Here is a 57,671-nt window from a genome sequence, read left to right on the forward strand (position 1 = left end):
TTGCAGCCAGCGAGTGTACGCCATTGCCCTGTGTGGGCACAGGGCAAAAAAAAACGGCGGGGTATCCCGCCGTTTTTTTAGTTAAACAGTTCTCAACCGTTGCCTTCTGTCCGATCAATAATTTTATTCGCTTTGATCCAGGGCATCATGGCACGAAGCTTGGCACCCACCTGCTCAATTTGATGTTCTGCACCAATGCGGCGCTCAGCCTTTAAGCGCGGCTGTCCAGCGAGAGATTCTAACATAAAGTCCTTTGCGAATTTCCCGGTCTGAATATCCTTCAAAACGCGCTGCATTTCTGCTTTAGTCTCATCGGTAACAATCCGCGGCCCAGTGACATAATCACCGTACTCTGCAGTATTGGAAATAGAATAGCGCATGTCAGCAATACCGCCCTGATACATCAGGTCGACAATCAACTTCAGCTCATGTAGGCACTCGAAATAGGCCATCTCAGGCGCGTAACCGGCCTCAACCAGAGTTTCGAAACCAGCGGTCACCAGGGCGGAAACCCCCCCGCACAATACAGCCTGCTCTCCAAAAAGATCTGTCTCAGTCTCCTCACGGAAATTGGTTTCAATAATTCCAGAGCGGCCGCCACCATTTGCACTGGCGTAGGAAAGTGCCAGTTCTTTCGCATTGCCGGAAGCATTCTGATAAACCGCAATCAGAGTTGGCACACCGCCCCCTTCAAGATAAGTGGAGCGTACAGTATGCCCGGGACCTTTTGGCGCAATCATAATGACATCTATATCTGCCGGCGGCTCAATCAGTTCGAAATGCACATTGAACCCGTGAGCAAAGGCGAGTGCCGCACCAGATTTTAAATGGGGGGCCACTTGCTCTTTGTAAATATTGGCTTGGTACTCATCCGGTGCCAGAATCATTACCACATCAGCATCTTTGACCGCACTCTCTACCTCGGCAACGCGCAGGCCGGCACTCTCCGCTTTGCTCCAGGAGCCAGAACCCTTGCGCAAACCGACAACAATATTTTCTACACCGGAATCCTTGAGGTTATTGGCGTGGGCATGCCCCTGAGAACCGTAACCGATAATCGCAACATTTTTCCCGCGAATTAAAGACAGTTCACAATCTTTATCGTAATAAACTTGCATGACTAAATTCCTATTTCCTGCTATCTAAACACTTAATACTTTTTCACCGCGGGCAATTCCAGAAACCCCGGAGCGCACGACTTCCATAATGGTGTGCTCTCCCAATGCCTGTAAAAATGCATCGAGTTTTTGACCTGTGCCGGCAACCTGAACCGTGTACATACTGCTGGTAACATCCACTATCTGCCCACGAAAAATATCTACACTTCGTTTGACCTCATCGCGCTGGGCTCCATTGGCGCGCACCTTTACCAGCAATAATTCCCGCTCAATGTGAGAGCCTTCAGTAAGGTCAACCAGCTTCACCACATCAATTAATTTGTTGAGGTTTTTTGTTATCTGCTCGATCTTGTGATCATCACCTATGGTCACCATGGTGAGACGTGACAAAGTGGCGTCTTCTGTAGGCGCCACAGTCAAGCTCTCAATGTTGTAGCCGCGCTGGGAAAACAATCCCACAACTCGGGATAGCGCTCCCGGCTCGTTCTCCATCAAAACCGAAATAATTCTCCGCATTTCCCTAACCCCTATGTCCGTTCGGTTTTGCTCAGCCACATATCACGCATGGAACCACTCGGCATGACTTGCATCGGGTAGACATGCTCAGAGGGATCGACATAAACATCGATAAACACCGTGCGGTCTTTATGCGCAAAGGCCTCCTGCAGTTTTTCATGCAGGTCTTCTCTTCGCTCAATCTTCACACCCAGGTGGCCATAGGCTTCTGCAAGCTTGACGAAGTCCGGCAGAGACTCTTCGTAGACACTGTTGGAAAGGCGCCCTTCGTACTGCATTTCCTGCCACTGCTTCACCATGCCTAGTGCCTGGTTATTGAGACACAGAATCTTAACCGGCAGATGGTATTGAGTAGCGGTGGACAATTCCTGAATACACATCTGGATACTGCCCTCACCGGTCACACAGACAACTTCTTTATCTGGGTGGGCAATCTTCACCCCCAGGGCAGAAGGCAGACCAAAACCCATGGTGCCGAGCCCGCCGGAGTTAATCCAACGGCGCGGCTTGTCGAAATGGTAATACTGGGCGGCAAACATCTGGTGTTGTCCAACATCAGAGGTCACGAAGGCATCGCCCTCGGTGATATCGTAAACCGCACGAATGACCTCCTGCGGCATGATCAGGGCGCCGTCAGTTTTGTATCGCGGAACGGTATAGAGGCCGTGACGTTCACGCCAGTCGTCTATCTGACGCCACCAGTCAACGATTGCTGACTGGTCCGGCTGTTCCTCACTGGATTTAAAGGCTTCCAGCATATCAGCCAGTACTGACTGCACAGTACCAACGATGGGAATATCGGCGACGATGGTTTTGGAAATAGAAGCCGGGTCCACATCAATATGAATAATCTTGGCTCCCGGACAAAATTTGCTGGGTGTATTGGTAACGCGGTCATCGAAACGCGCTCCCACCGCCAGAATGACATCTGCATGATGCATAGCGGTATTAGCCTCGAAGGTGCCATGCATGCCGAGCATACCGAGAAAACGTTTATCGCTACCGGGAAAAGCGCCGAGTCCCATCAAGGTATTGGTCACGGGATAATTCAAATGGCGAGCCAACTCAGTGAGCAGTTCGGAGCCATCCCCCTGAACCACCCCACCGCCAGCGTAAATTACCGGTCGCCGCGCCGATAGCAACAACGCCACCGCCTTGCGAATTTGTCCACTGTGGCCCTTGCCCGCCGGAGTATAGGAGCGCATGCGCAGCTTATCCGGGTAGCGATAGGGAAAGCGCTCGGCGGGGTTGGTTACATCCTTGGGTACATCAATCACCACAGGGCCAGGGCGGCCAGTCGTGGCTATATAGAAAGCTTTCTTAACGATCTCAGGAATATCCTCGGCGTTCTTCACCAGGAAACTGTGCTTTACGATTGGCCGCGAGCAACCAACCATATCGGTTTCCTGAAAGGCATCTTCACCGATCTTATCGCTGGGCACCTGACCCGAAATCACCACCATAGGAATCGAATCCATATAGGCGGTAGCAATTCCGGTAATCGCATTCGTGGCCCCTGGACCCGAGGTCACAAGTACAACACCCGCCTTGCCTGTTGAGCGGGCATAGCCGTCTGCAGCGTGAGTAGCACCCTGTTCATGCCGCACCAAAATGTGTTTGATGGACTTCTGCCTAAAGATGGCGTCATAGATATGCAGTGCCGAACCGCCCGGGTAGCCAAAAATCAGATCTACCCCTTCATCCTGCAGCGCGCGAACCAACATATCGCCGCCGGAAAGTAATTCCACTTGAGTCTCCTCAATTTACCTAGTTGGTAGGATAGCCATCACCAAAGAACCGCTAACCGAACGAACAACAAGAATGTTGAACGGCAATTGTAAAGGAAAATGATGACAGATATCAGCCTGTTGCGTGTTTACATGCCGATTTTTAGGATGAGATCATCGCGCGCAGTAAAACACCCAGCCTGAAACCGACACGGCGGTGTCCGAATTGCAGGCTAGCAGGCCTCCAGGGGTGGGGAGAGCCTCTCGGCGGAATTGCGGTGGAGGGGTGGTCCACCTGTGCTAGTGTCCTGGCCGCGGGTGTGCGGAGACGACTACTCGCCGAGGAAACAGTCGATTTTGCCAATCCAACATTGACTGTCAATAGACATGACTGAAAGTGTTAAGAGAGTTACAGGAAAGTCCACCGTTACCGGTACAATATGTCGGGTAAGGAAAGATACAACGATGAGGGGTAATCCAATGCGCGTCGCACTCGCAATGCTATTCTCCGGCCTGGCACTGGCCGCTCAAGCCAACGGCATCTACAAGTGGGTGGATGAGAACGGCGTGGTGCACTTTGGGGAGCAGCCACCCAGTAGCACTGAAGTTGAAGTTATAAAGAAGCCGAAGTCGGAGCGCTACAAACAATGGGAAGCGGAACAACAGGCTGCGATAGCTGCAGAAAAAGCCAAACAAGTGGCTGCCAAGCCCACTTCCGAGAGAAAAAATACCACAAAACAAGAAGCCCAGGGCCCCTCAAAAGTGGATGAGCAAGTAGCCCGCGCCCAGGCAGCAGCACGCGCACAACGCTGTGAGTCCTCCCAGAAAAACCTAAAAGCCCTGACTACCCACGCTCGAGTACGTGAAATCGACGAACAGGGCAATCACCGTATGCTGGGAGAAGATGAACGCCAGGAACGCATTACCAAGGAAAAACTGAGTATCCGCGATAACTGCTAAGCCCTAGCTTTTAAAGCTCTTTATAGGGCGTTTCGTTAAACTGCTCCAGGCTGTAACGCTCGGTGTAATAGCTGGGTTCAAACAGCCTATCTGCCCTGGGCACCGTCACCCGCGCAATACTCAGCTGCTTAACCAGATAGGGGCCATTCTGATCGGCATCGCGGATCATCAGACCGTAAAATTCGAAGGGGATCCAGTGGCGCCCTGGAGAAAGCTCAACCGCATATTGGGTGCTGCCAATGGGCGTCTGCTCATCGTTGTAGAGGGAACCACGGAAGTAAAAACGGCCCTGTTGCAATATTTCCACTTCGGCTTCCACTAGTAAATTACCCTCACTGGTAAGCGAGTCCCGCAAGTTGCCGGTATAGCTGCCCGTATCCTCTGACAGTGTAAATGCCGCTGCATCGCGCAGGCCATCGATATCCGTATCCACGATGATCTTATAAATACCCGTTGGCAGCGACTGCCCTTGGTAAGCTCCCGCCTCTATCTCCGCCTCGTAAACCAAGTCCCCGTTGCCATCTTCAAAGGTCAGTGAACCCAGCACATGTTGGTCATCCAACACCATCAGGGCGGTCAGGTCCGCTGGTACCTTGACACCATCGCTATCGGTCTGAAAGGCGAAGACACGCACGGTATCACCATACAGATAGAACTTCTGATCAGTCCACAGGGTCAAGGTGTCTCCATTGTCACTGTAGGTAGTACGCTGGTCTGGGGCATGGGTCTGGGAAATCGGATCCTGCGAAGCGCTCTTGATCGCGCGATTTTCCGGTGGATAGCGGTGAAATTTTGCCAGATCAGAGAGCAGTGACTGGTGCAACTCGGTCTTGACCGGCCGCGCCTGGATCTCCTGCCAAACCTGAACAGATTTATCCTCGACCGGTTTCTCTTCAACCAGCGCTACCTCTTGAAGCTCGGCCCTTTGTGGCTGTGAGGCATGGAGCCCGCCAGCTTCCGCCTTGGCAACAACCGCTGTGGATACTTCCCCACCCTCACCAGTGAACCAATAAGCCACGGCTGCGGCGATAAAGACAATGGATCCCAGGATGGCTAAGCGCCCCTTAAGGCGATTGTTGCTGACGGACATGGGCTAGCTCCCGCAAAAATTACTGAGTACAGGCGGCAATTCGGCCGGCGCTGTTTTTACCAACCCCACAATTCAAACCATCGGGAATGCCATCGTAATCCGGAGACAAAATACCGCCATTGCGCTGAGCATCGTGATCGGTATAAATGCTGGCCAGATTGTAGGAACGAGCCGTACCCTTATTGTCGTTGTCACAGGAGAAGGTGGCACTGCCGTAGGCAATACCCATGAAGGTGTCGTACTGCTTGAGGTTTGACCAGAGGCTTCGTTTGCCGGAACCAGAACAGTTCATCTGGGAAGCGAGATTAATGTAACCATCATCTTCACCATTCAGCAGTGCCGAGGAAACGCTTTCTGCACCGGGAAAGCCCGCGTAGCCGCCAATGGTGTAGACAGGCGCACCCAGATTAGTGCCCACGTAATTACGCACGGTATAAATATCGTTGGTCTGCATATAGCGCACCGCGGCACACTCCCTGCCAAAGAAGAGGTCATTGATCACCTCGTCATACCAAGTGCCATTACAGATACGATCCACGCCCTCGGTACCGGTGATTGCTCCACCAGTGGTGAAGATCGCAGCCACTCCGCTAATCGCACTATCAAAATCCACAGTAACCGCGTTGGCATCACTCAGGCTGGCAACCTGCACTTCCTCAGAAACGGTTTTACAGCTCTTGCTACCCCACCAAGTTGTCGAGCACTTTTTAACATCCTGTACTTCAGTATCTGTGTCGTACTGATTGTAAGCACGGTTGTAGTAAGGTGATCCTTCAACAGCGTTGCCAGCGATATACATCATCTGCGCAGCGCCCTGGCTGTGGGAAATAATCCAGAAGGTATCATCGGCAGAACACTGGTTTTCGTGTTCGAACCTGTCTCCGGCTCCACTGCGGATCTGAATAATTTGCCGTGCAATTTCACCGGAGGTTTTATCGTGCCAGTAGGGCAGCTCACCCTCATCGGTAGAGTTGTACCCCACTACTCCGTAATTACCGCCGCTGATTAGCAGCTGGTCGATAAAACTGCTGTTTTTATATTCATCGAAATAGGTTTCGCTCCAATAGTCCAGTGCCGGTTGCACTAAACTCCCATCGCTCGCTGTACTGGTTGTATGCCCCTCGACTCCATGTCCATGGACCAGGATGTAGCAGTTCTCCGCTACCGCTGCAGAAGTGCCTACCATCGCAGCAAAAAAAACAGACAGGCCTGCGCCCAGTCGTTTAGACAGTGTCATGGTTATTGACCTTTATAATTTTATAAGTGGATATTTACTGACCGCAGAGTCTCGAGGTATCCGTTTCGCAACACACTGCAGACCCCTGCAACTTATCTGCTGAGGTGGGTGCCGCAATAGGATTTATGGCGCCACAGGATGATCAAGTGCGCCACATGAGGCGACCGGTTCGTCATAATTCACATTATTGTTTTCTTAGATTGATGCGCCTTTGCTATGATCGAATTAACGCCACCCGGACGGCAAAGAGTCATGAGAGACCAGAATAAAAATATGTCCGGCCATGCCGGCGTGCCTAAAATATTTGCACCCTATTTCGTTACAGCTGCTGCGCGGCTGGGTATTCCTATTGGTACTCTAATTGAGCGGCTGCCTTTCGCATTTAGCTGGAATCCCCGCGAGAACGAGCGACTGAGTTACAGCGAGTTCAATGCACTGATTGAAAACCTGGTAGCACTTTCCCCAGTTTCTTCACCGGGACTCAGTTTCAGTCGCTTTCCTATTATCTTGTGGCTGGAAGAAACCATTATCGAGGCGCAACCCTCCCTGCGGCGGCCACGGGAAATACTGCGCCCTGCGGAAATTGTTTTATCGCAAACCTTGGCACCGCTACTAAGATTCGAAACAAGACAAGAAAAAGAATGTGAAGTCCTCACTCTGCAATGGCGCTTAGAATTATTTAGCGAACCGGTAAACCATTTCTTTGCCGAAATGTTAATGGCCCGAATCGCGGAATTATTGCGTACGCTGAACCCCCAGTTTACTGAGGTATGCGGTGTTAAGTTGCGCAGGCCAAAACCCGAGGATGATTCTATTTATGCCCGTATATTCCAAAGCCCAGTAGAATTTGACTGTGATACCAACGCCATTATTCTTGGCTCTGAAACACTGGATTTTCCTATCCCCAGCTACCACAAGTTACTGCGTAGCCAGAGCCGCAATGTTTTAAAAACTGTCCTACACAATACGCTATCGAGTTACAACTTAGCCGCGAGCCTGCGCTCATGGCTGGAAAAACACATTCTCCGCGAGGAAGTCACCATTAAACAGGCCGCCGCTCACTTTCGCACCAGCCGCCGCACCCTGCAAAGGAGATTGAAAGAACAGGGGGTTACTTTTCAGGAGCTAAAAGACAGTGTCACCCTGGCCCTGACCAAACATCTACTGCTGTCCTCCAGTGAATCTGTCGAGAGTATCGCAATAAAGCTGCACTTTGCCGAGCGCGCGGTATTTACCCGCTTCTTTAAAAAACACGAGGGGGTTACTCCCAGTGAGTTCCGCCGTAGTAACACCACAAGGGGTATCCTCGACGCTTAAAAGTATCATGCACGAGGCCATTAATTGCCCTGCACTTGTGCCCTTATCTTTTCGTAATCCCGCCCCAAATAAAGATACATGGCAGGCACAACAAAAAGGGTAAACAATGTGCCAATCGTCATACCCGAGGCGACGACCAGCCCCATGGCAAAACGGGCCCCACCACCGGGCCCTGAAGCAATCAACAGTGGCACCATTGCCAGCACCAGTGATGCCGTTGTCATCAATACAGGCCGCAGACGAATAGAAGTAGCCTCCTCTATAGCGGTACGCTTATCCACTCCCCCCATTTGTAATTTATTGGCAAACTCCACAATTAGAATTCCATGCTTGGAGATAACGCCGATTAGAGTCACCAGTCCCACCTGGGTGTAGATATTAAGTGTGGTTAGACCCAGGCTTACAAAGATCATAGCGCCGCACACACTCATCGGGACAGTCACTAACATAATGAGAGGGTCGCGCCAGGACTCAAACTGGGCCGCCAGCACCAGATAAATTACTATCAGTGCGAAGAAAAAAGTTATGACTAATTCAGAACCTTCCGTTTTGAATTGACGGGATTGACCGGAGTAGTCCACAGAATACTCGGCTGGCAGTATTTGCCTCGCCGCATTTTCCAAAACGTCCAACGCTTCACCTAGGGTGACACCCGGGCGCGGCACCCCGGATATCGTAACCGCATTAAGTTGCTGGAAGCGTTTTAATTGCTGTGGTTCAACGATTTGGCGCAGATTAATCAGGGTATTAATAGGAACCAGGTCCCCGTTAATCGCCCGGATATAATATTGCTTCAACTGGGCAGGAGTCAGGCGATCAACTCGCTCGACCTGGGGGATCACCTTATAACTACGATTATCAAGTGAGAAGCGATTAACATAAGCACCGGAAAGCATTGCCCCCAAGTCACGACTGAGGTTCACCATATCCACCCCCATAGTCGCAGCCTTCTCTCGGTCTATTTCAATAACGACCTTAGGCTTATCAATTTTCAGATCGGAGTCCAGAAAAATAAACTTCCTGCTTTGCAAGGCCTTTGCCATGATCTCACTGGCAACATCGGCGAGGTTCTCCACTGGTTCTGTTGCCCCGATAACAAATTCCACCGGCAGTTGACCACCTGCAGTGGGCAAGCTCGGCGGCACAACCACAGCCACTTTAAGACCAGCGATGTTGCGCACATCCTCACTGATTAGTTCCTGCATTTGTGCGGTGTCACGTTTGCGCTTTTCCCAGGGCCCTAATACAAAACCCGCAGTCGCATTATTGACGCCACTGCTAAAAGTACCGGCGCCATTGAGCAGGAAAATATTTGCCACCTCAGTATAGAGATCAGCAATATCCACCAACTCCCCTGTATATTGCTCAACATAATCCAGCGTGGCATAAGCATCTGCTGTAGATATAGTGAGGACCAAACCCCGATCTTCTGTAGGCTCCAGCTCCTGCGGTGAAGTAATAAAAAGAAAATAACAGCTCACCAAAACAATCAAACCGAAAAGCAAAATAACGCTGCGTTCCTCTAATGCGTTGTGCAAGCGCTTTTCAAAACCCTTCTGTAAATTCGCAAAGCGCCGCTCCAACCAGGCTTCCAAGCGTGTCCCCCCACCGTCACGCGGCTTCAGTATCCTAGAAGCCATCATTGGTGAAAGTGTTAGCGCAACCACACCCGATAGCAGCACGGCACCGGCGAGAGAAAACGCAAACTCGATAAACAGAGTTCCGGTAAGGCCACCGAGAAAGCCAATAGGAATATACACGGCGATCAAAGTGGTAGTCATGGCTACTACTGGCCATGCAAGTTCTCGAGCCCCTACAATGGCTGCTTCGCGCGGCGTGAGCCCCTCTTCAATATGGCGGTGCACATTTTCCAAAACGATAATCGCATCATCCACGACTATGCCAATAGCCAGCACCATACTTAGCAGAGTTAGCAAGTTGATGGAAAAGCCCATCAACAACATCAGAAACATTGCACCCACTAGGGAAAGAGGAAGCGCGATGGCAGGAATCAAAACACTGCGCAAAGACCCCAGAAACAGGTAGATGACCACGATAACGATGATCACTGCCTCGACAATGGTACGCACCACTTCAGAAATAGAGTCCTGAATATACTCAGTACTGTCATAGGGAATTTCTCCCTGCATCCCCTCCGGTAACTGCGGGAAAATTTCACTCTCCAGCTTTTCCCGTACATGCTTGATAACATCTAAGGAGTTTGCATTGGGGGCGACTTCAATAGCAATAAAAGTTGCAGACTGCCCGTTAAATGTCACCGAGCTATCGTAAGTCTCCGCTCCCAACTCAATATCCGCTACATCTCTAAGTCTTACCAATTGATCGCCGCTCGCCCGCACCACCAGATTTTGAAAATCCACTTGGCGGGAAATATCCGTGTCTGCACGTATTTCTATAGCTACTCTAGAGCCCTTGGTAGCCCCCGCAGCAGAAAGAATATTGTTATTACGCAGGGCATTGGCTACGTCTTCAGGTGTCACCTCCAACGCAGCCATTTCTTTAGGCTTCAACCAGGCGCGCATAGCAAAAGTACTGTCCCCAAGCAAACGTGCACGCTGTACCCCGGCTATAGTAGCCAGCTTGGGTTGCACAACCCGAACTAAGTAATCGGTAATTTGATTGTTAGCAAGGATCTCCGAGGAAAAAGAAAGGTACATGGCAGCGGTTGTTTCCCCTTGCTGCATCTCCACACTGGAATCCTCAGACTCTTCGGGCAAGTCGCTGCGCAATTTATTTACCTTGGCAACAATTTGAGTCAGCACCTCGTTGGGGTCGTAATCAAATCGCACATAGGCATTGATGGTCGAGAGCCCCTGTACGCTGGTAGATACCATGTAATCTATGCCATCCGCCGTTGCAATCTCCTGTTCAAGCGGCGTGGTAATAAATCCCTGTACAAGATCGGAGTCTGCTCCCACATAGACAGTAGTGACTGTAATAACTGCATTCTCCAGTTCCGGATACTGGCGAATATTTAATTCAGTTATTGAGCGCAAACCCAGTAGAAAAATAAATAAACTGACTACTGAAGCTAATACCGGTTTACGAATAAATATTTCTGTAAAATTCACCGCAACACCCAGTAGAAATTAACTGTTTTCAGGAGTGGGAGATGGGTCCTCTGGCGGCTTGTTCTCATTGTTGATTACCGCAGCCTCACCGTTGCGCAATTTGAGCAAGCCGCTGCTGGCCACCTCATCGCCCTGTAGCAATCCTTCTACAATTTCCACCAGATCACCGCGCTCCTCCCCGGTTTTAACAAAACGTTTGTTTGCGGTGATACTGTTATCAGAGGCATCCGTTTCCAACACAAAGACCGATACGCCATAGGGAGCAAACAACAGGGCCGTTCGGGGGACCGAAAGTACTCGACGGCTGGCTTCAATTTTTACAGAAACCTGGGCAAACATACCTGGGCGCAGGTGCTTCTTGGGGTTTTCGAGCGTAGCCTGTATCAGGAAATTGCGGCTGGCCCTATCTACTCTGGGGTCTACCGCGGTAATTCTCCCCTGGTAGGTTTTACCGGGAAAAGCATCGGTAGTCAGGCTGATTGGCATCCCCTCCTTAACCAGAGAGTATTTCTGCTCTGGCAGGGAAAAGTCGACAAAGATAGGCGTGAGCTGTTGAAGAGTGACTACCGCGTCCCCGGGGCTGACATTCTGCCCAAGATCAATACGGCGTATTCCTAGAACACCATTAAAAGGCGCCAGCACTCTACGCTGATCCACCCTGGCGCGCTGTACCTCGATATTGGCCACTACCTGATCCAAGGTGCTACGTGCACTATCGAGTTCTGCTTCGGTGGTCACACCACGCGCGGTAAGCGTTTTAATTCGTGCATAATTGCGCCTTGCCAAACGCAGCTCAGCATCCAGAACCTGCAGCTGTGCTTTCTCCGGCTCGGCGAATATTTCCACGAGAAGGTCGCCTTTGTGTACATACTGGCCGGACTTGAAGTGGATAGCACTAACCACACCCTCGGCCTCTGTCGTAACCTCAACACCATTGACGGCACGGACTGTACCAACCCCGCTTAAATCCTCTGGCCAATTTTGCACCTGCGCCTTCGCCGAGGTCACTGTAGGAGCCGGCAAACGCATATTGTCCAGAAATTGATTCACCATGCGCTGGGCAATAAATTTATACGCAAAAATACCGCCAAAAAGTACCAGGCACCCGAGCAGCATTAGCACCATGCGTTTACTGATAATTTACCCCCGATCATTCACAACAATGCCGCGGATCAACAAGACGGGAAGTCTGACTCTGGGAGCCACCAACTGAACAGACCACCAGATTTAGTTTATAAAGAAAATCCCGTGCGTATTGTTAGACTCTCATTGGATTAGCCTGAAATGATATTTGAACGCCATGGAAGGGACGGAAGTGACGATAATGGTGGAAAGATAGGTACCTGCACCCAATTTTTGAGCGAGATAAAGAAGGAGGAAGAAAACGAAATATCCTACTCTAAGAGTCGATGAAACAGATGTATAACTACCTGTTTCATCGACAGACAAACGAATAATGCCGACTAGCGGAATACCGCCCGATCACCCTCGACATCCGCGTGGATAGTGGTGCCGGGAGTAAATTTACCTGCGAGCACATCTTGCGCCAGTGGGTTTTCCAGCCAGATTTGTATCGCCCGTTTCAGTGGCCGAGCGCCATAGACCGGATCAAAGCCCACCTCAGCAAGCTTATTCAACAGGCCCTCGGAAACCTCCAGCTTCAGATCACGCTCGCTCAGACGGCGGCACAATTGTCGCAACTGAATTTCCGCAATGGAGCGCACTTCCGCCTTATCCAGCGGGTGGAATACCACTACCTCATCAATACGGTTAATAAATTCTGGGCGGAAGTGATTACCCACCACTTCCATCACCGCATTTTTCATCTGTCGATAACGTATTTCTGCATCCAAGTCATCACCACTCTCGGCGCTGGCAAACTTTTGGATCAGGTCCGACCCCAGGTTGGAAGTCATCACTACAACAGTGTTGCGAAAGTCCACGGTGCGACCCTGGCCATCGGTCAGGCGGCCATCATCCAGCACCTGCAGCAGGATATTGAATACATCCGGATGTGCCTTTTCCACTTCATCGAGCAACACCACTGAGTAGGGTTTACGACGCACCGCCTCAGTCAGATAGCCGCCCTCCTCGTAACCCACATACCCCGGAGGTGCGCCTATCAGGCGGGCCACCGAGTGCTTTTCCATAAATTCCGACATATCGATGCGCACCATGGCATCTTCGGTATCGAAGAGAAATTGTGCCAGAGCCTTACAGAGCTCAGTTTTACCAACCCCGGTGGGGCCCAGAAATAGGAAAGAGCCGTTGGGGCGATTAGGATCGGCGAGACCCGCGCGGGAGCGCCGCACAGCATTGGCGACAGCTTCCACCGCTTCACCCTGGCCTATAACACGTTTGTGAAGCTCGTCTTCCATACGCAGTAATTTTTCCCGCTCGCCCTCCAGCATTTTGGAAACCGGGATACCTGTCCAGCGAGAAACAACTTCGGCCACTTCTTCATCGGTTACCCGATTGCGCAACAGGCGCGGCTCTTCACTTGCCTCATGGGTTGCAGCAGACTTCAACTGTTGTTCCAGCTGTGGGATAACACCGTACTGCAGCTCCGACATTCGGGTTAAGTCACCGGCGCGACGCGCCGATTCCATATCCAACTTGGCCTGTTCCAGTTTCTCTTTCAGGTCGTGGCTACCCGCAAGCTGGGATTTCTCCGCTTTCCAAACTTCCTCGAGATCGGAGTATTCCTTTTCCAACTGGTGAATTTCCTCCTCCAACTTGGCTAAGCGCTTTTGTGTGGCCTCGTCATCTTTATCTTTTTTGACTGCCTCGCGTTCGATTTTAAGTTGGATTAAACGGCGTTCCAGTTTATCCATCGATTCCGGCTTGGAATCTATTTCCATGCGGATACGACTGGCCGCTTCATCGATCAGGTCGATCGCTTTGTCCGGCAGCTGACGATCGGTAATATAACGCTGGGACAATTTGGTGGCAGCAATGATGGCCGAGTCGGTGATATCCACGCCGTGGTGCACTTCGTAGCGTTCTTTTAATCCTCGCAATATGGCAATGGTATCTTCCTCGGTGGGCTCATCCACCAGTACCTTTTGGAAACGACGTTCAAGGGCCGCATCTTTCTCGATGTACTGGCGATATTCATCCAGGGTTGTGGCGCCAACACAGTGCAACTCACCACGCGCTAGAGCCGGCTTAAGCATATTACCGGCATCCATAGCACCCTCAGCTTTGCCCGCCCCCACCATGGTGTGCAGCTCATCAATAAACAGAATGATCCGCCCTTCCTGCTTGGAAAGCTCATTGAGAACAGCTTTTAAGCGCTCTTCAAATTCTCCACGGAACTTGGCGCCGGCTAGCAGAGCGCCCAAGTCCAATGACAACAGACGCTTGTCTTTGAGGCCCTCGGGAACCTCACCGTTCACAATTCTCTGAGCGAGCCCCTCGACAATCGCGGTTTTTCCCACACCGGGTTCACCGATCAGTACCGGGTTGTTTTTAGTGCGACGCTGCAATACCTGTATCGTACGACGAATTTCATCGTCGCGACCAATCACCGGATCCAGCTTGCCGGCTATCGCGCGTTCGGTCAGATCCAAGGTGTACTTATCCAATGCCTGACGTGCCTCTTCCGCATTGGGATCGTCAATTTTTTCATCACCACGCACTTTTTGTATCGCTGCCTCTAATTGTTTTAAGTCGCCATTGGCATTGAGTATTTTGGCAATTTCCCCTGCAGCAGAATCAAACGCAGCGAGTAAAACTGTCTCACAGGAAATAAAACTATCACCATTTTTTTGCGCTTTTTTATCCGTGAGGTTCATCAGGCGCATCAGCTCCTGCGACATACCCACGTCCCCAGTGGGGGAACTGATAGTTGGCAGGTTATCCAGCCTTTTAGCCAGGTCATTGCGCAGACCATTTAGATTAAATCCGGCCTGCGACAAAAATGCAGGCACGCTGCCGTTATTTTGGTTGAGCAGCGCAAGCAACAGGTGCTCTGGATAAATTTGGTTGTGATCTCTGCCAACGGCCAGAGATTGTGCATCGGCAAAAGCTGCCTGCAGCGGGTTTGTCATTCTGTCTATACGCATGAATGCAACCTCTCCTACTCGGGGATTTTTGTAGTACTGGGTCGATAGCAGCCAAGCGGCGCCACGCTTCAGTGTAGTGTTGGGAAATAAAATAGGGGCGGGAGGAAGGTTTTCAATGATTTAAATCAATTGGTGGGAATTCCTGACGTAAATCACTAATGCGCAAAATAATTTTTCTTAAATCTAGTTTTAAATCCACACCTGGAGCTTGATTTTTGCAAGTAAGGCCCCAATAGATAGGAAGCACAGCAAAAATCACTCGCCTTTCTTTACAATGTTCTCAGCTTTCATCATCCGCCAACCAGATTAATGAAGCCATTCGTCCGGTAGTTCTTTCCCTGCGGTAAGAAAAAAAACGTTCGGCTTCATTCACTGTACAATATTCTCCCCCATAAATATTTTCTATGCCAAGTTCAGCCAATTCAGCTCGCGCCAGGGCATAGATATCTGCAAGAAAGTGCAAGGGTTTTTTACTGTGGGGACGAAAACACTGCGCAATCGCCTCGGTATGCGTGCCACTTTGCGCATGCTCGAAAAAGGCTTCTAAAACATCGACGCCCGTTTCAAAAGCTTCGGGGCCAATCGCAGGCCCCAGCCAGACTAGTAATTCTTTTGGGTCGCAATCAAGCGCAATAACCGTGTTACGCAAAATGCCCTCGGCCAAACCGCGCCATCCCCCATGTGCTGCAGCTACCCTGGTGCCCGTCTTGTCGCAGATAAGCACCGGCAGGCAGTCGGCTGTGAGAACCGCGCAAGCAGCGCCACCGCCAAGGTTAAAGCTGGCATCAGCGGTACGCACAAGCCCATCGCTCTGTGCCTCAATGACCTTGTCACTATGAATCTGCTCCAGCCACTGAGGCACCGCCGGCAGCTTCAATTCCTCCGACAACTGCTGCCGGTTGGCCATTACTGCAGGCTCCTCATCCCCCACATGGGCGCCAAGATTGAAGCTGCTAAAAACTCCAGTGCTAGCACCGCCATTGCGCAAGGTAGTGACGGCACGCACCCTGGCTGGCGCCGGCCAAGAGGGGGTCAGGTAATGATCGAGGGACATAGTTTTTCTGCTTTATATCGATGTTGCGGAGCGGGCCGTGACTGCACACTCCACCTCAAGTGAAGATATAGTCACAGATTTCACTCACTCCGATCCCTATTGAGGAGCTCGAGCAACTGAAGCATATCCGTTGGCATAGGAGCACACCAGTGCATATTTTCCCCGGTGCGCGGGTGAACCAGGGCCAACTCTGCAGCGTGTAGGGCCTGACGGGGAAACCCCTGTAGTGCCTCAACCAGCTCCCTGTTAGCCTCGGCGGGCAATTTAGGCCTCCCACCATATAGCGGGTCGCCGACCAATGCATGACGAATATGGGCCATATGCACTCGAATCTGGTGGGTACGCCCGGTTTCCAGCTTGCAGCGCAACAGGGTGTGGGCACGGAAACGCTGATGCACTTGATAATGCGTGATGGCTTCTTTACCACCAAAATCGAGTACCGCCATTTTCAGTCGATTCTGGCGATGGCGACCGATAGGCGCGTCAACGCGACCGGGGCCGGTGATATAGCCTTGTACTAAAGCGTCATACTGCCGACTGACCGTCCGCTGCTTCAATTGGTCTACAAGGTGTACCTGTGCCGGTAAAGTCTTGGCGACAACCATCAGGCCACTGGTGTCTTTGTCTAAACGGTGCACAATGCCAGCACGGGGAATCACCTCCTGATTTGGGCAGTGGTGTAGCAAGCCGTTTAGCAAAGTGCCATCAGGATTACCCGCAGCCGGGTGAACCACTAGACCTGCAGGCTTATTGATCACAATGAGACTATCGTCTTCATAGACAATATTCAGGTCCAGGGCCTGGGCGCTCCAGCTTCCCTGAGCCTCCAATTCCGCGCGTAGACTGAGCTGCTCACCGCCAAATAGCTTATCCTTAGGCTTGGCAACAGCACCATTCAAGGTGAGCTGGCCGCCTTTGATCCAGGATTGCAGGCGAGCACGGGAGTAATCGGGAATTAATTCGGCTGCTGCCTGGTCTAATCTTCGACCAGCCATACTGGCCGGAACTTCAATATTGAGTTTTAGGTGGTCATTCATCAAACAATTGCAAATACTTTGGGCAGCTCCGGGACTGTGTTTAAATGTCTGGAGCGCCAGATTAATCTTGGCGGATAGTTTAATAAGGTAGAGTGTGAGAATGATAGAGCGAGGGGCTATGCAAGCCTGGAAAATGCTGTCGCTGGCCTTGGTGTCGGTATTATTGGTTGCCTGTGCCAACACCGATGACTCAGAAGAGGGCCTGCCCACTGGCAACCGCACAGAACAAGCCTTCTACGAGGCTGCCCAGCGGCAACTTCGCACCAGCCAGTGGGATCTGGCGATCAAGAACCTGCGCGCCCTGGAAGACAACTTCCCCTTCGGTAACTATGCAGAGCAGGCCCAGCTGGAGCTGATCTACGCCTATTACCGCAACTATGAAAACGATGCTGCCATCGCCGCAGCGGACCGTTTTATCCGGCTGCATCCGCAACACCGCAATGTCGATTACGCCTATTACATGAAGGGACTATCCTCCTTCACCGAGGGCGCCGGCCTGTTTGAGCGCTTTATGCCTACCGACCTCACCAACCGAGATCCAGGTGCTGCACGCGAATCCTTCGCCTACTTCTCTCAGTTGATGGCCCGCTATCCGGAAAGCCGCTACGCCGCAGATGCGCAGAAACGCATGATTCACCTGCGCAACCTGCTGGCTCGCTATGAGATCCATGTGGCCAACTACTACTTCAAGCGCGGCGCCTACCTCGCCGCTGCTAACCGTGGCCGCTATGTTGTGGAAAACTTCCAGCAGACTCCGGCCGTACCCGATGCACTCGCAGTGATGGTACAGGGCTACCATCTGATGGAGATGCCGGAGCTGGAAGCCAACGCCCTGAGCGTGCTGCGCAACAACTATCCCAAGCATCCAGCGTTCAATGAAGATGGCACTTTCAACTATGACTTCTTCAAAGGCGCCAGCGGCCGCAGCCTGGTACACCGTGTTACCCTCGGGTTGTTTGAAAAGTCTGATCCCGAAGGTTTCGATAGCCGCGAACTGTATAACCCCGAGTACAACCGCGATGAAGCCCCTCTCCCTCCGGAGCTGATGTAATACCCCTTGCTAAACATAAAACAGCGCCTTTCGGCGCCGTTTTATGTTCTAGTCCAGCTTACTCGCCGGCCTTCCAACCATTGGTTATCGGGTAGCGCCGATCTCGGCCAAAACCCCGCTCTGAAATCCGCACACCCACGGCAGCCTGGCGACGCTTGTACTCATTGCGTGATACCAGGCGCACCACACGCTCCACAATGCTGCGCTCAAATCCCTGCTTAACAATTTGCTCGGCACTGAAGTCTCTGTCGACGTAGAGATTCAGAATCTCATCCAACACTTCGTAGGGAGGCAGACTGTCGGTATCCGCCTGATCTGGGGCCAACTCAGCACTTGGCGGTCGTGTGATAACAGTTTCAGGAATGACTTCCGAGACCGTATTTCGATAGCGCGCCAACTCAAACACCAGTACCTTGGGCACATCTTTTAGCGCGTTGAAGCCCCCAACCATATCTCCGTAAAGAGTCGCATAACCGACTGCCATTTCACTCTTATTACCGGTGGTCAGTACCATGGCCCCCTTCTTATTGGAGATCGCCATAAGCAATACTCCGCGAGCCCGCGCCTGCAGGTTTTCCTCGGTGGTATCTCTCGCACTACCAGCAAATTCTTCCGCCAATGCCCCCATGAAGGCATCGAAAATGGGCTCGATTCCAATTTCCCGATAATTCACGCCAAGGCGCTGCGCCTGATCGGCGGCATCAGTCTTACTCAGATCTGAAGTGTAATGGAATGGCATCATCACTGCTTCCACCCGATCTTTGCCCAGTGCATCCACGGCAATCGCCAGGGTCAAAGCCGAGTCAATGCCACCTGAGAGTCCCAGTACCACACCGTTAAAACCATTTTTATTAACATAATCGCGTACTCCCAGTACCAGCGCCTGATAAACCGATGCCAGATCCCCCATAAGAGGCGCCACCTCACCGGGTAATAGGGTTACTCTTCCACTCTGCAGGGAAACCGATACGGGCAGTAACTGCTCGGCAAATTCTTCTGCCCTGGCGCAGATCTGTCCATCGGCATCCACAGCCATTGAACCCCCATCGAAGACCAGCTCATCCTGACCACCACACCAATTCACATACACAATTGGTGTTTCCGCTACACGTGCCTGAGTGGATATCAACTCCTGTCGCTGAAGAGATTTACCGCGATGAAAGGGAGAGGCATTGATATTCAGAATCAATTTGGCCCCTGCCTCTACGGTCTGCTGTATGGGTTCCCGATGCCAGATATCCTCGCAAATGCTAAAGCCTACCGAAATACCCTTGATATCCACGACACAAGGTTGATCACCTTTGGTGAAATAACGCTTCTCATCGAATACTTGATAGTTTGGCAATTTTTGCTTGGCATACTCCGCCACCAACTCTCCGTTGGCAATCAGGCCCGCCATATTAAATAGCTTGCCGTTTAGATGACGGGGATAGCCGATCAGAATTGCACAGGGCAGTTGAACAGCTTTCAATGCTTCCAGTGCAGCCTCAACTCGAGTTTGCATACTGGGACGCAGCAGTAAATCCTCTGGAGAATAGCCACACAAAGTCAACTCGGGAAAAAGGACCAGATCGGCACCCAATTCTCGGTGAGCCCTGTTAGCCACCTCAATTACTCGAGCGGTGTTACCTGGGATATCTCCTACGAGAGAATTGATTTGTGCCAGCACTAGCTGCAAAGTAGACATGGTTAAACCTCGGACAAGACAGGCCGCCATTGTAACCCCTGTGGGCTCTAACGGCAGCGGTCACCATAACAACATACCGGGAAACCACCTTGAGTAGTGCCAACGACACCAGTACAACCCCCTCTTTTCAACACCATGAGCTATTGCGAATTTGCGCAATTTATCGGCTATCTATCGCCCTAGTGTTACTTGGAATTTTCTATTCGGATATAGGAGCCGGCGCCCTTGGAGATACTGCACCGCTACTTTTCTTATATACAAGCGTGGTGTATTCCCTACTTAACTTTGGCTGGTTAATTTTTTTACGCCAGCAGGCCTATCAAGTAGGCACAGGCCAAATTGGTATCATTCTGGCCTGCGATATTCTGGTTTTCCTTCTTTTAATTGAATCCAGTGGTGGCTTGAACTCCGGTCTCGGCTATCTACTGCTAATCAATTGTTCAATCGGATCTATTCTTTTAGACCGCCGAATGAGTGCCTTCTTCGCGGCGCTGGCAAGTCTCGGGGTCATCGGCCTAGAGTTGTATAATTTGATCTCAGGTAAAGGCACTAGTCAGGATATTGTTGCCGCAGGAAGCTTAGGCCTGTTGCTATTCGCCACGGTGAGCGCATTACAGTATTTGTCTGTACGTATTCGTAGTGCCAATATTCGCGCCGACCAGCAAAGCCGCCAAGCTGCACACCTTCAGAGGCTGGCGCAGCTGATTATTGAGCGTATGGGCACCGGAGTACTGGTAATGGGCCCTACTGGCCAGCCCGAGCTGATAAATCAGGCAGCCCGACGGCTCTTGGGAGAGCAGTTACACGCTGAAAGCCTCGCAGGGAGCTCAGTACTCCAGTCGATTCGCCAGTGGCGCGATACTAAAGGACCCGATACTTCACTGCTACAAGGGGACAATGGTAGAGAACTGCACCTAAACTTCGCGAAGCTCGAGCATGAAAGCGGCAACAGTACACTGGTATTCGTAGAAGATAATCGCAAGCTGGCCGAAGCTGCACAGAAATTGAAACTTGCCTCTCTCGGACATCTCACCGCCTCCATCGCCCATGAGATTCGCAACCCTCTCTCGGCTATCAGCCATGCTGCCCAACTGTTGTCTGAATCCTCCCAATTGGCAGAGGAAGATCACTATCTCACCGAGATCATCTGTAGGCAGAGCCAGCGGGTTAATCAGATCGTCGAAAATGTTATGCAACTCTCGCGGCGCCGGGCAGGCGATCCGCAGGAACATGACATCAGTAGCTGGCTACAACAGTTGATCCAAGACTATAGCGCCGGATCCATTGGGGCAGATCAAGTTGAGCTCGACTTACCTGAGAACCCCCTCAAAGCCAGGTTTGACTCGGCTCAAATGGCCCAGGTGATCACCAATTTAACCGACAATGCCCTGCACCACTCTCAAGTAGCCTCCGGCAAGAGACACGCTTCAATTAGCGTGTACTACAATCCTGAGCGCGGCTGTACTCAATTGGATGTGAAAGACCAAGGATCAGGGGTTCCACAGGAACACCAAGACAAGGTTTTTGAGCCCTTTTTCACCACCGGCAACCGCGGCAGTGGTCTGGGTCTTTATATTGCCCGAGAACTCTGTGAAACCAATCAGGCCAATCTCTACCACTGCCGCAGCAGGGATGATATGAGTTGCTTTAGAGTTGAATTTGCTCACTAAAAGAATGTGACTTGATTCTGCTCAGGAATATTTCCCAAAATGTATGAGAATATTCGTAAAGAATTTCTGACATAATCAGAATCGGCACCTTTGCCCACAATCTCCACAAAACAAGAAAAGACAGAGAATTGATGCTACCTCTGGCCCTGGTTGTCGATGACGAACCGGATATCTGCAAACTAATCACACTCACTCTGCAGCGCATGGATGTGAACTGTCACACCGCCGCCAGCTTAGCGGAGGCAACACGCCTGCTTAAAGAGAACCACTACGATTTTTGCCTGACCGACCTGCGTCTACCAGATGGCGATGGTCTACAGCTAGTCGAGCATATCCAGAGTGGTGTTCTTCGAGACTTGCCCACCGCAGTGATTACCGCGCACGGCAATATGGATACTGCCATTAAGGCGCTAAAGCTCGGCGCATTTGACTTTGTCAGTAAACCGGTCGATTTAGAGCGGCTGCGCAACCTTGCTCAGCTGGCCCTACGCCTGAATAGAGAGCGAGATCCACAACAGAGCAAGAGCGCGAAACAGCTGCTTTTAGGCGAAGCCCCCAATATGCGCAAGCTGCGCGAACAGATAGCCAAAGTAGCGCGCAGTGATGCCCCGGTTTATATCAGTGGCGAATCGGGCTCAGGCAAAGAACTGGCTGCCAGGGCCATTCATTCCCAGGGAGCCCGTGCCGACAAACCTTTCGTCCCCATTAACTGTGGAGCCATTCCCGCTGAACTTATGGAGAGCGAGTTTTTTGGGCATAAAAAAGGCAGTTTTACCGGCGCACATAAAGACAAAGCAGGTCTACTACAGAGCGCTCAGGGCGGTACTCTATTTCTCGACGAAGTTGCCGACCTACCTCTGGATATGCAGGTCAAGCTTTTGCGTACGATACAGGAAAAACGCATTCGGGCTATAGGCGCAAGCCAGGAAACCCCTATCGATGTACGTATCCTCAGCGCTACTCACAAGGACCTGGCCAAAGAGGTCAGCGAAGGGCGCTTTCGCAGTGACCTCTATTACCGCATCAATGTAATCGAAATATCCACACCCCCTCTACGCGAGCGCAGTGAAGATATACCCTTATTGGTCGATGCCATTATGCAGCGTATTGCCCAGAATTCAGAGATAATGCTCCCAAGTATCTCTACCGATGCCATGCAAGCCCTACAGGCTTTCCCCTTCCCCGGTAATGTTCGCCAACTCGAAAATATCCTCGAACGCGCCTTTACCCTATGCGATCATCAGGAAATATGCCTTGATGACCTGCTACTGGAGAGGGATGAGCAAACGCGTGATCGAGAAGCTTCCTCTACCAGCACTAAAGGTGAAGCCTTAAATAGAAACCAATCGGAAGAAAAAAATCGCTTTGATCCCAGCCAGTACAACTCCCTAGATGAATTCCTGCAGGATATTGAAAAAGAAGCGATTGAAAGCGCACTCACCAAGACTCGCTGGAACCGTACCGCCGCAGCTCAAAAACTGGGTATCAGCTTTCGCTCACTGCGATACCGGTTGAAGAAGTTGGGGTTGGAGACTTAAAAATAAAAGAGAGCCGAATTATAACTATCCGGCTCTTCTCAATTTTTTCAATTATACACTACCAGCAATTTCCGGCTGCTTTACTAGAGTTGTCTTTTGCACTTTTCCCACCGGCCTGGTTCAAGGTGAAATTCGCACAATCACTATCCCCACCCTGAACTGACCCGGAAACAGTAGCAGCTGTCAATGTAAAGGTAGTTGTAGTCAATGCCCCGGATATCGAATAATAGCCATTCTCCGAATTTAAAGTCTTACCACCCGTTATTTCCCCTTTCACTGCACAGTTATCATTATTATAAGAACTATAAGCGGTAAAGCAGCGCTGTAAACGCTGCGCCACATCATTGAGGGTTGCTTTTGCTTCCGCACGATTACTCTTGCGTACGGACTCCATATAAGAGGGATAGGCAATAGCAGAAATGATACCTATTACAGCTACAACAATCATTAGCTCTATTAAAGTGAAGCCACGATTTTTTTTTAGGTTTACTATCGTCATTGTAGACACTCTAAAATTTTCTCCAGGACAAGCGCGCAGAAGGGGTAGAAATGCCGCCAGTATGATTTCCGTATTCTCCAGAAGTCTCTGAATAGGGAATATAAACTTTGCGCCCCGCAGTAATATAGCCTGAATACCCTGTACTCGCGCTTGTTTGTTTTGTATTAGGATTATCTAAAATACCATAGTTTATAAAACGGGCATCACCAACACCCACTAACTCCATAGTCCAACCAGTAGCACCATAATCACAGGGATCACTAGAGGTAATCAAAGTCGGGAAGATCAGTCTATCTCGCACAAGTAGTGGCTTACTGATAATACGTTCTCCAGTACTACCTTTATCCTCGCCATCTCCGTTAGCAATAGCACCAAAATCCAGGAACCAACCCTTTTTATTTCCCAGGTCATCCCCCCACCACTCATCCTTATCTTTTGAGATTGTACGAGAATTTCCTGACTCAACGATCTTTTTCTCCATCAACAAACCGGTTCGTTTATCTATAGGATTACCATCTGTGTCCTCAACAGCCTTGAACTCAAGCCTTTCCCCAATATCCTCGAAACCATAGAAACTATTGATCACCGTACCGGCAGCATTATCGCTACTCGCCATATATTGCCCTGTGCCGAAATACACCATAATTGAATCACTGGACCTTGGGTTAGCGCCCAGAGTAGGGGCTGCTGTAATAGGTTGTGGGTTTCCATTAACATCTGTGGCGGTAAATAGAGAAAGTCGTGCAGCATCATCACCATCACCGTCTCGAAATGATACGTCCCATTTGTCACTGTCACTGTCACTGAGATCAAACTTCCACAGATTCCCCAGAAGGTCACCAGCATACGCAGTGTTAACCAGCCCCTTCGCATCAATCAACAAAGATGGCTCAGCCAAACCATTGCCGGTACTATTAGAAGTTGGGATCACTTCTATGTCAGAGGGATTTGACAGATCAACTATTATCAGGCTCGCTTTATCCGTTGATGATTTATAACCATTTCCAAAGATGAGCTTCCAACCCGCTTTAGTAGGTACAATTAGAGGACGACCTAATATATTACCGATATTAGATCCAGCTACAGCGGAATCCAACTCGAAAAGCACCTCAGGGCTACTTGGGTTGGTTACATCTAACACAAATAAACCCTTGGCACCGGCACCATAGGTACCGACCAGGATATTCATCCACTTTGCATTACCGGCATTATTCTTTTTGAAATAAGCATCACCCACAAACAGGGGGCCATCTACAAAATACTGATGCGGATTACTCTCAGAACCATAGTCACTAGCTGCCAAATATTTTAATTTGTCATAGATACCTGTTGGAACATAGGCAAAAAGCTCAGCGCCATTACTGATATTAAAACCATGTAACATACCATCGTTCGCACCTACATAAAGCACCTCAGTACGGCTACTAGTTTTAGTATTACTTAAATAGTCTGCATAACTACTCCCCCCCAAGCTAGCCGGTAATAAGGAGTAATATTGATCACGGTTATCGGCAAGAACCGGTGTACTATTTACTATATCCCCGAGTAATTTAGACCTAATGCGCAAACCATCAATCGTCTGTCCTGCAACCCAATTTAAGCGCTGCTGAGCAACCGTCTCATCATCCCCTCCTTTGAGCGCCGCTTTTTGCGCATCATTCAAAGAGTCCCAGGCAAAATCAACCATACTGGTTCCAGTGGCGGAGTTCGGATTATAAGTCTTAATTTTTCTAGCACTGGTGGGTATTTTTCCGGCCTCAGAAGTATTCCAAGTAGCAATGCTCTTTAGAGTACCATCTTCATTCATTTTGATAGAACGAACTTCACCACTCCAATCATTGGAATCGAAGAGTGCCTGAAAAATCGCAGTATCGGTTCCCAATCGCGTGGAGTTGGCCGCGACTGCCGAGGCTGAGCCGGATCTACCACTAATATCGGTGAGTACAGCAGTAAGCTGGTTAGCAAAGCTAGTAGGATCCCCCGCGCTGTAAAAACCTCCGCGGCTATTGACCGATGCATGTAACAAGTCATCTAGCTTACTGGCATTACTAGAGTTAGAATTTGTCGGATTAGGCCAACTTTGAACTTCCTTTTTGAGAATCTTATCGAAGACACTATCTGTATCGCTGATTGTCCCTGTAACACCAAGAGCAACCCCAAAAGTGACCATATGCTGGTGCTTGGCCGTATCCAATGCTCCCTCTCTAACAGGCAGGTGATCGGCTAGAGTTGGGTGTAAATCCTCTTCATAGTACTTCATCGCGATATCTGCCAGAGTACCACTGTAGGAGTCTGCGAAGGGAGCGCCATTGTTACCATCATAATTATCAGCCGATACAGATGAATAATCATTTCCATAGCCATCAGTCATTAAGATGGTATAGGCCGCTCTACAAGCTATCTGGGGAGTACTGTCATTAGTATCGCCTGGATCTCCTGACCACGGACCTTGATTACCTGTACGTCGATAATACTTGCCTGCATTATCTAACGCAGTTAAGAGTGGGGTACCTGCCCTTGGTATATCTAAACCGTAGAGCGTATCAAAAAAGGTGGCGCGGTCATCGCCCGCAAAAGCTCGCACCCCTTTTCTTATCGTTGCTGTACTTTCACCATCGACTGTCCTACTCGAAGAATTAAGACTCCCAAAGCCAACTCTGAGCCCCTCTCCCTGTGCAGCAAAGGCCTTACCAATACCCGCACGAGACATCAAAATTCGTGAGCGATAATAGCTGTACCAGTTGGCGAAGTTTTTGGACTCTTCTTCAAAGGTACAATACCCCTCGGCTGCACAGTCAGTCCGAGCACTACTGCGGGGGTAAGTATTTCTACTCCTTGTAATCTGTATGCGAGAATAGCTATCAATATCGTTTATATCCCCACTGCCATCGTACTGAAAGTAAGTGGCAGGATAAAAATATTTCAAACTGTCTCGGTTGCCACCTTCGCAAAGCCCCCAAAAACCATTTTCATATCGTGTAGTGGAATTTTCACTGGCATCATTAGCAATCCAGCAAGCACTCTGATAATTTAACTCGGTTAAATTTCTCCAACCTTTTTCTCTATTTTGGGGATTATGATATGCCTTTGTAGGTTCAGCATCAGGCCATTGCTTACCATCTTTATCAACCCAAGGAACGTAGCGAATATTGGGATTGTAATAAGTTTTGTTATTATGAGAAGATCTAAAGTAAGCAGCCCAACGATTGTTTTTACTAAAAGATGGGATCAGCCTACCATAACCTCCATCCCAATAATCACAACTATTAGTTTTACCCTCAGCATAAGGGCAGCCTGGAAAGCTGCCATTCGAGTTTAAGTCACTGTTCGGGTACACATACATTACTGTTCTATAAGGCCAGTGATTACTTGCATTTGGGTCGAAAATATATGCAACCTCTGAAGGTGTAACTTCAAATTGCATGGACCCTGAATCATCCAGTATAAACATTATATTAGGGTCGGCAGAAGTCTGTAAAAAAAGCGGCTGCTGGGCGAGATCCATTGAAAACACCGAGTGTGTCATCCCTATGGTTAACATAGCTGAAATCAACACGGAGCTCTGTTTTATATATTTTTTAATATTCAACATAACACTTTATCCGAGCACAGAAATTAGAATGGCTGAAAATTTGACTGTAAGATTACTATTGCGGTATCCGTACCGCCCACCCCACGACTAGTTACTCGATAATACTGTTTTAGACCCCTACTAGGATTGAAATCTATTGCACCACCATCGGCACCGGAATTTCTAACTTGCTCTGTGATTCTTTCCACCAAATAAACCGGCTTACTCTTCACGCCCTTCAAAGTAATATCTGCGACAGTAGTTTGTGACCAATCATAAGTCAGCCAGTAGCCAGTATTCGAAGAACCATCTAACTCATCCTTATATCCTTTATTCGAACCATCAAATCGGGTAGTTACGGCTTTAGCTATTTCGACAGCCAAGTCTTCTTCTGCAATCCGCAGCCCTGCCTCGGCGGCCTGGAATGCCAACTGCCGATCGCGCATATTACCGGCCATTAGTTCCTGCATGCCGCTGCCACGAATAGCAGCGAGGCCTATAAAAGTCATTAACAATAAAATAACTAGGCCAACCAGAAGGGTAGCTCCCTGCTGGCGTATTAATTTTCTGGGGGCAACTACTTTATGTCGCATTGTTGAAAACTCCATTAGGGCATACGTCCACGTATCGCAATCGTACTGGTAAATACTTGACGCATCCTCCGATCTTTTGCGCTAACCAGACTTCCGTTAAACGTATATTTCTGGGGCTCATCTAAAACGTTGTCATCCGTAGAAACTACTAACAGCTCAACTTTGATCGCAGTAACTTTATTCCAGTCACTTGCTGGGATATCCTTTGCATCTACAAATTCATCGGGGGCGCGGTCATTATTGGTATCCCGGCCATATTTCAACTGCATATCCTCGACACCAGTCATTAATTCCTGTACATCGCCATTGACCTCACGAAATAGGCCTGGACGGCCACTAGCAGTATTATTGGCAATATAGTAAAAAGCGGTATTTACCCTCAGTAATTGAGAATCACCTCCAAAGGATTCACTCCCTTGTTCAACCTCCCACTCAGCTTTAATATTACCTGGCTTAAAGCCATCTATTGCCTCGTGATAAATTGCTATGTACTTCGCATTTTTACCCGCTGTTTCCTCATCCCCTTCCTGCTGTGTTGTTTCTTGCGGAGTAGTTTCCGAAAGGTCATCAGTTGGCAGTTTATTCGCGAACTCAAATTTTGTCGCTTGAAAGACAATTCCTTTTGAGCAACTAGCAACTACTACGATATCACCCTCACAGAACCCACTATATTTATCCTTATCATTAGGGCAGGCTTTTTCTTCGAAATCAGTATTTTCTATATAAATACGGTCAGCGGTATTTGTCCCCTGCAGTCCCATCGTATTGCTATTGGCGCTACGTAATATCAGTGCATCGGTACTACTCAGGCGGCCAGCTGGGTAGCTTTTATCAGTAATCCCCTCGTCAACACCTTCAATAGGGGACTCAAAACGATAAATCAGCGCTGTTGTATCTTTAAGGTGATTATCAAGCCTGGTCACAGAAAAGTCCGCGCAGCCCATATAACCCGCCATTCGCAGATCCTCAGCAATAAAATCCATTGCCAAACGCCCAGTTTCCTGAACCCGGGCAATAGCGCTTTGGCTATTAAAAGTCACCTTACTGGCCAGAAAAAGTTGCACCACACCCGCCATTAATACCAGGCCCACTGTGATCGAGACCATTAACTCGACCAGGGAAATACCCCTCTGCTTGAGTAAATTCATTGCTTAAATCCGTGTCATGTATTCAAAACTGGTCGTGCCATCAGAAGCAGTAGAGTCTTGCTCTCCCCAGTTAATAGTTGCCGTACAATTACCATCGCTATCACAGGTAATTCCTCCGGTTCCATTTGGTAGTTGGCGACCCAACAGTTGCCTCCACTCAATTAGGTCCCTTCCAGCCAAGCTCGAGCTGCTTGTTGGCGTGCTTGCCGTCACAGCCAATTTATAATCTGCAATTTTTTTACGGTTGGCCCTAACTCGATCTAAAATGTCATAGGCCAGAATATTAGCCTGAGAGCGCATATAGGCGCTGTGGTTGTACTGCAGAGCCTTATTTTGCAGTGCAGCTAGTCCGAGTAATGAGGTTGATAAGATCAACACCGTGACCATAACCTCAATAAGACCAACACCGCGCTGCTTATTTATTAATTGCATTGAGATATCCCTTAGCAACTGGATTTGGATACGTTAAGCATGCCGGAACCTGTAATTGCTAGTGTCCGTGCACTAGTGCCCGTGCAACCCGTTACTTTTGTGGTAACCGTAGTGTCATTAAAGCGCCCCAAAGTACCAAGGGTGGTGTAACGTAAGAAATTAGTATTAGCAGCACCCTGCTTAACGGTGATAACGGCATTGTCATCAGCCTCCCAGGTACGCAATATCTGCGATATTCCGAAATTTGTACTGTTATCTGTCGCTGCTGTATCCACAAATACCATCCAGCCCTGGGACCAGGTATCAGCTGCAGTACAGTTCGCCCCATCTGCGCTCGCGCAAATAGATACCCGTCCAGCGCGCTTAATTGCCTCCGAGCGAGCGTAGCTTAGGGCTCCTGTAAAATTCTCTGAAACAGCAACGGCACGATTGTTGTTAATCATGTCTGTAAAACTCGGTGCTGCGATACTTACCAGAACGGCCAGCACTACGAGAGTAACCATCAGCTCAATCAGGGTAAAACCTCGCTGCAGCAAACAGCGTTTGTGTTGGCTCTGCTTATACCGCATGTATTCCTACTTAATATGTAATTTGTACCAATAATTTTGAGTTTCCTCAGCCGCCACGCGCCTAGAAGAAGGATTCACCTAGAGTTATATTCGCGAAAATAGCACTGCCGCCATCACCATACCAATAGGGCTCGACAAGCGGCGATTTCAGCAGATTCAATGGTCGAGAAATTGAGACCTGTGTCTAAACAACCCTAGGAGAAGGGGCATGACTCAGCAGGGCTTTACACTACTCGAATTGATAATCACCTTGGCGCTATTATCGATACTTCTTTTAATCGGTCTGCCAAGCTTTACACAATTACTAGAAAACACCCGTCTGCAAACCTCTACCGAGGAGTTCTTTACTGCTGTACAGCTTACCCGAACAAACGCCATCATTCGCAACCAGCGGGTAACAATGCGAAACCTGGGAAGCTGGGAACAAGGCTGGGAAATTTTTGCCGATAGCGATAATAACGGAGAACGGGGAGACAAAGAGTTATTGATTCTTAGTAGTGCAGCCCTAGATAAAGTCCTTATTAAAACGAACAGTCCAGTTGAGGATTACATTTCCTTTATAAGTACCGGGGAGAGCCGTAAGGCAGGCTCTCCAGAAGGGGCTCTGCAGATGGGAACACTACATATATGTAGCCAGGAAAATAACCGAGGGAAGGCCTTTATTTTATCCAGCGGCGGACGAATGCGGATTGAAGAGGCGGACGAGAATGATTGTTCATAATCGGCATTCAACTTAAATATCTAGGATTTAGCGGAGCTCCTTGGGCAGAGAAAAACGGATATTTTCTTCACACCCATCCATCTCTTCAGGCACTGTGGCACCAAGCCGTTGCAATTTGCCAATCACCTCTTGCACCAGTACCTCTGGAGCCGAGGCACCGGCGGTGATGCCAATGGATTTTTTGCCTGTGAGCCAATCGGCATCAATATCAACAGCGCCGTCGATTAATTTGGCATCGGCACCACAGCGCTCGGCCAGTTCGCGCAGGCGGTTGGAGTTGGAGCTATTGGGGCTGCCCACAACCAACACCAGGTCGCTCTCCAGAGAAAGCTGGCGAACAGCGTCCTGGCGGTTTTGGGTAGCGTAGCAGATATCATCCTTGCGCGGGCCGCGGATGTTGGGAAAGCGCTGTCGCAAGGCATCGATTACCCGGGCAGTATCATCCATGGATAAGGTGGTCTGGGTAACATATGCGAGATTATTCTCGTTATTCACCTTTAGCTTGGCCACATCCTCCTCGTCTTCGACCAAGTAGATAGCACCACCAGCGGTGCCATCATACTGACCCATAGTGCCCTCTACTTCCGGGTGTCCGGCGTGGCCGATTAGTATGCACTCGGCGCCATCACTGCTGAATTTGCTGACTTCGATATGCACCTTGGTAACCAGTGGGCAGGTGGCATCGAATACACGCAGGTTGCGATCTTCTGCTTCCCTTTGCACAGCTTTGGATACACCGTGGGCACTGAAAATAACGATAACATCATCGGGCACTTCCGACAGCTCGTCCACAAACACGGCACCGCGCTCGCGCAGGCTTTCCACCACAAACTTATTATGTACCACCTCGTGACGTACATAGATGGGCGCACCAAAGACATCTAAGGCACGGTTAACAATATCAATCGCGCGGTCGACGCCGGCACAGAAGCCACGGGGATTAGCCAGTCGGATTTGCATTTTTACTTCAGCACTCTTTCGATAATCTATTCAACGGGTGAAAAATTGCCCTTATTGAATCGAATCCACTGCGATAATTTTTACGTGGAAGCTCAGTGTCTGCCCTGCCAGAGGGTGGTTGAAGTCAACGGTTACTTCATCCTCCTCAATCTCGCGAACTACACCGGGTAATTCACCACTTCCATTATCAAAGGAAACTACCAAGCCAGGCTCCAGCTCAATATCCGGAGCGAAGCTGTCGCGGCGCACCTTTTGCATATTGGCCGGATTACGCTGACCGAAGCCCAGCTCAGGGGGGATTTCGATTTCCGCCTCATCGCCAGCTTTGAGACCGAAGAGGGCTTTTTCAAAGCCTGGCAGCAGGCTGCCATCCCCCACACTAAAAGAAGCGGGATCACCTTTGAAAGTGGAATCCACTTCGGTACCGTCATCCAGCTTCAGGCTGAAATGCAGAGTTACGCGGCTGTGCTCGCCGATAACGCTATTACTCATGGTTCGTTAAACTTCCGCGTTATTTTTTGTCTTGTCGCCGTCTTTTTCTGCAAAGAAAAGCAACTCTATAACCAGCATGGCCGCGCCGATACTGATACCCATATCCGCCACATTAAACACTGGGAAATGCCAACTGCCGTAGTACACGGAAATAAAGTCCCGCACATATCCCAGCAGAATGCGATCCCACAGATTTCCGAGAGCACCACCCAAAATCAGGGCCAGGGCACAGGGTTCCCAGCGCTTTAGTGCAGGCAAACGCCACAACCAGATAATGACAACAATGCTAAACACCATTGCGATCACACCAAAAAACCAGCGCTGCCAACCACCCGCATCAGACAGGAAGCTGAAAGCTGCACCATAGTTTTCCGCATAGGTAAACTGCAGAAACCCCGGAATAATTTGCACCGCTGGGCCGTACATAAATTCGCCCACAGCCCAGACTTTGGTGGCAACATCCAGAACCACCACAGCCAGTGCCAGCCAATACCAGCGCCAGGGGTGGCCGAATAGCAGATTAGTCTTAGGCATAGTGCCTTACCTCGCCTTCACCAGCCACATTCTCTACACAGCGACCGCAAATATCCGGGTAATCACTGTTTTCACCCACATCTGCACGGTAGTGCCAGCAACGCTCACATTTGGGGTGATCCACTTTGCTCACACCAATTTTAAGACCTTCAAGCTCGGTGCTTTCAGCACCCGCCGCATCACTGAGAGGCTGCACTGAAGTGGAAGAGCAAATCAATACAAAACGCAGTTCATTCTCCAACTCGAGCAATTTCTCGCGCAGATCATCATTGGCATACAGAGTAACTGCCGCCTGCAGAGACCCACCAATTGCTCCAGCAGCGCGCTGCTCCTCCAATACCTTGTTTACCGCCGTTTTCACTTCGGCCATTACAGCCCAATAGGCCGCACCTTTATCAGCTTCGGCTGACAGTTTGGGCAGCGGATACCACTCTTCGATAAACACGCTATCGGCATTATTACCAGGAATAAACTGCCACAACTCTTCCGCAGTGAAGCTGAGGATTGGGGCAATCCAGCGCACAAATGCCTGCACAATATGGTAGAGCGCGCTCTGCGCAGAGCGACGCGCGACACTATCTTCCTTGGTGGTGTACTGGCGGTCCTTGATGATATCCAGGTAGAAACCACCCATTTCAACCACGCAGAAGTTATGCAGCTTCTGGTAAATCTGGTGGAACTGGTAATTATCGTAGGCTGCCAGGATCTCATCCTGCAGGTGTGCAGCCTTATCCAGCGCCCAGCGATCCAGTGCCAGCAACTCTTCCTCCGGCAACAGGTCTTTTTGCGGATCGAAACCGGCTAGGTTAGATAAGAAGAAACGGGCGGTATTGCGCAGGCGACGATAAGAATCGGCAGTGCGTTTAAGAATTTCATCGGAGACAGCCATTTCACCGCTGAAATCAGTGGCCGATACCCACAAGCGCAGTACATCTGCACCCAACTTGTTAATTACATCCAGGGGAGCAACGGTATTGCCGATAGACTTCGACATCTTGCGCCCCTGCGCATCCACGGTGAAACCGTGGGTGAGTACCTGCTTATAAGGCGCGCAACCATTAATGGCGATAGAAGTCTTCAGAGAAGATTGGAACCAGCCGCGATGCTGGTCGGACCCTTCCAGATATAGATCGGCGGGGAAGCGCAGCCCTGCGCGGCGCTCCAACACCGCGTAATGGGTCACACCTGAGTCGAACCAGACATCGAGGGTGTCGGTAACCTTCTCGTAATGTTCCGCCTCATCACCAAGAAGATCCCGGGCATCCAGGTCAAACCAGACATCCATACCCTTTTCGTCAACCAGGGCCGCCACTTTATCCATCAAGGCAGGAGATTCCGGATGCAGCTCGTGGGTCTCTTTGTTCACGAACAAAGCAATAGGCACCCCCCAGGTGCGCTGGCGGGAAATACACCAGTCCGGGCTGCCATTGAGCATGGAGTCGATTCGGGCCTTACCCCAGCCGGGGATCCACAATACGTCATCGGCGGCTTTTTGCGCCTGATCCAGCAGGTCATTTTGCCGCATGCTGATAAACCACTGAGGAGTCGCACGGTAGATCAGCGGTGTCTTAGTGCGCCAGCAATGCGGGTAGCTGTGCTCCAGCTTGCCCTTGTGCAGCAGCACACCGCGCCCCTCAAGTAATGCAACAATCTTGTCGTCCACTTTGTAGACATGCTCGCCAGCAAATAGCGGCACACTGTCGCGATAAACACCGTTATTATCAATGTAATTGAGGGTCTCAATACCGTAACGTTTGCCTACCTGGAAATCGTCCGGACCGTGGTCTGGGGCTGTATGTACACAGCCGGTTCCAGCATCGGTAGTGACATGATCACCCAGGACAATGGGCAGCAACTTGTCGTAGAAGGGGTGATGCACTTTCAAGTGCTCCAGGGCCGCGCCGCGAATGCGACCCACAACTTCCCCTTCGAAGCCTGCGCGGGCCAGTACCGCATCCTTTAAGGCTTCTGCGATCAACAGGCGGCGCTTGCCTGCCTGCACCACCACATATTCCAGCTCACCGTTTACGGAGACCGCCTGGCTCGAGGGTAAGGTCCAGGGTGTTGTGGTCCAGATCACCACCGACAGTGGGCCTTCTCCAGCATGGCCACCAGAGGCATCGGCTATGGCCAGATCCGCCTCTTCACTCACCGGGTAGCAAACGTCAATGGAATAGGAGACTTTATCTTGATACTCCACTTCCGCTTCCGCCAACGCAGAACCACCCACCACACTCCAGTAGACCGGTTTGAAACCGCGTGCAAGATGGCCATTTTTCACCACACGGCCAAGGGCGCGAATAATATCGCCCTCAAACTGGAAATCCATAGTGCGGTAGGGGTTGTCCCATTCGCCAAACACTCCCAGGCGTACAAAATCTTTCTTCTGCCCATCCACCTGCTTGGCGGCATATTCACGGCACTTCTGACGGAAAGTCTTATGGTCCACCTTGCTGCCAGCTTTGCCAATTTTCTTCTCTACGCGGTGCTCAATCGGCAGGCCGTGGCAGTCCCAGCCAGGTACGTAGGGAGCATCGAAACCACTCAGGGTTTTCGACTTGATAATGATGTCTTTGAGAATCTTGTTAACTGAGTGACCAATATGAATATCGCCATTCGCATAGGGAGGACCGTCGTGCAGGATAAATTGCTCGCGCCCGGCACGCGCCTCGCGAATTTTTTCGTAGAGCTTGTTGTCCTGCCATTTTTTCAGAATTGCCGGCTCACGCTGCGGCAAATTGCCGCGCATGGGAAAATCGGTCTCAGGCAGATTCAGGGTCGCTTTATAATCAGTCATTGGGTGTCTACTTCAGCTCTAGTAGAAAAATAAATTAGGTCGTCTCAGTTTATTGGTGCGGTCTAGGATTTTGTTTAAACCACTGCCGGGCATTTTCAATATCCTCGGCGATACGAGCCTTGAGAATATCCAACGAGGCAAACTTCTCCTCGTTGCGCAACTTGTGGCAGAACTCCACTGCAAGCTCTCGCCCATAGAGATTGCCATTGAAATCAAACAGGTTCACCTCCAGCAGGGGGCGCGCGCCCTCGCCCTCTACAGTGGGACGAAATCCCACATTGGCCACGCCATCTATGTCTTGGCGCCCCGTAGCAAGCTCAGAACCATCTGTGGCAGTGGTGCGCACCGTATAAACGCCAACTAACGGGGAGCGGTAGCGCTGCAGGCGCACATTGGCCGTGGGCGCGCCCAGCTGACGACCGAGTGAACGCCCAGGCGCCACCCTGCCGGTAATCTTGTAGGGCCGCCCCAAGAGGGCCTCGGCCAGCTCAAAATCACCATTCTGCAGGGCTTCGCGAATACGGGTACTGCTCACCCTGGAGCCGCGTATTTCCATAGTCGCGGTATCTTCCACGGTAAAGCCATGCTGGGTGCCCATCGTTTGCAGGAAGCTATAGTCTCCACTACGGTCGCAGCCAAAACGAAAATCATCGCCCACCACCAGATGGCGAATGCCCAGGCCATCAAGCAGTATCCTCTGGATAAATGCCTCAGCACTGAGGCCGCGCAAGGTATCGTTAAACTGCAGGCACAAGACTCGCTCCACGCCCACATCGAACAGCGCCAGCACTTTTTCCTTAAAACGCATCAGCCTCGCGGGAGCCTGCTCGCCAGAGAAGAACTCGTGAGGCTGGGGTTCAAATATAATGGCTACCGAAGGAAGGCCCTGCTCAAGCGCACGCTGTTGCAACTGGGCAATGATCGCCTGATGACCAAGATGTACGCCGTCGAACGAGCCGATCGTCGCCACGCATCCTCGGTGGCGGGGGCGCAGGTTGTGCAACCCGCGAATTAGTTCGCGTTCCTGGGCCAAAACGATCTTCCCATCCTCATAAAATCGAGCCGCACAGTATAGCGGATTCCCACAGGGCGGCCAGTAGCGACTGGCCGCATACAATTCATGCCATATTGGCGTCTATTCAGAGTTAACTGGTGGCGCGGAAGTGACGTGGGCGCAGGCCTGACACAAACAGGGTAAACAGGTAGGCCAAGCCCCCTGCGGCCACCATTACACCCATACGCCAGGCCCGTTCAAACCAGCCCCAGGCACTCCAGCTTTCCCAGACGTGAAGGAGCCCCATCAACACAACGACCATCGCCAAATTCGCCGCTATCAACCGCAATAGGAATCGCCCCCAACCAGCCTCAGGCATGTAAACGTCATCCCGGCGCAAACCCTTGTACAGTAACCAGGCATTGATTGCCGCCTGGCAGGCGGTAGCCAGCGCCAGTCCCATATGGCCGAGTTTAAAATAATGATTCAGCGGGATAACAAACAGAAGGCTCAGCACCATCTTGGCCGAAATTGCGATCAAGCCGAAACGCACCGGTGTATAGGTATCCTGACGGGCAAAATAGCCCGGCGCTAGCACTTTGATCAACATAAAAGCCAACAACCCCAAGGCGTAAGCTCGTAGGGACCAGGCCGCCATCTGCATATCTCTGGGCTGCATCTGGCCGTATTGGAATAGCGTGGTCAACAGCGGCTCAGCTAATACCACAAGGGCTACCGCCGCAGGCAGGGAGATAAGGGTAACGCTGCGCAGCGCCCAGTCGAGGGTATGGCGAAAGCGGCGCGGGTCTCCATCGCTGTGCAGACGAGACAAGCTCGGCAATATCACCGTTGCCACAGCCACACCAAACACCCCCAGCGGTAATTCGGTCAGGCGATCGGAAAAATACAACCAGGAGACACTGCCACTGGGCAGGAATGAAGCCAGCAGCGTATCCAATACCAAACTGATTTGAGTGACCGAGACTCCAAAAATTGCCGGAGCCATCAGGCGCAGAATTTTGCGTACCCCCGGGTGGCTCCAATCCCACTTGGGCCTTGGCAATAACCCCTCGCGCGCCAGAAAAGGCAGCTGAAACAGCAATTGCACCACTCCGGCCAAAAGCACACCCCATGCCAAGGCCAGTATCTCTGGATCGAACCAAGCCGTACCTATAGTTGCCGCACCAATCAACACCAGATTCAACATAATTGGCGTCAGTGCCGGAATCGCAAATCGATCAAAGCTGTTCAGAATAGCGCCGGTGAAACCCGCCAGGGAGATCAACATCAGGTAGGGGAAGGTAATTTGCAACATGCCGGTGGCGAGCTCAAACTTTTCCCTTTCGCTGCCATCCCACCACCAGCCAAATGCAAAGATCCCCGTCACCAGAGGCGCGCACAATACGCCAAATAAAGTAACCAACAACAAAACACCGCCGAGTGCTCCCGCGACGCGATCATTGAGCTCTCGTGCTGCAGCAATGCCCCCCTTTTGGCGGTACTCCGCCAACACCGGCACAAATGCTTGGGCAAAGGCGCCCTCAGCAAACAAGCGGCGGAAAAAGTTAGGGATTTTAAACGCCACGAAAAAAGCATCGGCGGCATCCCCAGCCCCGGCAAAGCGCGCCAGGGCCATATCCCTGGCCAGGCCGGCAACCCGGGACAACATCGTTGCGGCCCCCACCACCGAGCTGCCGCGCAGGAGTCTGGATGTACCGGTTTTTTCGACGGGCTGGTCTTGGGTGGGCGGCGACTGGGGCAACGCTGTGACTCCTGGATTTGGGCGATATCTGCTGGCCGGCAAGTCTACCGCAATTCCACAAAAGTCATTGAGGGATGGATATCTTTATGCTCCTACGACCTGGAGCCCACGAGCCTATACTAGCTGTGAATTAGTGACGCGTCCCACGGAATCGGTGGCGCGGGGAGAAGACAGGATGACCATTAACGCTTTGATTATTGCCCTGGCACTGGCGATTGTGCTTTACATTGCGATAATGCGTGGCCCCCGCCCCCAGCGTGTGCGTGTCCGCGTAGATTCGCCCCGCGACCGGCGCTACCACCGCCTGAAATAACAGGACACACCGGTTGCCATCTTTCGCCACAATTGCGCAGCGATTTGCCACCACTGCGCCACGCCAGTGCCTCCTTGGAGCTTTTTAATAGCACTCAAACGGGCCACACACAGCCCCACCGAGTAAAAGAAAGCCTCCAAGGAGAGTAAGCAATGAAAAAAACATTAATGGTTGCAGCCCTGACTTCCCTGATCGCCTCTGGTACCCAGGCGAATGAACTCAACGAATCGAAACTGACCCCGGCCAAGCAGGCCACGGTCTTTACCACGGCAGCCGTTGCCGGTGCCGCTGTAGGGGGCCCTGTCGGGTTTATCGCCGGCGCAATCGGTGGAGCCTGGCTCGGCGAACAGGTCAAGCAAGCAGAAGAGGCTGATATGCTGGCAACACAACTGACAGAGAGCCGTGCAGAGCTCAGCAACCTGGCACAGCAACTGGATGCGGCTCGACTGTCCGCGAATGATGCCAGCCAAGTGGCACTGGATTCATTACAGTTCCAGATGCTATTCACCACCGGGGAAGACGAACTCCAGACCACCCAGCTTCAACAGCTGAATGCCATGGCAGACTTCCTGAAACGCCATCCCCACCTGCAGATTCAACTGGAGGGACACGCGGACCCACGGGGCAGCGATGGTTACAACAACGTGCTCTCTGACCAACGTGCCCTAAGTGTTGAACAGGCACTGATCTCTCTGGGCATTGACGCCTCCCGCATCAGCCGTCGCGCTATGGGCTCCACCTATTCGGAGGCCCCCAAGGGCGATGTCGACGCTTACGCCATGGAGCGCCGTGTTGATATCCGCTTTTCCCTACCGGAATCCATGGCCGGACACTTCTAACAACTGCTAAACAGCCGCGATGGACTGCAAATCCTCGCGGCTGCGCAAGGTGACTTCAAATCGCTATTGCGCCTGTGGACTGATTAAAAGTATGGCCACAAACTCTCCTCCGTGAAAAAAACCCTGTTGTGCTTGCGGGCCATTTGCGCCCGCCTTTTTGCCAATAAGCTGCTATTTCGTGCATGATTCTCCGCCACAAAGGAAGCAGCCGGAATCAGCCATGAGTGCAACTATCGCTATTGTCGAAGACGAGCGCGCCATCGCCGAAAATTACCGCGATGCATTGCGCCGTAGCGGTTATCGAGTCGATCTCTACAGCGCAAGGATTGAAGCCATGGAAGCTTTCCGGCAGCGACTGCCAGACCTGGCGGTAATCGACGTCGGGCTCGGCAGTGAAGTGGAAGGCGGTTTTGAGTTGTGCAGGGAGCTGCGCGCTATGGCCCCCAGTCTGCCAATCCTGTTTCTCACCGCCAGAGACTCCGAACTGGATATTATTTCGGGACTACGCCTCGGCGCCGACGACTATCTCACTAAGGATATCTCCCTGCCCCATATGCAAGCGCGTATCAACGCGCTGCTGCGACGGGTCAGCGTACTGCGCGACCAGAGCGATGAAGGGGAGAGCCTTACCCAGGGCAAGCTGGAATTGGATATTTCCCGGTTGCATTGCCACTGGGACGGAAGGGTAGTTGATCTCACTGTCACTGAATTCTGGATTGTCCACGCTCTAGCCAAGCGCCCCGGGCATGTGAAGTCCCGCAGTCAGCTGATGGAGGCCGCTCGGGTAGTTCTGGATGACAACACCATCACCTCCCACGTAAAGAGAATCCGCAAAAAATTTCAGGCCCTGGATAATGAATTCAACGCTATAGGTACAGCCTATGGCATGGGCTATCGCTGGCAGCTCTGATTGCCTCGGCAACATAGCAGCCGGTCTACAGCTTTTCGGGGACCCGTAGATGAAACTTCGCCGACAACTCCTATTGGTGAGCCTTGTGGCGCTGGCTCTGCCCTGGGCCGGCTGTCAGTATCTCCGTCAGGTGGATGCGGCACTGGCGCAGGGCCAACTACAGGCCCTCGAGGCCACAGCTGCAGCAATTGCCGCGCGCCTGGCCAGCGCACCAGAGTTAATCGCTCCCGATCCCGCACGCCATGCTAGACCGCCTGGAAGCCAGCTCTACTTAAATCCCCTCTCCCACCCTCCAGTTGTAGATGGTTACGGGGACGATTGGCGTCCCTGGGAGCTTACTCCCCGAGAACTGCTCAATGAGCAGCACATGCCCCAGGCCCAGATCACACTCGGCCAGTATGCTGATCAGATCTACCTACTGCTAACAGTCAGTGATGAGACCCCAGCCTACCGGGACCCTCGCACAAACCTGCTCGCCGGAGGGGATACCGTTCAGCTGTTTACCAATGGGCGCCATTATCTGTTGCCGGTGGCGAGCCGGGGGCCTGTCGAGGCCTTTTGGCACAATCCACGCGAAGGCAGCTACCAACGCGAATTGCGCCTACGCGGGCGCTGGACCGCTTCACCGAAGGGGTATCAACTAGAGCTCAGCCTTCCCTACACACTCACACGTGGCAGCCTGTCCATTCAAATACTCGACCGCACCAGTAGCAACGGTTCCCCACCAGTTCACAGTACCAGCACCCTTCCCGCCGATGGCCTGCCGGGGCACTTAGTTGCTCCACTGCCCAAGCTGCAGGGGGAATTGGACCACTTTGCCCGCCCAGACCTGCGCTTGGCAGTCGTAGACAGCGAAGGATTCTTGCTCGCCAGTAACGGCCAACCACAGGTGGCCAATGAGGAGCAGAACACACCGCGGCCCTGGCTGCGCAGTTGGATTTATCGCAAACTGCTTGCCAGGGAAGAGCTACCAAAGCTACCCCAAAATGAACTGCCGCTAAGCAGTGGCATTGGACGTGATACAGCCGAGCAGTGGTTTGGCGGGCCACTACAGTCGCGTATAGGAGCAGTCAGTGTGCCCGTGATAACCCGGGCTGACGAAGTCGTAGAAAGGCCTCTGCTGGGACGAGTGCTTGTGTTGCAGTCCGCTGAGGCTATGCAGTCGATGACCGATAGCGCCGCACACAGGTTATGGTTGATTAGCTGTGCGGCAGCAGCAACCGCACTGCTGTTTTTGCTCGGCTACGCCAGCTGGCTATCTTGGCGCATTCGCAAGCTGCACCGCGCTGCGCGCAATGCGGTCGACAGCAGTGGCAAATTGCGTGGCAACTTTCCCCTCTCCTCTGCCAGAGACGAACTGGGCGCACTTAACCGTGCCTTTGCCAGTCTGCTGGGCGAGCTAGATCAGTATCACCAATACCTGCGAACCCTCGCCAGTAAATTGTCCCACGAGTTGCGCACGCCTCTCGCGGTGGTGCGCTCTTCACTCGATAACCTCTCCACCGGCAAACTGGATGAAGACAGCCGCCGCTATGCCGAACGCGCACTGGATGGCAGTGCCCGCCTATCCGGCATCCTCAACAGCCTCTCTGCGGCTAGCAACCTGGAAGCCAGCATTCATCAGGCAGAGCGCGAGCGCTTTGACTTGGCGGACCTGCTGGAAGTTATGGTGCAGTGCTATGGCGACGCCCACCCCCGCCACCAATTTTCTCTGAAAAAGCCTAATGGAGAGCTTCGCTGTGAGGGCGCGCCGGAGCTATTGGCACAGCTTTTAGATAAGCTGGTAGACAATGCCTGTAGTTTCGCCCCAAAGCACAGTGAGATTCAGCTTGCAGTCTACAGCGAAAAGGACGGATACCTAATTAGTGTGAGTAACGACGGTCCATTGCTACCCAATGGCTATGCACACAAGCTGTTCGATTCCCTGGTATCTGTGCGTAAGGAAGGTGACAACGCTGGGCATTTGGGCCTTGGATTGCATATCGCTAAATTGATTGCTGACTTTCACCGAGCCCGCTTGGAGGCTCGAAATCGCACAGATAATAGCGGTGTGGAGTTCAGCCTAAAACTGCCGACCCGCTAATCACGCACCAGCACCGGCAGACAAAGCGCAAGCTATCTGCCCAGATGGTTGACAAACAACCAGCTGTGGGGATAATGTCGCGTCCCGATCGGGCCCCAGGGCCTGTTAGTTACAGATTTATAGATTCCAGACAGGAGCAACCGGTGGCCAACTCACCTCAAGCGAAGAAACGCGCGCGCCAGAACGACAAGCGCCGCATGCATAACGCCAGTCTGCGCTCCATGGTGCGCACCTACATTAAGAAGGTAGTTGCGGCCATCGATGCAGGCGACGCTGAAAAAGCAAAAACTGCATACGCAGAAGCGGTTCCCGTTATCGACCGCATGGCAGACAAAGGCATTATTCACAAGAATAAAGCCGCTCGTCACAAGAGCCGCCTGAACGCTCAGGTTAAAGCTCTCGCCGCCTAATTCTTTAGGTAGCAGACACAAAAAACCCCGCAATGCGGGGTTTTTTTATGCCTGAAAGCCAGTACTTCTGCTAGAGCAAGATAAGGTTATCTCTGTGTATCAACTCATCGTCATCACGATAGCCGAGCAACTCAACAAAGCGCTCCGATGACTGCCCGAGAATCCTAGCACTCTCGCTGCTGTCATAATTTACAAGACCACGGGCGATCTCATGTCCCGCACCATCAAGACAGGAAACCAAGTCTCCCCGGTGAAAACGCCCCTGCACCGCGGTCACCCCCACCGATAGCAAACTCTTACCACCATCGCGCAATGCCCTCTCAGCACCACTATCGAGAGTGAGACTACCGCGCGCCTGTAGCTGCCCGGCAAGCCAGCGCTTCCTCGCCGCCAAGGGGTCCGCTTCCGGAAGCAGGAGAGTTCCCAAATCCTCACCCTTCCATACCCGCGTTACCACTCCCTCTCTGGCACCCCCGGCAATTACAGTGCAGGCACCGGAACGAGCCGCCAGTTGTGCCGCACGTACTTTGGTGGTCATACCTCCTCGTCCCAGACCACTGCGGGAGTCCCCCGCCATCCCCAGCAGCCTCGGATCCCGCGCCGAGGCCTCACCAACGAGCTCCGCATCGGGGTTATCGCGAGGATCTTCGGTAAAGAGCCCATCGGCATCAGTCAAAATCAACAGGGCATCCGCCTCGACAAGGTTAGCCACCAACGCCGCCAAGGTGTCGTTATCACCGAAACGTATTTCATCGGTTACGACGGTATCGTTTTCATTGACGATCGGCACAGCCCCCAAGGAGAGTAGTGTTCGCAATGTACTGCGCGCATTGAGGTAACGAGTGCGGTTGGAGAGATCATCATGATCCAACAAAATCTGCGCGCTGCGTATATCGAAGCGACCGAAAGCCTGCTCATAGACCTGCACCAAATGGCTCTGCCCTATCGCAGCTGCGGCCTGCAACTGATGGATCGACTCCGGTCTGCGGTTCCAGCCGAGACGATCCATACCCGCGGCTACTGCCCCAGAAGAAACCAACACCACTTCAACACCCTGCTGGCGCAATTCGGCGATCTGCGCCACCCAGGCGCAGATCGCCGAATTATTGACGCCTCGACCGTTATCAGTAAGTAGGGCACTGCCAATTTTTACCACCCAGCGCCGCCCCTTAGAAAGCCCTCTACGGGACACTGATACGGAGCCCATACTTCCTCCCTGGACACCGGCCCCTAGGGGCCTATCGAATTATCATCACATTGCCGGTAAAGAGCCGGAGCTGACAGAAATTCTGCGCGGCAGCACAGATTTGCCACCGGAAACATACGATTCAAGAGCGATACTCAATATCGACATCGTGATCGTCATCATCCCAGTCTTCGTCATCATCGACATGCCCCTTGGCAGCCCTGCGCTTGGCGCGATGGCTAACCCGAAGCTCCTCGATACGCTCGCGGGCTTCGCGCTGCATCTGACGCTGCGCCTCCAATTCAGCCTCAGCCAATTCCGGATCGCGATCCTCCTGCTCTTGGCGCTCCTCCAGGTAATCCATCAAGCGGCCGCTAAGTACATCCGTACCCTCACCGCGAATAGCCGCCACCCGGAACACCGGCCCTTTCCAGCCCAGCGCATCCACAACCGACTGACAGCGCTCTTCCAGTTCAGCAGCAGGCACCAGGTCAGTCTTATTCAGTACCAACCAGCGCTCGCGACCCGCCAGAGTATCGCTAAAACTAGCCAGTTCACGCTCGATAGCGCGGGCGTTCTCCACTGGGTCCGAACCATCAAATGGCGCCAGGTCTACCAAATGCAGGAGCACCCGGCAGCGAGTCAAATGCTTGAGGAAACGAATTCCCAGGCCTGCTCCTTCAGCCGCCCCCTCAATCAAACCCGGAATATCGGCAATCACAAAACTGCGATGCCGCTGTACCTGAACCACTCCTAGGTTTGGCACCAAGGTCGTGAAGGGATAGTTAGCCACCTTGGGCTTGGCCGCCGATACCGCCCGAATAAACGTGGATTTGCCGGCGTTGGGAAGCCCCAACATTCCCACATCCGCAAGCACCTTCAACTCCAACTTCAGGCTGCGAAGCTCACCCTCGCTACCATTGGTGGTCTGGCGAGGGGCTCGGTTAGTGCTCGATTTAAAGCGCGTATTACCCAAACCGTGAAAGCCCCCCTGGGCGACCAGCAGACGCTCACCGGCTCGGGTCATGTCACCAACAGCTTCACCGGTATCCACATCGATTACTGTGGTACCCACAGGCACCTTAAGAACAAGGTCTTCCCCTTTGGCCCCAGTACAGTTACGCCCACGGCCAGGCTGGCCGCTCTCAGCGGCGTAACGGGGCTGGTAGCGGTAATCTACCAGAGTGTTGAGGGAATCATCGGCCTCCAGGTAGACGGAACCGCCATCACCGCCGTCACCGCCGTCCGGTCCCCCCTTCTCTACAAACTTTTCCCTGCGGAAACTCAGGCAGCCATTGCCACCTTTACCCGCCTGCACAAATATGGGCGCCTCATCGACAAACTTCATAATCACTCCACCGCCACAGCGGTTGTCTCATCCGGTGCGCACATACACACACCTACCATCATATTCATCATACCAGCCGACAAGCCGCCACTCGCAGGCATCTGCCGCCCCAACTTCCCACCACCCCTCTATTTAGGGCTGCCCCAACAAAAAAGCCCCGCAATAGCGGGGCTTTTTATGAAGCTAGGGCTTGCGACCGCTTAAGCAGTTTCGATAGAAACGAACTTGCGGTTGTTGGGGCCTTTAACTTCAAACTTCACAACGCCGTCCGCAGTGGCGAACAGGGTGTGGTCTTTGCCCATACCAACGTTAACACCAGCGTGGAACTTGGTGCCACGTTGACGAACGATGATGTTGCCTGCCGCTACAGCTTGGCCGCCAAAGCGCTTCACGCCCAGGCGTTTACTCTCGGAATCGCGACCATTTCGCGTACTACCGCCAGCTTTCTTATGTGCCATGAGTCGTTACTCCTCTCTTATGCCTTGATGCCAGTGATTTTAACTTCGGTGTACCACTGACGGTGGCCCTGGCGCTTCATAGAGTGCTTACGACGACGGAATTTGATGATCTTCACTTTCTCGCCGCGGCCGTGGCTTACCACTTCAGCAGATACTTTAGCGCCGTCTACAACGGGAGCGCCGATGTTGATTTTATCGCCATCAACGACCATCAGCACTTTGTCGAAATCGATGGTTTCGCCAGTAGCTACTTCCAGCTTTTCCAGGCGAAGTACTTCGCCTTCTTCTACACGGTGTTGCTTGCCACCGCTCTCAATAACAGCGTACATATTTCTATGCTCCGGTATGGACGACACGAAGCAGCGGGAGGACTATCGAGTCACTGCTCCGCATTTCGGGAGCTTGCGCCGTGTTGTTTAACATCTATTTCGCCGGCGGCACCAGCAACAGTAAAGCCGCGGAGCCCGCAATCGACGGGGCGCAGATTCTAATCAATTCGCCGGGTTGATACAATAGCGGCCCTCTGCCGCCCGAGCCTTCGGGGGCGCCTGTCTAGTCGTATTAAGGAACTCTCAAATGCTGCCTTTTCACCGGGTCGCCGCCGAAGACTTTGCCGCGGTCAACCAGCGTATTCTCGACCAACTGCACTCGGATGTCCCCCTGGTGGAAAATATAGGCCACTACTTGGTTGAGGCCGGCGGCAAACGCCTGCGACCCCTGCTGGTGCTGCTATGTGCCAGGGCCTGTAACTACCGAGATGAGGGCCATATTGATTTGGCCACCATTATCGAATTTATCCACACCGCCACCCTGCTACACGATGATGTGGTAGACACTTCCGATATGCGTCGCGGCCGCCTTACCGCCAATGCCAAATGGGGCAATGCACCCAGCGTCCTGGTGGGAGACTTTCTATACTCCCGTGCCTTCCAGATGATGATTGCCCTAAAGGACATGCGCATCATGGCAATCCTCTCTGACACCACCAATACCATTGCCGAAGGTGAAGTACAGCAGCTGGTAAACGCCGGTGACCCAGAGGTCAGCGAAGAAAACTACTTCAGTGTGATTTACAAGAAAACCGGAGCGTTGTTCGAAGCGGCCTGTGAGACCGCCGCCGTTTTGGCCGACTGTTCCGCCGAGGAACAAAATGCCCTGAAACTGTATGGACGCCATTTAGGCCTCGCATTCCAGCTGGTGGATGACGCCCTGGATTATCGAGGCAACCCGGAAGAACTAGGCAAAAATGTCGGCGATGATCTTGCGGAGGGCAAGCCCACACTTCCCCTGATCTACACCATGGCCAATGGCAGCCAAAACCAGGCGGCTCTGGTAAAGGAGGCGATTGAACAGCGCAGTGCAGCAAAGCTGGTAGAAATTGTCGAGGCTATTGAGGCCTGCGGAGCACTGGATTACACCATGGAGCGGGCCCGCGCTGCCGTGGAGAATGCCAAAACTCAGCTGGATTTCCTACCCGAGAGTGATCAAAAAACCGCCCTACAACAACTAGCCAGCTTTGCCGTGGAGAGAAATGTCTAGCAGGCTCGGAGTATCGTCCTAGCCCTAGATACGAGAAGGCCAGATGTCGTAAACCAGCACCCATAAAAAAAGCCCCATAAAATGGGGCTTTTTTAATTTCAAGGCGGCAGCTCATGAAGCCTATTCAGAGCTGATCAGGAAATCATGAACGAATCAACTTTAGTAGCTCTTCGGTCTTCTCACGCATCAAAGCCTTATCCCCGCGGGACTCAACATTGAGGCGAATCACGGGTTCAGTATTGGACATGCGTAAATTAAAGCGCCACTCGGCATAAGCCACACTCAGACCATCCACATGCTCGACACTGAGTGCATCTGCACCATACTTTTCCTCTGCAGCTTTAATAACCGCTGCCGCATCCTGCACCTTGGAATTGATCTCACCCGAGCAGGGGAAAGCTGCCATGCGCTCTCCGACCAACTGGGACAGAGTCTTACCACTTCGGCTGACCAGCTCTGCCACCAACAACCAGGGGATCATGCCACTATCGCAGTAAGCGAAGTCACGGAAATAATGGTGTGCACTCATCTCACCACCATAAATGGCATCTTCTTTGCGCATGCGCTCCTTAATAAAGGCATGACCAGTTTTGCTCTGGACTGGCTCACCCCCAGCAGCACGCACAATATCTTCCGTATTCCACAGCAGGCGGGGATCGTGGACCACTTTGGCGCCTTTGTGCTTCACCAGGAAGGCCTCGGCAAGCAGGCCGACCACATAGTAGCCCTCGATAAAATCACCGTTTTCATCGAAGAAGAAACAGCGGTCAAAATCTCCATCCCAGGCAATACCAAAGTCGGCGCCACTCTCACGCACCATCTCTGCAGTAGAGGCACGGTTTTCCGGTAGGATTGGGTTGGGGATACCGTTGGGGAAATTCCCATCTGGCTGATGGTGAACCCGCACAAACTCAAAAGGCAAGTGAGGGGCTAGCACATCGACAACTGCACCTGCACCACCATTGCCCGCATTCACTACCAGCTTCAAAGGCTTCAGCGCTTTACTATCAACATAACCCAATAAGTGCTCAACAAAAGCCGGTCTGTGCTCAAAGCTCTGCAGTTCACCGCGCTCTGCAACAGGAGCGAAGTGGTTTTCCTCTGCCAGGCGCTTGATTTCCAATAACCCGGTATCCCCACTAATCGGCCTACTACCCGCGCGAACAAACTTCATGCCATTGTAATCCATGGGGTTATGGCTGGCGGTAACACAAATACCGCCATCAAAATCACCATAGAAAGTAGCGAAATACACTTCTTCAGTACCACATTCGCCGATATGAAAAACATCGGCACCGGCATCGCGTAAGCCATTCACCAGGGCATCGGTCAGTTCACCACTGGTGAGACGAATATCGTGCCCAACGACTACCCGTTGTGCATCCAGGAATTGTGCGAATGCACGCCCCACCCGGTAAGCCACATCTGTGTTCAGTTCATCTGGCACACGACCGCGCAAATCATAGGCTTTAAAGCAGGTCAGTTCTGACACTTATTTTTTCTCCTCAGCTGCTTGCTCCGGCAGATACTTATTTTCATAGACATGGTTAGTAGCTTCAATAAACCCTTCCACAGAGCCACAGTCAAAGCGCCGCCCCTTAAAAGCGTAAGCAAGAACACAGCCTTGCCGCGCCTGGGTCAGCAATGCATCAGTAATTTGCACTTCCCCATTTTTGCCAGGCGGGGTATTGCGGATAAGATCAAAAATATCTGGGGTGAGAATGTAGCGCCCTATGATTGCCTTGTTACTTGGCGCATCTTCAACGGCCGGCTTTTCCACCATATCCGTTACCTGGTATAGGCCTGGCTTGATTTCATTGCCTGCAATCACACCGAATTTATGAATCTGCTCCATCGGCACTTCTTCGACGGCCACTATGCTGCAGCGAAACTGCTTGTAAAGCTGAACCATCTGCGAAAGTACGCCAAGGTCTTCATTCAGGCACAGGTCATCAGCTAGCACCACTCCAAATGGCTCATCTCCGACTAGACGGTGCCCCTGCAAAATAGCATCACCCAGTCCACGCATCTCTCCCTGGCGAGTATAGGAGAAGCTGGCACTATCAATTACTTTATGGACAGAATCTAGGTAGCGCTCTTTACCAGTTCCGGCAATTTGATGCTCCAGCTCGTAATTGGTATCGAAGTGGTCCTCAATAGCGCGCTTACCACGCCCAGTAACGAAACCTATCTCTGTGAGGCCGGCTTCAATGGCCTCTTCTACCCCATACTGCACCAACGGCTTGTTCACCAGTGGCAACATTTCCTTCGGCATCGCCTTGGTGGCAGGCAGGAAACGGGTGCCGTAACCGGCAACCGGGAATAAACATTTCTTAAGCATTGCGCTACCCCATAATCCAGATAAATAAGCGCTCTCCTGCGCCGACGGCAACCTAACACAGCTCAGAGGAGAGTTCACCTACAAAGGATGACGCCAAATTCCTCCAATGTGTCAGCGCTCAACACAAATGATCATATAAGATGTTGTGAAGGTAATTACTACGACAGTCACAAAAATAATTTTGACTGACTGGACAAGCGACACACAGCGCTTAGAATGCCCGCTCTTACAAAAACGCTCAACATGAGTTGCGTAACCACCCAAAGCCGGGGAGAAGATGAGTAATTTTGTTCAAAAAAGTAGCTACAACAGAGAGGAGCTACTGACCTGCTCCAGCGGAGAGATGTTTGGTCCAGGCAATGCACAATTGCCCGCCCCCAATATGCTGATGTTGGACCGTATCACCCATATATCAAAAGAGGGGGGAGCATATGATAAGGGTGAAGTCATCGCCGAGCTGGATATACACCCTGACCTCTGGTTTTTTGATTGCCACTTTCCCGGTGACCCGGTAATGCCTGGGTGCTTGGGGCTCGATGCTATGTGGCAGCTCCTAGGCTATTTTTTGGCCTGGAAGGGTAATCCCGGACATGGCCGTGCCCTCGGCTGTGGGGAGGTAAAGTTTACCGGTCAGATTTTACCTACCAGCAAGAAGGTAACCTACCACATTCAAATGTCCCGGCTTGTTGAACGAAAGCTGGTTATGGGTATTGGCGATGGCACTGTGTCGGTGGATGGGCGTGAAATCTACACTGCAAAAGACCTTCGCGTTGGTTTATTTACTCGTACTGATAACTTTTAACTTTATTAAGCTCAGGCGGGCAAAACTTTAAAGGCCTTTACTACCAAGTACTGTTGGAGATCACTATGCGTCGGGTAGTCATTACCGGGATGGGCATCACATCCTGTATCGGTACCAATACAAAAGAAGTTACCGATTCACTAAGAGCAGGCCGCAGCGGTATCCGCTTCCAGGAGGAGTACAAAGAGCTAGGCCTGCGCAGCCAGGTTGCAGGCCCTGTGGATATCGATTTCAAAGAACATATAGACCGCAAGCAACTGCGCTTTATGGGAGATGCAGCAGCCTATGCTTACATCGCCATGCGAGAGGCAATCGAAATGTCCGGCTTGGAGGAGAAAGACATCTCCAACCCTCGAACCGGCATTGTGATGGGTTCCGGCGGCACCTCCACCCAAAATATTATTGATGCCGCACACACGCTCAAGGAAAAGGGGGTTCGGCGTGTCGGCGCCTACCGAGTTCCCCAGGTGATGAACAGCACCGTTTCAGCCTGCTTATCCACACCCTATAAAATCAAAGGTGTGAACTACAGCATCTCCTCCGCCTGTGCCACAAGTGCCCACTGCATCGGCAACGGTGCCGAGCTGATTCAGATGGGCAAGCAGGATATTATCTTCGCCGGTGGCGGTGAGGAACTGGCCTGGAGTCTCACACACCTGTTCGACGCCATGGGCGCCCTATCGAGCAAGTTTAACGACGACCCCACTAAGGCCTCACGCCCCTACGATGCCGATCGGGATGGTTTTGTTATCGCCGGTGGTGGTGGCTGTCTGATTCTGGAAGAAATGGACCATGCACTCGCCCGCGGCGCAACCATTTACGCCGAACTCACTGGCTACGGCGCAACTTCTGATGGATACGATATGGTCGCCCCGAGTGGAGAAGGCGCAGTGCGCTGCATGCAGCAAGCCCTGGCAGGTATGGATGGCAAAGGGCTTCAAGGCGGTGTGGACTACATCAACACCCACGGCACCTCAACCCCGGTCGGCGATATCGCTGAGCTAAAAGCCATGAGCGAAGTCTTTGCCGGCAAAGTGCCCGCATTTGCCTCCACCAAGTCTCTAACCGGACACTCCCTCGGCGCTGCCGGCGTGCAGGAGGCCATCTACAGTCTGCTAATGATGCAAAATAACTTTATTGCCGCTTCCGCCAATGTGGAGCACCGGGACCCAGAAGCGGAAGGGATGGATCTAGTCACTGAATTGCGCGAGTGCGAGATTAAGCGTGCCATGTCCAACAGCTTTGGTTTCGGTGGTACCAACGCGTGCCTGATTTTCGATAAAGTTTAAAGCCGTTATCTTGATCCAAATAAAAAGGGCGCCACATTGGCGCCCTTTTTACAATCGCTCTAAAGCTATTCCTGCTTCTCCGCATCCAGACGCTCCAACCACAGCTCCACCTGCCTAGTGAGGCCTTGGCGCCAGCTATGCTGCTGTATGCCAAAGACATCGCGCAACTTACCACAGGCCAACACCACCCCCCGGTTCTGGTCCGGCCCGGTTTCCAGTGCGCTGAATTGTGCGAACCTGCCCTCGTCGTAGAGTGACTGGGCTCGCTCCACAACCTCAAGGGCAAACTCCACCGCAGTACAGTCATCCGAGCTGCCGTAGTGATAGATCCCTCTAGCCTCAGCGCCACTGGCTAGTTGCTGCGCCACTGCAACTGCAACACGAGCCAGATCCAGGGCCGTGACCGGATTACCGCTATTGCAGCCATCCAGTGTGACCGGCTCACCCGTCACAAAACCCCTTAACACCCGCCCCAGCAGAGCATCCGGATTGCTATCCACCATCCAGCCAAAACGCAGAACTGTCAGATTCTCACATCCTGATAAGGCTTCCTCACAAGCCAGCCATTGCCGCCCACTGTGAGATTGAGGTGCAGCTACCTCATCCTCGTCATATTTCCTCGGTTCACCACCGGCAAAGACCGCATAGGAAGAGAGGTGAATAACATGCTGACAGGAGCACTGTGCCAATGACTCAGCAACCTCTAGGGCTTCCGGCATACCCTGGTCATCCGCGCATGCCGACGCATTAATGACAATAGAGGCGGGGCGCAACTTATCGAGTTCTGCGGGTGTGAGCAGCTGTATACGGAAACCAGCACGCTGCAGGCGTTTCTGCAGCGCGCTATCGATATCGTTTCCGGCGCGAATTAGCGCAACCCGATCCGGCTTATATCCGGTATGTAGATCAGACACAGGGCAGGCCTGTTTTAGAAGGGGATATCGTCGTCAAAGCTATTATCAAAACCACCGGCAGGGCCCTGGCTTTGCTGTTGCGCAGGTTGCTGTTGGTTACTGGGAGCCGGGCGCCCCTGATTACCCTGCTGATAGCCACCTTGCTGGAAACCGCCTTGCTGTTCGTAACCGCCTTGCTGACCGCCCATCTGGCTCCCCATAGCTGCACCTGTCGCACCCATTGCGGCACCGCCCATACCCTGACCGAAACCGCCCTGCTCTCCGCGACCATCCAGCATTTGCATTTCGCTGGCAACAATCTCCGTAGTGTAGCGATCCTGACCAGTATTCTTATCCTGCCATTTACGCGTGCGCAGCGAACCTTCTACATAGACCTTTGCACCTTTACGTAAATACTCACCGGCAATCTCTGCCAAGCGGTTGAAAAATACTACGCGGTGCCATTCAGTGCGCTCCTGCTGCTGGCCAGTCTGCTTATCCTTCCAGCTCTCGCTGGTGGCTAAGCTGATATTGGTAACCGCACCACCGCTCGGCATATATTTGGTTTCCGGGTCATTACCCAGATTGCCAATTAAGATTACTTTGTTGATACCCCTGGCCATGGCCCTCTCCTCTCTTCGACCCGGGTCCCACCCGGAGCACTAATCATTCAATATTAAATTTCAGGTACGGTTTCACTCGTACTCTGAGTATGTAAGCATGCAGCCACTTACAGCTGCAGACAGTGTATTTTTATACAGCAGCATACAACAGACACCCACTGTTAGTAAGCGCTACCCTCACGGATATCGGAGAGCCGCTCGCGCAGAGCCCACCAAAGCAGCATCCAAATTGCCACTACAGCAAAACCGAGCCCCGCCACCGCACTGGTGCCACCGAGTCCGTACAGATATCCGCCCAGACTGCCGCCGACAAAGGTGCCAAAAAACTGTAGCGTCGCGTACAGGCCCGAAGCTGCCCCACGGGCATCCTCCGGGGCTTTGCGAGTCAACTGGGCCGGCAGTAAGGCTTCCAACAGATTGAAGCCCACAAAGAAAATACTCAGCAGCAGTACAACTGCTATTGTTCCATTCATCGGCAGTAACGCCGCGCTGCCAGCCACCAGAGCAAGCGCCGCCAGGTTCAGCGCAAGCGGCACTTTGCCAGAGCGCTCGGCCACACGCATTAAGGGCAGCATAATGATAAAGGTGCCCAGCATTAGCGGACCATAAAGTTTCCAGTGCTCATCCGCCGGCCAATCCAGGCGATCGACTAGCACCAGTGGCAATGCCACAAACAGCGCCGTCAATAGTAAGTGAGAAAAGAAGGCCCCGCTGACCAGGCGCCAGGTCAGGCCACTACCCAATACTTTGCGGAAACCGCCCTTAAATACCGCAGGGCGCTTTGCTACTTGAGGTGTTGGCACCACCCGCCATACCAGCAACATGCCGAGTACGGCCAGTACTGCTGTCAGCCAGAAAATGGCCGGCAGTCCGCCAACACCCGCGAGTGCCGGGCCCAGTATTACCGCCAACATAAAGGCCACACCGATCGAGGCCCCGATCACGGCCATGGCAATGCCGCGCTTCTCATCCCGGGTCAAATCAGCCACTAGTGCCATCACTGCGGCAGCGATCGCTCCACATCCCTGTAACACCCGGCCAACAATCAGCCCATATACGGAATCTGTCTGCGCAGCGACGATACTGCCTAGGGCGAATAGCGCCAGGCCGGTATAAATTACGGGTTTTCGGCCCCAGCGATCAGACAGAAGTCCCAGCGGAATCTGCAATAAGGCCTGACTCAAACCGTAGGCACCCATGGCCAACCCCAGCAGCATCGGAGTGCTATCACGATAGCCTTCACCGTACACCGTGAGCACCGGCAGCACCATAAACAGGCCGAGCATGCGAAACACATAAAGGGAAGCCAGCCCACCCAGGGCTCGGCGCTCAATAGAATTCATGCAGCTCCCGGAACAGCGTCAAGTGGGCGCGCATTGTACAGCGAGTGAGCGCCAGGCTGTAGTGGGAGCAGTACAACTTTCGCGGAGATCTAGCCTCGACCATAGTCGTCATCGAAACGGACTATATCGTCCTCGCCCAGGTAGCTGCCGGACTGCACCTCGATCAGCTCCAGAGGGATGGTGCCGGGATTTTCCAACCGGTGCGTAACCCCCAGGGGGATATAGGTGGATTGATTCTCGGTAACCAGCAGCTCTTCATCACCGCGGGTCACCCTTGCGGTGCCACGCACCACAATCCAGTGCTCCGCGCGGTGGTGGTGCATCTGCAGTGAAAGCTGCTGTCCAGGCTTAACCACGATGCGTTTTACCTGAAAACGCGGACCCGCATCGATAGAGTCGTAGTAGCCCCAAGGTCTATACACCTTGCGGTGTCGCTGGGCCTCGCTGCGGCCGGAGCGCTTGAGGCTCCCCACCAGTTTTTTCACCTCCTGAACCCGCTGTTTGTCAGCAATCAGCAGGGCGTCGTCGGTATCCACCACCACCAGGTCCTCTACACCGAGTAAACTGACCAAGCGACTCTCCGCACGCACCAGGCAACCGCTGCTGCCTTCCTGCAACACATCTCCTTGCAGCAGGTTGTCGTCGTCATCCCGCTCGGCCAGCTCCCACAAACCCAGCCAGGAGCCCACATCGCTCCAGCCAGCATCCATAGGCACTACAGCCGCCGACTCCGTAGGCTCCATAACCGCATAATCCACAGATTCATCGGCACAAGCGGCGAAGGCCTCTCTATCCACCCGGGTAAAGTCGAGATCTCGAGCGGCCTGCTCGTAGGCTGTGCGACAGGCACCGAGAATATCCTCTCGATGCTGGCCCAGTTCCTCCAGATAACGGGAAGCGCGGAATAGGAACATACCGCTATTCCAGGAATAACCGCCATCGGCCAGATAGGACTCAGCTGTCTCGGCATCAGGCTTTTCAACAAATTCTGCGACTGCCCAGGCACCAGCAGAAAGCCCTTCTCCGCGGCGGATATAACCGTAACCGGTCTCAGCTCTTGTCGGAACAATACCAAAAGTCACCAAATGTCCCTGCTCAGCCAAGGCCCGGGCAGGCTTGAGTGCCTCCTGAAAGGCCGCCACATCGGCCACCGCGTGGTCCGCCGGCAGTATCAGTAGCAGGGGGTCTTTACCAGATTCAAGCGCAGCTAGGGCCGCCAGAGCGATAGCGGGTGCCGTATTGCGCGCACAGGGCTCTAGCAAAATAGATTGGGCACCGTGACCAATCTCGCGCAACTGCTCCGCTGCAGCAAAGCGATGCTCCTCATTGCACACTAAAATCGGAGCCTGTAGCTGTGCCACGCCTTCCAACCGCCTCGCGGTGGCCTGCAACATGGTTTCTTCACCTGTTAGCGGCAAAAATTGCTTTGGGTAGGTTTCCCGGGACAGTGGCCACAGGCGCGAGCCAGTGCCGCCACAAAGAATTACAGGGATCATCAGCGCTTTCTGTTCATCGGTTGGTTTTTTGCGGTAGACGATTTTGGCACATTGGGTCGCGAGTTTATACTCGGCTGTTTTCCCGGCACCGCAGTTGTGATCGCCCCGTGCGGAGCAAGTCCGTGGCCCGGCCCAGTATTAGCAGCAATATAGGTAGAGCGTGGACACGATTTATGTGAGGGGTGCTCGCACCCACAACCTGAAAAATATCGATCTGGACATCCCCCGCGACAAGCTGATCGTGATAACCGGACTGTCTGGCTCCGGTAAATCCTCCCTGGCCTTTGACACCCTTTACGCTGAAGGCCAGCGCCGCTATGTGGAATCCCTGTCCACCTATGCACGGCAATTCCTATCGATGATGGAAAAGCCGGATGTGGATACTGTTGAGGGACTGTCGCCGGCCATCTCCATTGAGCAGAAGTCCACCTCCCACAACCCGCGCTCCACCGTAGGCACCATTACTGAGATTTACGACTACCTCAGACTGTTGTTCGCCCGTGTCGGCGAACCCCGCTGCCCGGAACACGACGAACCGCTACAGGCCCAGACCGTGAGCCAGATGGTGGATCAGGTACTGACCCTGTCGGAGGGCACTAAGCTGATGCTACTGGCACCCGTAGTACGCGACCGCAAGGGCGAGCACCAGCATGTATTTGAACAGCTGCGTCGTGACGGCTTCGTTCGAGCACGTATCGATGGCGTTATCTGTGATCTGGACGACACGCCCAAGCTGGACAAGCGACGCAAGCACACCGTAGAGGTTGTGGTAGACCGCTTTAAGGTGCGCGATGACCTGCAGTTACGCCTGGCGGAGTCCTTCGAAACTGCTTTGAATCTCACCGATGGCATCGCTTCCATCAGCTTTATGGATGGTGACCAGGAAGACCGACTTTTTTCCGCACGCCACGCCTGCCCTGTCTGTGACTATTCACTGGACGAACTGGAACCTCGCCTGTTTTCCTTCAACAACCCGGCCGGCGCCTGCCCCAGTTGCGACGGCCTGGGGGTTAAGCAGTTCTTTGACGAGGATAAGGTGATTCTCGACCCAGAGAGCAGCATCTCCGAAGGTGCTATTCGCGGTTGGGACAGACGCAACATCTACTACTATCACATGCTCGACTCTCTCGCCGAGCACTACGGCTTCGATCTGGACAAACCCTGGAAGAAACTACGCAAGGGGCACCGCAAGATCATTTTACAGGGCAGTGGCGATGAGGAAATCGACTTCAGCTATGTAAATGATCGCGGTGATGTTACCGTGCGGCAGCACACTTTCGAGGGCATTATTCCCAACTTCCAACGCCGTTATCGGGACACCGAATCCCAATCTGTACGCGAAGAACTGGCCAAATACCTGAGCACACAAAAATGCCCTGAGTGCCATGGCACCCGACTGCGTCGAGAGGCCCGTCATGTCTTTGTGGACAATCGTACCCTGGCACAGATTACCGAGCTGCCCGTCGGCGATGCTTTCAACTATTTTGATCACGAGCTGACCTTCAGAGGTGCCCAAAAAGAAATTGCCGATAAAATTCTTAAAGAGCTGCGCGATCGCTTTCGCT

General features: G+C 52.3%; 49 protein-coding genes (1 of these 49 running past the window's edge). 15 read left to right on the plus strand and 34 right to left on the minus strand.

Annotated features, from left to right (window positions below):
* Positions 1-92 precede the first annotated feature (92 nt).
* The 3 genes from ilvC to ACJJIC_RS00045 are packed head-to-tail and all read right to left on the minus strand — an operon-like array spanning position 93 to position 3,382.
* Positions 93-1,118 carry a ketol-acid reductoisomerase gene (gene ilvC, locus ACJJIC_RS00035; protein ID WP_444891386.1) on the minus strand — a complete coding sequence of 342 codons (1,026 nt, stop codon included), beginning with the start codon at positions 1,116-1,118 and terminating at the stop codon, positions 93-95.
* 24 nt (positions 1,119-1,142) lie between these two features.
* The gene (ilvN, locus tag ACJJIC_RS00040; RefSeq protein WP_252084471.1) at positions 1,143-1,634 is read right to left on the minus strand and encodes an acetolactate synthase small subunit; all 492 of its coding nucleotides are present in this window, start codon (positions 1,632-1,634) and stop codon (positions 1,143-1,145) included.
* An 11-nt stretch (positions 1,635-1,645) separates the two neighbouring features.
* Positions 1,646-3,382 carry an acetolactate synthase 3 large subunit gene (locus tag ACJJIC_RS00045; protein ID WP_444883732.1) on the minus strand — a complete coding sequence of 579 codons (1,737 nt, stop codon included), beginning with the start codon at positions 3,380-3,382 and terminating at the stop codon, positions 1,646-1,648.
* A gap of 459 nt (positions 3,383-3,841) precedes the next feature.
* Here ACJJIC_RS00045 and ACJJIC_RS00050 point away from each other — a divergent pair, with 459 nt between their 5' ends.
* Positions 3,842-4,321, plus strand: coding sequence for a DUF4124 domain-containing protein (locus ACJJIC_RS00050; protein ID WP_445357783.1), 480 nt, complete (start codon positions 3,842-3,844; stop codon positions 4,319-4,321).
* A gap of 10 nt (positions 4,322-4,331) precedes the next feature.
* On the opposite strand, the gene ACJJIC_RS00055 is transcribed toward ACJJIC_RS00050, so the two are convergent.
* Positions 4,332-5,411 carry a DUF4785 family immunoglobulin-like domain-containing protein gene (locus ACJJIC_RS00055; RefSeq protein WP_445357784.1) on the minus strand — a complete coding sequence of 360 codons (1,080 nt, stop codon included), beginning with the start codon at positions 5,409-5,411 and terminating at the stop codon, positions 4,332-4,334.
* A gap of 19 nt (positions 5,412-5,430) precedes the next feature.
* On the minus strand, positions 5,431-6,648 hold the full coding sequence (locus ACJJIC_RS00060) for a hypothetical protein (protein WP_444883729.1): 1,218 nt from the start codon (positions 6,646-6,648) through the stop codon (positions 5,431-5,433).
* A 252-nt stretch (positions 6,649-6,900) separates the two neighbouring features.
* Here ACJJIC_RS00060 and ACJJIC_RS00065 point away from each other — a divergent pair, with 252 nt between their 5' ends.
* Positions 6,901-7,965 carry an AraC family transcriptional regulator gene (locus ACJJIC_RS00065; RefSeq protein ID WP_445357785.1) on the plus strand — a complete coding sequence of 355 codons (1,065 nt, stop codon included), beginning with the start codon at positions 6,901-6,903 and terminating at the stop codon, positions 7,963-7,965.
* 20 nt (positions 7,966-7,985) lie between these two features.
* Here ACJJIC_RS00065 and ACJJIC_RS00070 read toward each other — a convergent pair whose 3' ends face one another.
* The 6 genes from ACJJIC_RS00070 to rluD all read right to left on the minus strand — a co-directional run bounded on the left by ACJJIC_RS00070 (position 7,986) and on the right by rluD (position 17,215).
* Complete coding sequence (locus ACJJIC_RS00070; RefSeq protein WP_445357786.1) at positions 7,986-11,057, minus strand: efflux RND transporter permease subunit; 3,072 nt, start codon at positions 11,055-11,057, stop codon at positions 7,986-7,988.
* Between the two features lie 18 nt (positions 11,058-11,075).
* Entirely contained in the window at positions 11,076-12,182 is a 1,107-nt protein-coding gene (locus ACJJIC_RS00075) for an efflux RND transporter periplasmic adaptor subunit (RefSeq protein ID WP_445357787.1), read from the minus strand.
* A gap of 338 nt (positions 12,183-12,520) precedes the next feature.
* Positions 12,521-15,124: an ATP-dependent chaperone ClpB gene (gene clpB / locus ACJJIC_RS00080; RefSeq protein WP_445357788.1), complete on the minus strand. Its 2,604-nt coding sequence runs from the start codon at positions 15,122-15,124 to the stop codon at positions 12,521-12,523.
* Between the two features lie 112 nt (positions 15,125-15,236).
* The gene (locus ACJJIC_RS00085; RefSeq protein WP_445357789.1) at positions 15,237-15,383 is read right to left on the minus strand and encodes a hypothetical protein; all 147 of its coding nucleotides are present in this window, start codon (positions 15,381-15,383) and stop codon (positions 15,237-15,239) included.
* 21 nt (positions 15,384-15,404) lie between these two features.
* On the minus strand, positions 15,405-16,178 hold the full coding sequence (gene pgeF, locus ACJJIC_RS00090) for a peptidoglycan editing factor PgeF (RefSeq protein WP_445357790.1): 774 nt from the start codon (positions 16,176-16,178) through the stop codon (positions 15,405-15,407).
* An 80-nt stretch (positions 16,179-16,258) separates the two neighbouring features.
* A complete protein-coding gene (gene rluD, locus ACJJIC_RS00095) occupies positions 16,259-17,215 on the minus strand; it encodes a 23S rRNA pseudouridine(1911/1915/1917) synthase RluD (protein ID WP_444908674.1) in 957 nt (318 codons plus the stop codon).
* Between the two features lie 118 nt (positions 17,216-17,333).
* Between rluD and ACJJIC_RS00100 the strand changes: the two genes are divergently transcribed.
* The gene (locus tag ACJJIC_RS00100; protein ID WP_444908673.1) at positions 17,334-18,266 is read left to right on the plus strand and encodes an outer membrane protein assembly factor BamD; all 933 of its coding nucleotides are present in this window, start codon (positions 17,334-17,336) and stop codon (positions 18,264-18,266) included.
* A gap of 58 nt (positions 18,267-18,324) precedes the next feature.
* On the opposite strand, the gene ACJJIC_RS00105 is transcribed toward ACJJIC_RS00100, so the two are convergent.
* Entirely contained in the window at positions 18,325-19,953 is a 1,629-nt protein-coding gene (locus tag ACJJIC_RS00105) for an NAD+ synthase (protein WP_445357791.1), read from the minus strand.
* Positions 19,954-20,042: 89 nt separating this feature from the next.
* Between ACJJIC_RS00105 and ACJJIC_RS00110 the strand changes: the two genes are divergently transcribed.
* Entirely contained in the window at positions 20,043-21,623 is a 1,581-nt protein-coding gene (locus ACJJIC_RS00110; protein WP_445357792.1) for a sensor histidine kinase, read from the plus strand.
* Positions 21,624-21,754: 131 nt separating this feature from the next.
* Positions 21,755-23,161: a sigma-54-dependent transcriptional regulator gene (locus ACJJIC_RS00115; protein WP_444908671.1), complete on the plus strand. Its 1,407-nt coding sequence runs from the start codon at positions 21,755-21,757 to the stop codon at positions 23,159-23,161.
* 58 nt (positions 23,162-23,219) lie between these two features.
* Here ACJJIC_RS00115 and ACJJIC_RS00120 read toward each other — a convergent pair whose 3' ends face one another.
* From ACJJIC_RS00120 to ACJJIC_RS00145, 6 genes are read right to left on the minus strand one after another with little or no spacing between them, the layout of a single operon-like run.
* Complete coding sequence (locus tag ACJJIC_RS00120) at positions 23,220-23,660, minus strand: type IV pilin protein (RefSeq protein WP_444908670.1); 441 nt, start codon at positions 23,658-23,660, stop codon at positions 23,220-23,222.
* A 10-nt stretch (positions 23,661-23,670) separates the two neighbouring features.
* The gene (locus ACJJIC_RS00125; RefSeq protein ID WP_444908669.1) at positions 23,671-27,252 is read right to left on the minus strand and encodes a pilus assembly protein; all 3,582 of its coding nucleotides are present in this window, start codon (positions 27,250-27,252) and stop codon (positions 23,671-23,673) included.
* Between the two features lie 23 nt (positions 27,253-27,275).
* The gene (locus ACJJIC_RS00130; protein ID WP_444908668.1) at positions 27,276-27,824 is read right to left on the minus strand and encodes a pilus assembly PilX family protein; all 549 of its coding nucleotides are present in this window, start codon (positions 27,822-27,824) and stop codon (positions 27,276-27,278) included.
* A gap of 14 nt (positions 27,825-27,838) precedes the next feature.
* Positions 27,839-28,972, minus strand: a complete 1,134-nt coding sequence (locus ACJJIC_RS00135) for a PilW family protein (RefSeq protein ID WP_444908667.1) — start codon at positions 28,970-28,972, stop codon at positions 27,839-27,841.
* A 3-nt stretch (positions 28,973-28,975) separates the two neighbouring features.
* Complete coding sequence (gene pilV, locus ACJJIC_RS00140) at positions 28,976-29,404, minus strand: type IV pilus modification protein PilV (RefSeq protein WP_444908666.1); 429 nt, start codon at positions 29,402-29,404, stop codon at positions 28,976-28,978.
* Between the two features lie 11 nt (positions 29,405-29,415).
* Positions 29,416-29,973 (minus strand): GspH/FimT family pseudopilin, encoded by a 558-nt coding sequence (locus ACJJIC_RS00145; RefSeq protein WP_444908665.1) that lies wholly within the window; start codon positions 29,971-29,973, stop codon positions 29,416-29,418.
* 208 nt (positions 29,974-30,181) lie between these two features.
* On the opposite strand from ACJJIC_RS00145, the gene ACJJIC_RS00150 reads away from it, so the two are divergent.
* Positions 30,182-30,694, plus strand: coding sequence for a GspH/FimT family pseudopilin (locus ACJJIC_RS00150; RefSeq protein ID WP_444908664.1), 513 nt, complete (start codon positions 30,182-30,184; stop codon positions 30,692-30,694).
* A gap of 27 nt (positions 30,695-30,721) precedes the next feature.
* Here the strand turns inward: ACJJIC_RS00150 and ispH are convergent, their stop codons facing one another.
* The 6 genes from ispH to murJ form a co-directional block, all read right to left on the minus strand.
* Entirely contained in the window at positions 30,722-31,654 is a 933-nt protein-coding gene (ispH, locus tag ACJJIC_RS00155) for a 4-hydroxy-3-methylbut-2-enyl diphosphate reductase (RefSeq protein ID WP_445357793.1), read from the minus strand.
* 51 nt (positions 31,655-31,705) lie between these two features.
* Positions 31,706-32,146, minus strand: a complete 441-nt coding sequence (locus tag ACJJIC_RS00160; protein WP_252084449.1) for an FKBP-type peptidyl-prolyl cis-trans isomerase — start codon at positions 32,144-32,146, stop codon at positions 31,706-31,708.
* Positions 32,147-32,152: 6 nt separating this feature from the next.
* Positions 32,153-32,680, minus strand: a complete 528-nt coding sequence (gene lspA / locus ACJJIC_RS00165) for a signal peptidase II (protein WP_444891400.1) — start codon at positions 32,678-32,680, stop codon at positions 32,153-32,155.
* Entirely contained in the window at positions 32,673-35,477 is a 2,805-nt protein-coding gene (gene ileS, locus ACJJIC_RS00170; RefSeq protein ID WP_444908662.1) for an isoleucine--tRNA ligase, read from the minus strand. Before ileS ends, lspA begins: the two co-directional genes overlap by 8 nt.
* Before the next feature lie 49 nt (positions 35,478-35,526).
* Positions 35,527-36,510 (minus strand): bifunctional riboflavin kinase/FAD synthetase, encoded by a 984-nt coding sequence (gene ribF / locus ACJJIC_RS00175; RefSeq protein ID WP_444908661.1) that lies wholly within the window; start codon positions 36,508-36,510, stop codon positions 35,527-35,529.
* Between the two features lie 112 nt (positions 36,511-36,622).
* The gene (gene murJ, locus ACJJIC_RS00180; RefSeq protein ID WP_444908660.1) at positions 36,623-38,233 is read right to left on the minus strand and encodes a murein biosynthesis integral membrane protein MurJ; all 1,611 of its coding nucleotides are present in this window, start codon (positions 38,231-38,233) and stop codon (positions 36,623-36,625) included.
* A 4-nt stretch (positions 38,234-38,237) separates the two neighbouring features.
* On the opposite strand from murJ, the gene ACJJIC_RS00185 reads away from it, so the two are divergent.
* The 5 genes from ACJJIC_RS00185 to rpsT all read left to right on the plus strand — a co-directional run bounded on the left by ACJJIC_RS00185 (position 38,238) and on the right by rpsT (position 42,788).
* Entirely contained in the window at positions 38,238-38,546 is a 309-nt protein-coding gene (locus ACJJIC_RS00185; protein WP_444887970.1) for a hypothetical protein, read from the plus strand.
* 152 nt (positions 38,547-38,698) lie between these two features.
* A complete protein-coding gene (locus tag ACJJIC_RS00190) occupies positions 38,699-39,385 on the plus strand; it encodes an OmpA family protein (RefSeq protein ID WP_252084444.1) in 687 nt (228 codons plus the stop codon).
* A 220-nt stretch (positions 39,386-39,605) separates the two neighbouring features.
* Positions 39,606-40,295 carry a proteobacterial dedicated sortase system response regulator gene (gene pdsR, locus ACJJIC_RS00195; protein WP_252084443.1) on the plus strand — a complete coding sequence of 230 codons (690 nt, stop codon included), beginning with the start codon at positions 39,606-39,608 and terminating at the stop codon, positions 40,293-40,295.
* A gap of 49 nt (positions 40,296-40,344) precedes the next feature.
* Positions 40,345-42,378, plus strand: a complete 2,034-nt coding sequence (locus ACJJIC_RS00200) for an ATP-binding protein (protein WP_444887969.1) — start codon at positions 40,345-40,347, stop codon at positions 42,376-42,378.
* A 143-nt stretch (positions 42,379-42,521) separates the two neighbouring features.
* Positions 42,522-42,788 (plus strand): 30S ribosomal protein S20, encoded by a 267-nt coding sequence (rpsT, locus tag ACJJIC_RS00205; protein ID WP_020411431.1) that lies wholly within the window; start codon positions 42,522-42,524, stop codon positions 42,786-42,788.
* A 70-nt stretch (positions 42,789-42,858) separates the two neighbouring features.
* Here rpsT and proB read toward each other — a convergent pair whose 3' ends face one another.
* The 4 genes from proB to rplU form a co-directional block, all read right to left on the minus strand.
* Positions 42,859-43,995: a glutamate 5-kinase gene (gene proB / locus ACJJIC_RS00210; RefSeq protein ID WP_445357794.1), complete on the minus strand. Its 1,137-nt coding sequence runs from the start codon at positions 43,993-43,995 to the stop codon at positions 42,859-42,861.
* Positions 43,996-44,116: 121 nt separating this feature from the next.
* On the minus strand, positions 44,117-45,322 hold the full coding sequence (cgtA, locus tag ACJJIC_RS00215) for an Obg family GTPase CgtA (RefSeq protein ID WP_444908658.1): 1,206 nt from the start codon (positions 45,320-45,322) through the stop codon (positions 44,117-44,119).
* A 200-nt stretch (positions 45,323-45,522) separates the two neighbouring features.
* On the minus strand, positions 45,523-45,780 hold the full coding sequence (rpmA, locus tag ACJJIC_RS00220) for a 50S ribosomal protein L27 (RefSeq protein ID WP_067086922.1): 258 nt from the start codon (positions 45,778-45,780) through the stop codon (positions 45,523-45,525).
* 17 nt (positions 45,781-45,797) lie between these two features.
* Positions 45,798-46,109 carry a 50S ribosomal protein L21 gene (rplU, locus tag ACJJIC_RS00225; protein WP_252084438.1) on the minus strand — a complete coding sequence of 104 codons (312 nt, stop codon included), beginning with the start codon at positions 46,107-46,109 and terminating at the stop codon, positions 45,798-45,800.
* 247 nt (positions 46,110-46,356) lie between these two features.
* Here rplU and ispB point away from each other — a divergent pair, with 247 nt between their 5' ends.
* Positions 46,357-47,319 carry an octaprenyl diphosphate synthase gene (gene ispB / locus ACJJIC_RS00230; RefSeq protein WP_444908657.1) on the plus strand — a complete coding sequence of 321 codons (963 nt, stop codon included), beginning with the start codon at positions 46,357-46,359 and terminating at the stop codon, positions 47,317-47,319.
* A 142-nt stretch (positions 47,320-47,461) separates the two neighbouring features.
* Here the strand turns inward: ispB and ACJJIC_RS00235 are convergent, their stop codons facing one another.
* Positions 47,462-48,811, minus strand: a complete 1,350-nt coding sequence (locus ACJJIC_RS00235) for a phosphohexomutase domain-containing protein (protein ID WP_444908656.1) — start codon at positions 48,809-48,811, stop codon at positions 47,462-47,464.
* On the minus strand, positions 48,812-49,660 hold the full coding sequence (gene galU / locus ACJJIC_RS00240; RefSeq protein ID WP_444908655.1) for a UTP--glucose-1-phosphate uridylyltransferase GalU: 849 nt from the start codon (positions 49,658-49,660) through the stop codon (positions 48,812-48,814). It abuts the gene before it with no gap.
* A gap of 277 nt (positions 49,661-49,937) precedes the next feature.
* Here galU and fabA point away from each other — a divergent pair, with 277 nt between their 5' ends.
* Complete coding sequence (fabA, locus tag ACJJIC_RS00245; protein WP_444883698.1) at positions 49,938-50,462, plus strand: 3-hydroxyacyl-[acyl-carrier-protein] dehydratase FabA; 525 nt, start codon at positions 49,938-49,940, stop codon at positions 50,460-50,462.
* Between the two features lie 65 nt (positions 50,463-50,527).
* Positions 50,528-51,751, plus strand: coding sequence for a beta-ketoacyl-ACP synthase I (gene fabB, locus ACJJIC_RS00250; protein ID WP_445357795.1), 1,224 nt, complete (start codon positions 50,528-50,530; stop codon positions 51,749-51,751).
* A 65-nt stretch (positions 51,752-51,816) separates the two neighbouring features.
* On the opposite strand, the gene ACJJIC_RS00255 is transcribed toward fabB, so the two are convergent.
* The 4 genes from ACJJIC_RS00255 to ACJJIC_RS00270 form a co-directional block, all read right to left on the minus strand.
* Complete coding sequence (locus ACJJIC_RS00255) at positions 51,817-52,665, minus strand: sugar nucleotide-binding protein (RefSeq protein ID WP_445357796.1); 849 nt, start codon at positions 52,663-52,665, stop codon at positions 51,817-51,819.
* A gap of 14 nt (positions 52,666-52,679) precedes the next feature.
* Positions 52,680-53,267 (minus strand): single-stranded DNA-binding protein, encoded by a 588-nt coding sequence (ssb, locus tag ACJJIC_RS00260; RefSeq protein ID WP_444887962.1) that lies wholly within the window; start codon positions 53,265-53,267, stop codon positions 52,680-52,682.
* A 161-nt stretch (positions 53,268-53,428) separates the two neighbouring features.
* Entirely contained in the window at positions 53,429-54,610 is a 1,182-nt protein-coding gene (locus tag ACJJIC_RS00265) for an MFS transporter (protein ID WP_445357797.1), read from the minus strand.
* Positions 54,611-54,699: 89 nt separating this feature from the next.
* Complete coding sequence (locus ACJJIC_RS00270) at positions 54,700-56,106, minus strand: mannose-1-phosphate guanylyltransferase/mannose-6-phosphate isomerase (RefSeq protein ID WP_444908652.1); 1,407 nt, start codon at positions 56,104-56,106, stop codon at positions 54,700-54,702.
* 160 nt (positions 56,107-56,266) lie between these two features.
* Here ACJJIC_RS00270 and uvrA point away from each other — a divergent pair, with 160 nt between their 5' ends.
* Positions 56,267-57,671, plus strand: the beginning of a protein-coding gene (gene uvrA, locus ACJJIC_RS00275) for an excinuclease ABC subunit UvrA (RefSeq protein ID WP_445357798.1). Its footprint extends 1,421 nt past the window's final position; the window shows 1,405 of its 2,826 coding nt (coding positions 1-1,405); it begins with the start codon at positions 56,267-56,269; the stop codon falls past the right edge of the window.

The sequence above is a fragment of the Microbulbifer mixtoriginis (SeqCode) genome (assembly GCF_052468275.1).

Bases quoted from the DNA above. Each gene is read 5' to 3' on its own strand.
- ACJJIC_RS00055 (WP_445357784.1), bottom strand. From the start codon at position 5,411: ATGTCCGTCAGCAACAATCGCCTTAAGGGGCGCTTAGCCATCCTGGGA.
- pilV (WP_444908666.1), bottom strand. From the start codon at position 29,404: ATGCAATTAATAAATAAGCAGCGCGGTGTTGGTCTTATTGAGGTTATG.
- ACJJIC_RS00065 (WP_445357785.1), top strand. From the start codon at position 6,901: ATGAGAGACCAGAATAAAAATATGTCCGGCCATGCCGGCGTGCCTAAA.
- pdsR (WP_252084443.1), top strand. From the start codon at position 39,606: ATGAGTGCAACTATCGCTATTGTCGAAGACGAGCGCGCCATCGCCGAA.
- ACJJIC_RS00120 (WP_444908670.1), bottom strand. From the start codon at position 23,660: ATGACGATAGTAAACCTAAAAAAAAATCGTGGCTTCACTTTAATAGAG.
- proB (WP_445357794.1), bottom strand. From the start codon at position 43,995: ATGGGCTCCGTATCAGTGTCCCGTAGAGGGCTTTCTAAGGGGCGGCGC.
- ACJJIC_RS00105 (WP_445357791.1), bottom strand. From the start codon at position 19,953: ATGTCTACTTTGCAGCTAGTGCTGGCACAAATCAATTCTCTCGTAGGA.
- ACJJIC_RS00115 (WP_444908671.1), top strand. From the start codon at position 21,755: ATGCTACCTCTGGCCCTGGTTGTCGATGACGAACCGGATATCTGCAAA.
- galU (WP_444908655.1), bottom strand. From the start codon at position 49,660: ATGCTTAAGAAATGTTTATTCCCGGTTGCCGGTTACGGCACCCGTTTC.
- ACJJIC_RS00125 (WP_444908669.1), bottom strand. From the start codon at position 27,252: ATGTTGAATATTAAAAAATATATAAAACAGAGCTCCGTGTTGATTTCA.
- ACJJIC_RS00060 (WP_444883729.1), bottom strand. From the start codon at position 6,648: ATGACACTGTCTAAACGACTGGGCGCAGGCCTGTCTGTTTTTTTTGCT.
- ACJJIC_RS00075 (WP_445357787.1), bottom strand. From the start codon at position 12,182: ATGGTGCTAATGCTGCTCGGGTGCCTGGTACTTTTTGGCGGTATTTTT.
- fabA (WP_444883698.1), top strand. From the start codon at position 49,938: ATGAGTAATTTTGTTCAAAAAAGTAGCTACAACAGAGAGGAGCTACTG.
- pgeF (WP_445357790.1), bottom strand. From the start codon at position 16,178: ATGTCCCTCGATCATTACCTGACCCCCTCTTGGCCGGCGCCAGCCAGG.
- ACJJIC_RS00150 (WP_444908664.1), top strand. From the start codon at position 30,182: ATGACTCAGCAGGGCTTTACACTACTCGAATTGATAATCACCTTGGCG.
- ACJJIC_RS00050 (WP_445357783.1), top strand. From the start codon at position 3,842: ATGCGCGTCGCACTCGCAATGCTATTCTCCGGCCTGGCACTGGCCGCT.
- fabB (WP_445357795.1), top strand. From the start codon at position 50,528: ATGCGTCGGGTAGTCATTACCGGGATGGGCATCACATCCTGTATCGGT.
- rluD (WP_444908674.1), bottom strand. From the start codon at position 17,215: ATGAATGACCACCTAAAACTCAATATTGAAGTTCCGGCCAGTATGGCT.
- ispH (WP_445357793.1), bottom strand. From the start codon at position 31,654: ATGCAAATCCGACTGGCTAATCCCCGTGGCTTCTGTGCCGGCGTCGAC.
- ssb (WP_444887962.1), bottom strand. From the start codon at position 53,267: ATGGCCAGGGGTATCAACAAAGTAATCTTAATTGGCAATCTGGGTAAT.
- ispB (WP_444908657.1), top strand. From the start codon at position 46,357: ATGCTGCCTTTTCACCGGGTCGCCGCCGAAGACTTTGCCGCGGTCAAC.
- lspA (WP_444891400.1), bottom strand. From the start codon at position 32,680: ATGCCTAAGACTAATCTGCTATTCGGCCACCCCTGGCGCTGGTATTGG.
- ACJJIC_RS00135 (WP_444908667.1), bottom strand. From the start codon at position 28,972: ATGAATTTACTCAAGCAGAGGGGTATTTCCCTGGTCGAGTTAATGGTC.
- clpB (WP_445357788.1), bottom strand. From the start codon at position 15,124: ATGCGTATAGACAGAATGACAAACCCGCTGCAGGCAGCTTTTGCCGAT.
- rplU (WP_252084438.1), bottom strand. From the start codon at position 46,109: ATGTACGCTGTTATTGAGAGCGGTGGCAAGCAACACCGTGTAGAAGAA.
- ACJJIC_RS00200 (WP_444887969.1), top strand. From the start codon at position 40,345: ATGAAACTTCGCCGACAACTCCTATTGGTGAGCCTTGTGGCGCTGGCT.
- rpmA (WP_067086922.1), bottom strand. From the start codon at position 45,780: ATGGCACATAAGAAAGCTGGCGGTAGTACGCGAAATGGTCGCGATTCC.
- cgtA (WP_444908658.1), bottom strand. From the start codon at position 45,322: ATGAAGTTTGTCGATGAGGCGCCCATATTTGTGCAGGCGGGTAAAGGT.
- ilvN (WP_252084471.1), bottom strand. From the start codon at position 1,634: ATGCGGAGAATTATTTCGGTTTTGATGGAGAACGAGCCGGGAGCGCTA.
- ACJJIC_RS00100 (WP_444908673.1), top strand. From the start codon at position 17,334: ATGCAAGCCTGGAAAATGCTGTCGCTGGCCTTGGTGTCGGTATTATTG.
- ACJJIC_RS00265 (WP_445357797.1), bottom strand. From the start codon at position 54,610: ATGAATTCTATTGAGCGCCGAGCCCTGGGTGGGCTGGCTTCCCTTTAT.
- ACJJIC_RS00190 (WP_252084444.1), top strand. From the start codon at position 38,699: ATGAAAAAAACATTAATGGTTGCAGCCCTGACTTCCCTGATCGCCTCT.
- ileS (WP_444908662.1), bottom strand. From the start codon at position 35,477: ATGACTGATTATAAAGCGACCCTGAATCTGCCTGAGACCGATTTTCCC.
- ACJJIC_RS00130 (WP_444908668.1), bottom strand. From the start codon at position 27,824: ATGCGACATAAAGTAGTTGCCCCCAGAAAATTAATACGCCAGCAGGGA.
- ilvC (WP_444891386.1), bottom strand. From the start codon at position 1,118: ATGCAAGTTTATTACGATAAAGATTGTGAACTGTCTTTAATTCGCGGG.
- ACJJIC_RS00270 (WP_444908652.1), bottom strand. From the start codon at position 56,106: ATGATCCCTGTAATTCTTTGTGGCGGCACTGGCTCGCGCCTGTGGCCA.
- ACJJIC_RS00145 (WP_444908665.1), bottom strand. From the start codon at position 29,973: ATGCGGTATAAGCAGAGCCAACACAAACGCTGTTTGCTGCAGCGAGGT.
- ACJJIC_RS00160 (WP_252084449.1), bottom strand. From the start codon at position 32,146: ATGAGTAATAGCGTTATCGGCGAGCACAGCCGCGTAACTCTGCATTTC.